Raw genomic sequence first — 57671 nt, 5'->3', positions numbered from 1 at the left:
ATTATTGTTTCCAATCATGGCGGCCGACAACTGGATACCGCCGAATCCCCGATAATCGCTTTGCCGGATATAGCAAGCACTGTGGCAGGTCGAGCTATGATTCTTATTGATGGTGCGATGGAACGCGGCACTGATCTTTTTAAAGCGCTGGCTCTTGGTGCAGATGCGGTACTGATTGGCAGACCGGTCCTTTGGGCATTGGCAGTTGGCGGTAAAAATGAGTTGGTGACGATGCTAAAGTTACTAGAGGATGAATTTGCACTGGCGATGAAATTGACTGGATGCAGAACAATTGAGGAAATCAAAAATTATACTTCATTTCTGGGTCGGCCCGGATGAAAAAGAATATCTCAAATGCCTATCAGGCGGGCCTTGATAAAAAAAATGAGGCCGTAATCAGCGCCCATTTTATGGATAAAATTAATCGTAATAATGAGTTAACATTATACAATTCAGAAATATTTTTTGAACGAGCCATTTATGTTTCGCCTGACTGGGTTTTTAAAGGTTTAATTCCCAATCTGCTAAAAGCGTCCCGACAGTTTGTTTTTGAAAGGGTTTCTGCTGCAAAAAAGAGAGCCATTCTCAACTTCAAAGAGTATAGTCTGAATGAAGCCAGTGATATTGGAACAGCAGAGTTCATAGCCGAAGTAATGTTCGATCGCCAATTCCTTAAAGGACGAAAAAGCAATTATTCGCGCCTTGCTTTAGTCAGTGACATTAAAGAGCTGATTAGAAAAAACCAGATTATACGCATGGTCATTCCCGCCCTTCCTTATAAGTCCACTTCACCGCTAAAAAGCCGAGGTATACTTCCTGATTTATCGGAGGTCAATTTTCTGCTTGGCTTAGCCGAAATAGCCCAAACCATTGCTCATATTTATGCTGAACATCCTTCAGCGCCCAAAATTCCAGCTAAATTTACAGTCATTTCAGACGGCAGCCGATTTAACCGCTTTCTAAATGAGCCGCTTGAGAATATTCATAACTATCAGCAGCAATTAAACTGGTGGATTAATCAATTAAAAATTGGAGAGTATGTTGAGATTGCTGACTATCAGCAAAGTATTGAAAACTCCTTGCCTAAAGCCCAGTATTTACAGAAAAATACTATCAGAAATCAGGTCGTTCAATTATACACTGGATTAATGCTCCCCATTCTGAACCCCTCTGCGATGACCCAGACGTTAAATGAAGCCATAGCCCGAGATCCTGATCCCGAAACGGATTACTCAGAAGGACGATTTGTACCTCTTTTCAAATCGCTGGTCTATACCATTTCTTATCAGTGCTTACAGCATCATGCGTTGATAAACGGTATGGAGTATGATTCGCTTTATGCAGAAATTATTCGCCGCATTTTTGAACCTTATTCTCCTCTGGAAGCAGCAGATTCCAGTCTGCACACCCTGGAATGTTTACGGCAGAAAATGCTGGAGGAAGCCTGGCTGGCAGCTATTTATTATATTGCTGAAATCAGAAGCGACAGGGATTTAGCTGCTGATCCCGTTCTGACCTGTTTTCCCAATACTATCCGCTGGACTATTCATGCCAAGCGGGGTCAGTTAGCCTTGTTAACCACCGCAGGACAGGGCGATCCGGTTCAGCCATGGCACGGCAGTGCTGTATGTCAACTGACCACCACCAATAAGATTAAATTCTATACCCATCCGGTTCTCTTACTGGAAGGCAAAGCAGCAACTCCCATTCTTGTCGATGATCCGCAAAACCTGTTTCGATTAAAAAACCAGCCTTTGTTTTATGTTGGATCAGATATTCATTTCAAGGACAGCGACGATCTTTTACGTCAGATTGAGAGTCTGTTAACGAGAAAACGAAAATTATGACACGCAGCATTGTGTGGTAACAAGGCTGGACTTTCGCATAATTATTTATCTATGCCCCTCGGCCGAGGCACGTAGGGAGTAAGGGTTAAGCCTGTAGGTTGGGCCCTTGGCCCAACATTGAGTTCTGGAGTGGTGAAACCCTTTGTTGGGCCAAGGGCCCAACCTACAATAACTCCTCAACTTATATTAAATTCATCCTCGATTTGGCAAAGAAATAAATCTCTCCTTACCTCAATTTTAAAAATCGGCGCAGTTTTCCTGAGGACAAATATTCAAATTCAGTAACTTCCGCAAAGGTAATTTCAGGGTTTTCCAGGCCAGCCTGTTTTAAAGAATTGCCTATAGATTGAGATATCTGCTGTTGATTAATCAGACCTGTTGTCATCACCCGGATATGGGCCCCCTTTTCAGTTTGCACCACCTGATATTCCTGTATATTTTTTTCAAGTAACAGCGGCGTCACAAAGGCTAAGTGATGTACAAACACATTTTCGGAGTAGGTAAAATCATATTCAGGACGACCCTCTGGCTCTGCAATCAACTGATGATTGACTCCGCAAACACAGGTTTTATCTAAAAATAGCAATTGATCAAAAAATTCATAGCGTATGAGCGGCAAGGTATAAAAATACAAATTAGTTAAATACATTTTCTGAGGAATTACCCCCAGGGGAACAGGCTTATCTTGTGCATCAACGGGTTCCAGAATACAACCGTCATCATTCAGATGCATTTCACGGCTATTAACTCCGCAGTTAATCCCTGCCAAACCTTCAGAGCAGCCGTAAGCATTATTAATTCTGGCATTAGGCCATGCTTTTTCAATTAACTGGCGTATGGGCATGAATAAAGGTTCACCAGAAAGCGAGACTAGCACGGGGTCAATCTTTAAGCGGCTCACATAAGGTTCATGGCATATTCTTGCAATAGTGGTAGGCGTTCCCAGCAAATAATCCGGTTGGATTTTGTTTAGTTCGCTAATGATTTGATCGGTTGGCTGGGTAATTGAAATGAGAAACTGTTCAATATGATCATGCTGAAAAGTCTTTATCAGAGAATACATGGCGTAGACGGTGTTTGGTATCAGGATCATTGCCACTTTTAATTTTGTAGCCCCTTGGTTGGCCCGATGCGGAATTGGCTGGCGCGGAGCATAACGCACGCTGTGCAAATAGTAGGTATTCCATTCGTTCCAGTTATAAACATAAATTGCTCTTTTACCACTGGAGCCGCTGGTAGCCAGAACATGATACTCATCCAGTAAATATAAGGTCTCGCCATCGTCTTTCATCTTATGAATATGCTCTTCAACCATCTCTAGTGACAATCGCGTATCAGTCACTATTTCATCCCAGTTTTCCATCAAGGTTTTTTTATCCATAACAGGAATTTCTGGGAGCTGCTCTTCAGTGAACAGCTCAAGATTAATAGAAGCTAATTGTTTTTGATACCAGGGCGAATGCGTTTTGGCATATTGCAGAAGTTTTCTTAGCTGATAATTGCGATACTCGCCTATTCTTTGTTTAGACCAGCTTAAGGCCTCATAAGAGCGCGCAAACTGGCCTAGCATGTCTTCTGTCTGTTTGACTCTTAATTCTTTTGTAGTAGGCATTTTATAAGCACTTAGGCATCATTTACGCGCAACAATGATCGAATAATACAGAACATCTGTTTTATTTGTTGTGGGCAAAACGACAGTAAATCCAATTTTCTCGAGCATCCGGTAATAGTCTGCAGCAGCTTTCATGACATGGGGGGAGAAATCATCATGGAACATGTAGCGATATTCTGCAGACAGGCAAAGATCATTATTATTTTCTTTAAATGTCTCACAAATTGCCACTAAACCACTTTTAGGCAATGCCTGGTAAGCCATTCGTAATAGTTTCCTGTTTACCCCTTCATCCCAGTCATATAAAACCCGGGAAAAAAGAAGCAGGTCAAAACCGGTTGGAAATGCATCGTCCGCAATAAAATCACCTTCCACTACGCTAATCTTCTGACTTAATCCCTGGGCCTCAATATTTTCTCGAGCCAGCACCGCTGACTTGGGTAAATTATATACTGTCATTTTTAAATGAGGGTGAGCATTCACCAGTTGACAGGCCAATGATCCATCGCCGCCGCCAATATCAAGCACGCTTTTCACTTTAGTAAAATCGATAGATTCCAGAAAACGTTCGGCTGGCCGGCGTATGGTATTTCTCATCCAGTCTTCCAGCCACTGAACTTCGCCATCGGTTTTTGGCGGCCAGGAGACACTGATTTTTACCTTGCCATAACGCAATACATCACTTAAATTTTCCTCAGCGGCGACCTGCCAGCTGTTAAAAAAGAACTTCATCCCCCACCATTTATCGCTATTGATTATTTGAATAAATTCTTCAGGCAGTCGGTAGGCCACCCGATAGTCTCTGGATTTCGCTTTTATTAAAAAATGCTCACTGCTTAAAAGATGCAGCCATTTTTTGGCACGAATCGGCATTAATCCCAGCTTTTCAATAATCTCAGTTTCTAAAACGTATTCCCTGCCTTCAAATAAATCAAAGAGATTCAGGTTGAACATTGCTTCAACCAGTTTGAGACGTGCGCCATCTGCGATGAGAGAAAAATAGTTTTTATAAAAATCAGCATTTGGCTGCGTTTTTTTGGGCCCATAGGATACCGGCTGCTCACTGAGAACCGAATCATCCGTCAGTTTTTTTAATTTGGTATTTAGCCAGGATTTTATCATTTTCATACACTAATTTTAGAACAGAGAACAAAGCAGGACTCTGATTTAATGGGATTCATTATTGTTTTTTTATTATGAAGACTTTGTTACGTCAGAGCAATGGAATTGAAGCATCTTATAAGAGTCTACGTTTGGAATTTTTTTGAAAAGGAAATAATTATTTTCCAAATTAGCTATTAATAATATTTAACCATTAAGTATATAATTTACACATCGAACTAGTAGCTCATAGGTGTGTAATGCAAAGTAAACATGAACTCAATCCCTACTTCCTGGCGTATTCCGTTAAGAAAAAGATAACAATTCTGGCCAATCATTATTTTGAAGATGAGCAAAGGCGCAATAAATGTATCGAGCGTTGGTGTGGGAAGCTTGAACTATTGAAAAAAGCAATTGAAAGAGAATCACTTCATACTGATTTAACAATCGAGGAGATTACTGAAGCCCAGACAGAAAAATTTATGCGGGAAGTCGAGGAAGGAATAAAAACCAATTTAAACAGAAACAAAACAGGCGGTCTAGATGTCCAGTCGCCAAGGCATACTGAGACTGACAAAAAAGCCCCGAATTTAAGTATCGGAAGATTAAGGAAATCCTCTAACACTCAAATTGGGTCTAAAAGAACCCTCGTTTCTTCCACTGAAGGGGTCTTGGGGAGCACAGAAAAACCCCTTAGCTCGAATGAATTGCCATTAGGCATGAGCAATCATCAGTTTGCCATACTTTGCAATTACCTGGTAACTAATTTTGATAAAGGTCATTTCGTAGATAAAGTAACGGACTATGAGCCGCCCGAGTATCTATGCTTCAAAGGAAGTAGTGTGACCGGTCTTTCCTATGCAAATGAAAAGGCAGCCAAAGCTTTTGGACCTCATAGCGATTATGATTGTATTCTGATTTGGAAACATGGCATTGACGCGATGATCAATTTGGATTTAACCACGAGCAACTTGCCAAAAAATTTAAAACTGGATGATGCTTCGGGTCTTCGTTTTCTTAACCTGCATAGCGATGATCGACTTACACATGAAAAATACAATGTCAGTAAAAGACGAATTTTTCCTAACGGCATACCGCATCTACTCTGTTGCGAGGATTTGCAGTCAAAAATGCACACCCCCCATCCTTTAAATTTCGTAGTTCTAAGGAGTCTTGAAGATATTGCATTATCGAATGATATCGTAGAAACAAACAGAGCTCTCGATAGCCAGGAAAAGAAGAAAATGTATGGGAAATTAAAACACTATGTGTTTGAAGAAAGAGAGGTATCGGAAGCGGTCAGGGAGCAATTATTCTTTCATAAGGCGAAAGCTGACAGCAACCCTGGGCAAGTATTAGTGTTTAGCTGGCGATTAATCAAACTCTATCATGCCTTATACCAGCGAGGGCAATTTGAAACTCATAAATATAATGCCGGCTTTTTTTCTGAGACAAAAAGGAATAGAAGAGAAGCACCGGAACCTATTAACATTCTTCAGGAAAGGGATAATCAGTTTCAGTGGATAGATGAAATAAACAATTCAAATACTGCAGGGCTTGAAGCTAAATAAACGGCCTAATAGACTTACTTAAGGCATTAACCCCTACTCCTAACGTCCCTCGGCTTGTCCAAGGGACTTAGGTAAATATCTTAAGTGCCATTAGTCCAAAAGCTAGTCATGTTTGATTATTTTTTGTAGAGCATTCCAGGTAGTGCATAATTTCGTCTGCCTTATTAACCAGATTGCTAGTGTTACGCTAATTAACAAAGAACTTATGGCTTTAGACAGAGAACAGATAACTCGTCACCTGTTGATGCATTCTTTACCCTGACTAATCGCCTCTTCTGCGCGGGTTTTTAATTCCATGACTGCTTGTTGTAACGCAGAAGGCTGGTTAAAAAAGCCGCGATTATAGGAAATTATGCTGGCATTAGTGGTTCCAAAGCGCGCAGGGCGTTGTTTAAGCCAGAAATTAATAAGGGAAGGTATTGCCTCAACCTTGTTAAAATACTCTAATAAAGTCAGCAATGAACCTAACACGCTTTTTTGTACTTCGGTTAAATTGCTATCAGTCCTGTAATGGCGAAAAGGAATTATCAACTGCTCAAGGCTTTCAGCATCCGCTTGCACCGTCTCATCATTTTCAAAACTTACTGACAGATGAGGATTCTCACTTCTCAAAAGTGTATCAATATGTGCAACAATATCCTCCTGTTGATATCCGGTTGCTATTTCACGCAGGCTTTTTCCTTTAATGCGGATAGCGGATAAATCATTTGTGAATGCCAACATTTTAAAAGCCTGTTCAGTTAATCCAGATTCTACAGCAATCTCATAAATACTTTTTTGAAAGTCAGGCAGGTATGCTCCTGGATTAAACTTTGCCCCTAGCTCAACAAGTTTGTTTTTAGCTTGTAAGGTAACCATGGGTTGAAAAAGCAGGTAGCCCAGGACTGTTTGATTATTTTCATCGGTAGCATTAAGGTCTAAACCAAAATTTATCAGCCGGGTAATCCAGTCCAGGCGCTCCTCAAGCACCACTTTGACCAATAAACTGTACCAGTACTTTGAACGTGCATTCGCTGTATCGAACTTCACCAAAAGCGCAAAAAGATCGATACTGTCTCTTTCGATAGCACGCTCAAAGCTCTGCTCATTAATCGTCGCCCCTTTTTTTAAACAAAGCTCCACCAGCTCGTCCCTGCCCTGCCCGAGTAATTTATTTAAAAGTGAATGTTCATTTTCATACTGGATGCTCAAGGAAGAAACAGAATTCAAAATTACTTGTAATGCCTCATATTCCCCGATTCTCGCCAGATAATGTAATGTGCCGTCGATCCGCGGGTTCAAAACATCAATACTGGCGCCCTGCTGCAGGAGCCATTCAAGTTGCTCTGTATTATCTATATAATTCCGAATCAGCGGCAGGGGGTTAAGATAAGAGTTGATGGGAAAGGCTGGATTGGCACCTTTTTCAATGAAAGCCTTTACTGTTTCAAAGCTCGATTTTTCGGCGCTGATTTCATTGGTGTTTAAATGTAAAATCCATTCTTTCGTTAATGCAATGTACTCTTCAAATGCACTCTCACTCATACCTGCCCTTTGCAAATAGGGATTGGCTAGCTTCAAATAATCCAACTGATTATTATAAATACACAAATCGACCCATAATCTAATTCCTTTGGCAGTGACAGGCTTATCATGTCCCAACGCGCGATCCAGTTTTGACTCTGGATGCCTGATAAAGTAAGCATCCATAAACAATGGAATGCAATCCTGATGCAGAACCAGTTTTTTATTTCTTGAATCACGATAACCTTCATGATCTAAAGGCAATACTAACTCAATTAATTGAAAAAGACCGAAATTATCGGGTGTATCTCCAATACCACAAACAATCTGTACTATGTGAGGATAAGCTATCAATTGATAAGCGAGATAGAAATGCAGATCAGAAATGACGGACTCTTTGAGCTGCTTGAAATTGATATGCGATTCAATGGAGTCAATCACCGCGGAATCTTTGGTTCCAAGCCATACCCAATTTTGTGCCATCAAGGTTGGTTTTCCCTGATTCGGGGAATCTGCGAAACTGGCATAAAAGCCCCCGTTAGGGCTTGTAATTCCATGCTCGGCACACATGCCGCCCGCATCGCCTACAGTTTGGCAACAACTCGATAATACTCCCAAATAAGCAGCCCTGGGATCGCTGGCGCTTACGGAATCCACATGATATTGAGTGTAATCGGCGGAAACATCTTTTCCCGAGATATGTATAGGGGGGATTTTTTGGGGGTCATCAATTGGATTTAACTCTAAATAACGGTTAAAAACTGACTCACTCAAGCCATTATCTTTAAATTCTTTTGCTGCTTCAGGCCGTTCGTGAACGCGTTGATAAGTTAAAAAGACGGTTAACTCAGCAAGCCGCTGGGGAGTCGTTTTACTGGATAAATACTCTTTAAAGCGTTGGACAGAAATCGTTTCAGTTTCTTTTCGCACTTTGGCTAGCTGTTCATCTATATATTGCGCAGAAGTTAAACGACTGGCTTTTTGCTGCTTTTGAAGTTCCTGCCTTAATTGGGCCTTGTGTTTTTCGGTTATTTCTTTTGTTAAATGGTTTTTTAAAGCCTTGTCCCTATCACTTGGGTTCTGCTTTCGTTCTTTTAATTTGTTTACCTCTGGCGGCGCTAATTTTTTTGAGGGCAATCCTAATTCTTGTCGTAAGGCCTTTTCATACTCAAACTCAACCTCACGAGCAATTGTCTTTTGTTTTCCCTTAAGCCCCTTATCTAGCCATAATTGCTCTTGCTCATTATTAATTTCTTTATAATTTTCGTAAGCTTTTTTAAATTTCTCTTTGTACTCGGCAATTACTTCCTGTTGAATTCGCTCTTTAATTTTCTGGGAATTATCATGAACATATTGAGTAATTTCAGAGGCTAAAGAAAGAGCGTTTAAAACGACACTCTTGGGGGATACTGGAGGAAAGTTCGTAATAATCCCTCGCCAGACCACAACATCCCAATGCCCTGCAGGCAGTACAAATAAACAAGCATCGTGTACCAGATGCTCATTACCCCACTCCCGACTTTTGCTTTTCAAAACTTTTCAAATATTGAATCGCTTTTTTTTCGGTTTCGAAAGCAATTGTCAATTTAATGGCATTTTCATAAGCTGATTCACTACGCTCCTCAGCGGTATAATAAGGAGTTTCCGTCAAGACTGCCTGATAAGTAATTGCCAATAAACTGGTGAAATTTTCATAATCAGCTTTCGTCAGCACTACCCCATGCTCTCTGAATTTTTTTTCAACCGTTTCATAAGGGAAGTGAATCGGGATTGATGCCTGTTTGGATGCAAGCAGTAGCTCGTCAATACTCATGTATGACTCCAAAAAGTCCATAATTTTTTATAGTTCACATACTGAGGCTTGTCCATTGCATAGTGCTGCGGATTGTCCGCAGTACTCATCAATGGATATACTAGAGCTCATTCCACATAAGTGTACAAAGTCTCCAGCATTCTTTCAGGATGGCTGAGGATGATTTTCTTTATGCCTAAGGAAGCTGCTTTTTCTGCGATCCGCTGACTTATCACCAGGCAAGGCTTTTGTTGTAGCCAGGGGTGTGCATCCATACCAAGCATTTTGAATAGATTATGCATGGACTGCTCGCTGGTCAGCAATATGATGTCAACTAAATCATCATGCCATAAAGCCTTCATAAATTGCTCATCTATTTGTGGCATCACTCGTCGATATACGGGCACACTGAATAAATTCGCCCCTTTTTGGACGAGGCTTTCTTCAATCAGAGTCCTGCCTTCCTCGCCCTTGAACAATAGTACGGTCTGATCTTTTAAGGCTTGTAATGACTTAATCGCCAGTAAATGCTCACTGTCCGGAACAGTTGGAACCGCGTTTACCAGTATATTGAATTCTTTTAAAGTTTTGGCTGTGCCATGGCCAACGGCTATTACATTAATATCAGATGGCCAGTGCAGTTGTTGTACCCTCAGGTGCTGCATACTGATATGGGCGGCATTTGGGCTGACAAAAATAGCATGCTGTACTTGCTCCAAATCAGGTAATGAGCTGAGCCAGCCCGTTTCACAAGCTTCAATTTCCAGGGTGGGACATTCAACAGCAATACCGCCTGCTGCTTCAATCTCTTTGCTTAGGGTTTGCGCCTGCTTTCGTGGTCGGGTATTTAAAATGCGTAAGCCCTGTAATGATTGTTTCATGAGATTGCCGTATCGAGTTGATGTTATTGCCTTGGGGGTAACCGGACAGGCATGGTTTTGAGTATAGTTTTTTATTTTAACGATATCCATAAGGCTGATAATTCCTCCTGGCAAAGAAACTTGAAATGATAACGATTATCATTAACATGATGAAAACAAAAATAAACAGACTGTCCTTTTTTTTGCCTAAGCAGGCAATCTCTTCTATATTTCACAAAAGGCGACTAATTTTAGATATGAAAGAATAGTTAAAGATAGATACTAAGCGGGATTCAAGCTAAGGACCAGTATGAAAGGTATTTATTGTTTGAGCATGTCACATCGATTTATGAATGTTGAAGTCAGAAGTCGATATGGTGTTGTATTTCAGGATTTGGAGTCACGTGTTAAAGAGTTAAAATGTGCTGAAATTGTGAAGGAAGGCTTGATTATTTCTACCTGTAATCGCCTTGAAATAATATTTTTAGGAAGCGATCTTGATGCAGTGATAGCGTGGATAGCTTTTAAATGCTGCACTAATCACGATGAGGTTAGGGCAAGTTTTAAAGTGATGCAAAGCATGGAAGCGTTAAAGCATATTTACAGGGTGATATCTGGTTTGGATTCTAAAATATTTGGTGAAACAAATATTGTCGGTCAAGTTAAGAAATCTCTGGAAATTGCCACCACCCACCAACTAGCGGGTAAAACGCTGAATTTTATCTACCAGAACGTGTATAAGGCCTCGAAGAAAATCCACAGCAGTTTGGCACTACCTGTTAATTCCCTGGCAAATTGCTTTGAAAAAGCGTTTGAAAAACATTTCCCGGATCCAAGACAAAAAGTCTTTGTCACCTTCGGTTCTGGCAAATTGAGTACAGAAATCGTGAAGAAAATTCTAAAGCACGAGCCCAAAAAACTCTATATTGTTTCCAGAAACCCCGGCAGGGTTTGCGGCTTTTTACGGGACACAGCCCATCATATTGGTATCATTGATGAAATTGTCGAAAATTTTCCCCATGTTGATGCCTGTTTTACAGCGACTAATGTGAGCGAGACAATTATTAATTCTTCCCATTTAGATATGTTTGACAAAGATAAAAATATTTTCATTTCTGACTCATCCTTGCCTCCCGCAGTGTGTTCAACGGTTAGAAAATATGAAAATATTACCTATTACGATATTGATGACCTGGCTGCCCTTTCAGAACAAAAATGTAACCTTTTGAGTAAAGCAATAGAAGTAGAGCTTGATCTGTTCATTGAAACATCGATCTTTCAACTCTGTAAAGAATTAGATACAAACTTCATGCAAAAAGTAATTCAAATGGAAAGAGCCCATTTAAAAGAATATATTGAACATGTTCAAACCTGTTTACCAAAAGACAGCGATGATAAAAAGTTATCAATAGTTATAAAAGATCTCTCTGGTGTATTACTCCACATGGGCACATTACTGTTAAAAGAGTCTTGCAAAAACCATGATTCGACTATGCTTCAGGAAGTGCATTCACTCATTGACAAGCACGACAGGATAATCAGGAACACGATACAGTAAGGGCAATAATCTTCCCTCAAATGAATCGGGATTGTTTTGCATATTCAGCATTTATATTTTCGCGTTCCGTTTTAAGAAGAGAATTCAGGCGAAGCCATAACAGCAGAGAGACATAAACCCGCAGACCAAAATCAGAACTTAGCCATTAAAAATAGTGTTTGCCATGAATTCAATAATCCAGGATTCTTTATTTTCCGGGGTGTGCTTACCTCTTTTTCCATGAGACCTGGTCAGAGCCGTTTTTTTGCGGCTCTTGTAATAGTCAGTATTATCCATTTTCTGGTTTTTCGAAAATCCGTTGCTCATAAATACCTCGTAGATAAAGATGGCATTATTTCATCCACTTGCTTTACTTAAGTATAGAATTGATTTTCTAGAACGGCCGGGTGACAACCAGAATAACGATCAAAATTAAAAATAGAGTCGGTATTTCATTAAAAATTCTGAAAAAACGGGTAGATTGTTTATTTTTATCGTCACGGAACCGTTTTAAATAAATTCCGCAATGAATATGATATCCCCATAGAAGGATAACCAAAAACAGTTTGAGCCACATCCATACGGCGCTCGAATAGTATTGCCAGTTCATTGAAATTAAACCAATGCCCAGAATAGTGGTCACAATTGCAGCGGGATAAGTGATTGCATAAAACAGCCGGTATTCCATCACCTTAAAGCGCTCGATACTCACTTTATCGCGGGCCTCATTGTGATAGATAAACAACCTGGGCAAGTAGAATAATCCAGCAAACCAGGCGACCATGGCAATGATATGAAAAGCTTTGAGCCACAAAAATAACATCTTTAATCCCTCTTCCTGATAAAATACCCATAATTCAAAATTTATAAAGTCTTAAACACTTCATCTGCCGCATTCAGGGTTTTGGCAATCTCTTCTTCCCCGTGACAACAGGATACAAATCCTGCTTCATACATAGAAGGTGCAAGATAAACGCCTGATTCCAACATACCATGATAAAATGTTTTAAATCGTGATTCATTGCTTTTCTGTACCTGCTTGAAATTACGGACTTCAGGTTCTTCGGTAAAGAAGAATCCAAACATTCCTCCCTCATAGTCAGCAATCAGAGGAATGTTTCTGGCTTGAGCCCGCTCAATCAAGCCATTTACCAGTGCCTTTGTGCGTTCAGCGAGTGACTGGTATACCTGCTCATCAAGCTGCATCAGGGTAGCCAATCCTGCCGCCATAGCGACCGGTGACCCCGATAGTGTTCCCGCCTGATAGACTGGACCGAGCGGAGCCAGATAATCCATAATCTCTTTCCTGCCGCCCAGGGCACCTACGGGCATTCCTCCACCAATCACTTTTCCGAGCGTCGTCAAATCTGGTTCAATAGCATAAAGCGACTGGGCACCTCCCCGAGCCACTCGAAAGCCGCTCATGACTTCATCAAAAATTAACAAGGCCTGATTTTTATTACAAAGCTCTCTTAATTGCAGCAGGAATTCTTTATCTGCCCGGACAAATCCCATATTTCCAGCGATGGGCTCGATGATGACTGCTGCAATATCATCTTTATACTGACCAAAGTAAACTTCAACCTCTTCTATGCTGTTATATTCAGCCACCAGGGTATGTTCTGTTACACTTTTGGGTATGCCTGGTGTAGATGGAATACCCAAGGTCAGCATCCCTGAGCCAGCCTTGGCTAATAGTCCATCACTATGACCATGGTAACAACCATTAAATTTAATAATTTTGTCTTTACTGGTATAGCCACGAGCGAGCCTGACAGCTGTCATGGCGGCTTCTGTGCCTGAGTTTAGCATGCGAATTTTTTCAATCGAAGGCATCATCTCAATTATCTGCTGTGCCAGTTCAGTCTCACTGATCGAAGGCGCTCCAAAACTGAAGGCTTTTTGGGCTGCCTGTATGACTGCATCAATAACTTGTTCGTTACCATGGCCCAGGATCATTGGTCCCCATGAGCCAATGTAATCGATGTAACGCTGATCATCCACATCGGTTAGATAAGCCCCTTTTGCGTCCTTAAAAAAAACAGGATGCCCGCCCACTCCTTTAAATGCCCTGACAGGGGAATTAACACCACCTGGAATCAGTGCAGAAGACTTTTGAAATTCTATCTCAGATTGTTTATGCATAAGGCCTACCAACGATTTTGTAAGTTAATGAGACGAGCCGTTATCGCCAGCTCGCTCCGATATCCATGCAGGCGCTTCATCAGCAACGAATGGACTTCATTTTTATATTCAGGATAAGGGAAAGAACGATCTATATGAAGGAATTTATCCATAAATCAGCTTGAGCCAATGCAAGCTTTGATTGTCTTGTAGCAATTCTTATTGTTTTTTTCATAGTAACTCCCTCAATTTCATAACAAAAGGCTAATTTCCAAAATTTGAATACGTAACTCCCAGGTACGTCATCCTGAACGCAGTGAAGGATCTCCTGAATTTGGCTCAGTTCTAAGCAGTTTGAGATCCTTCGCTACGCTCAGGATGACGTACCTGGGGAGTTACGGATATCTTTTTTACCTATTAATAATAAAGAGGTTTTTGTTTAAGAAGAGAATGGGGCCTGGGAATTTATATAGCTCCAAACAAAATGCGAATGCCAGGAGTATCATTCAGGCTTTTCAAAAATTAGGAACGTACTCTCCTGCCTGACTATTTCACTCATCAATGATGTCTTTTGGCTTCCATTTCCTCGAATAAATCAATGTGCATTTGAAAAAAATCATCGCTAATTTGCAATAGCTTTTGCTCTTCTTCTTTAGATAGACTGAGGTTATTCACTTCTTCCCCCAGATTTCTAGCCTGTCTTGATGCGCTTTTATAAAACCTGGCGCTAAGAGGATACTCCTCGCCAAATGCTTTCTGGTTTAAACGGCCCAGTGCCTGCCCACCATAACAATCGGCTAAACTTCTAACTGCCAGATAAGTGAGTAAATGCATTGGGTCGGCCTGCTCTACAGCGCTAGCCATAGCCTTGGTTGCTGGAAATGTGTAATCTACAGGCAATAAATTGTGCTGCTCTTCATCAGAAACATAGTTAATCATTTCGGAAATGTCTTGCTCAACCAAACAGGATCGATTAAGCCAGGGCTCCTTACAAAAAATATCCAGATAATTGACTGTGCCCTGTTTGGTCAGCTCTTCCAATCGGGTTTCCATCGCTTTATAAAGTGGAATGTACTGAATAAACAAATTAACTATATCGGTTTTTTCTGGTAAATCATCTTCTTTTTTAAACAACATCCTGAGCATAAACGGCGTATTCGATGCTAACTCATGCTTTGGATTAATGTGTAAGCGATTTACGAGACTATCAGCTGCCATCATAATGTATCTCCTTATTCCCCTATTGTTCCTTAACAGCTCTTTCTGAATTGGAATTAATCTTTATGTTAATACTAGACCATAAACGACTTTTTGAGAGCGCTATGGTTGACTTTGTTGTTTTACATAAAATATTCTCAGCTAGTATTTAAAATCAATTGCTTAAGTTTAATTAATTCTACGTAACACCAAGGTACGTCATCCTGAGGGTAGCGAAGGATCTCAAACTGCTTGGAACTGAGCCAGATTCAGGAGATACTTCACTGCGTTCAGGATGACGTTGAGACGATTTGAATTGAATTAAAATCGAACTTATCCAAAACCTGGGGAGTTATAATTCTACAATCTCTCATTTGATTCGCATTCATCTGGATTTTTAACCAAATTTCCGTACATAATTTAGTTTTTTATTTTCAACAAGCTAAGATAGGATGGCCCATGAAGAAAGGGGTATTACTGACAAATTTAGGCACTCCCGCATCCGATAGCATCTCCGATGTCAGGCGGTATTTGCGAGAATTCCTTCACGATAAACGCGTTATTGACCTGCCTGCCGTTTTAAGAACCATTTTAGTGGAGTGCTTCATCCTCCCTTTTCGGCCCAAAAAATCAGCGCACGCCTATCAATCCATATGGGGAGAGGATGGATCTCCCTTGTTGCGCATTAGTGAGAGGATTGCCCAGAAATTACAGCAAAAACTGGGCGAAGACTATGTTGTTTCCTTAGGTATGCGTTATGGGAACCCTAGTCTTAAAACAGCATTAGAGCCTTTAAAAGACTTGCGGGAAATAACAATTATCCCATTGTTTCCTGAATACTCTTCTGCGGCAACAGGCAGTGCGATTGAAGCAGCCCTCAATCACATCATGTCCTGGCAGATTATACCGGAGCTGACCGTTATCAGGGATTTTTATCAGTACAATGAATTTATTGAAGCCTATGCGGATCAAATCCGGCAAACCCCGGCAAGCTATTATCTATTTAGCTATCATGGTCTGCCTGAGCGCCAGCTGATTAAGGGCGGTTGCACGGAAATCTGTAACCCCGTTTGCAAGCCTGTTAATAAAGAAAATCATTTCTGTTATCGCGCTCAATGCTATGAAACAACCCGATCGATTACAGAAAAACTGGGGCTTAATGAATCCCAGTACACGCAAAGCTTTCAATCCCGTCTTGGTAAAACGCCCTGGATTAGACCTTACACCGATGAAATGCTAACCAGGCTTGCCAGTGATGGCATTACTGATCTAGCTATTGTTTGTCCTTCGTTTGTTGCAGATTGTCTGGAAACCCTGGAGGAAATCGGAATACAAGCGCAAAGGCAATGGCATCAACTAACTGGGCAGCAGTTGAAAGTAATCCCCTGTATTAACGATCATGACCAATTCATCGATTTACTGGTGAATCTTTCCAGATAATATTGGGCATGTTAAATTAAAGAGAAACCACCTTGAAAACCAGAGTTTTCCTGGCGGTTTCGGCAAAGGAAAAATATCATCACATTTTCGGACAGGATGCATTTTGCAGGCTACCAGTCCTCTCCACTGCCTGGTGGAAGAATGAATATCGATCAGGCTTAATTATTTTAGTGGATTGACTGTACGAGGGTAGTAGTCTTTCCAGAATTGCTGGTGCATAGGGTCCCAAGACATCTCTTGCCATTTTTTTGGGACAACCCAGCATATTTTTTGCAATGCTTTGATTAAGCAATCGTTCTCTTAAATTATCAATTAAACAGGCACCAGTAATTGTGCCTAATTGTTTAGGCAGCATTACTACATAATCAAGGCAGGGTTTATCCTCGCCTTTTTCTTTATATAGCGCATCAAAATACTGCCCTTCTATCAGATCTTCTTTAGGCCCCTCAGCGACTGCAATAAGTACCTGTGTTTTATTAAAAGCCAAATTCCAGCGAGAAATAATCTGATGCATTCCAGTCAATTGAAGTTCCGCTGCCTGCTTTAGATACCCTTCATTTACAGAACTGATTTCCCTTGCATATCGGGTCTGTAAGCAACTTATCTCACTCATGCAAGCAGACAAGCGAGCCTTATCGGCAACGAGTATTAATTGCTCAATTGCTGCCTGATGAGGTTTAATGTAGTAGGGATCCCCGGAGTTGAGCTCAGTCAGTAATTCAACTAAATTCAATAAGTCAAGCTCATCTTGACCTGTCCTGATATGATGAGTACATATCGATCGAAGAATACAGTCTAATATCACTGAATTATGGGACAGTGATTTCAAGATATTATAAGTTGGTTTTAGTGCTTCAGTCTCAGCAGAGTCCTGAATATGCAGACTATGATCATTTCGTTTACCCCATAATTCCAAAATGCCATTGTGATAAGTGATAACGTGATCAATATTTGTCAAGGGTTGAGAAAGTGATGTACGTCTGTGGTAATCCAGGAAGTTTTTTCCCATTTTACGAGTGGTGGATAAGATGGATTCGTCAGTTGCTTTAGAATGGATGGAGAGATTTAAATTTTTGGGTTTAGCGCTTAAAAAGATACCCCCGACATTGAGTAGACAAACTAAGGTTTAAGTGAATGAGCTTATTTATTTCAGAGAGTGAACGCATGGTAATCTCCTGTGGATTGAATTGACATCAATTGCCACACTACCATAAAAAAATACCTTATGCAAAAATATAAAACACATTAAATATATCTTAGTCATATCCGCAGATGAGTCCCTCGGCTTACCCATCATTATTTCCGATGATGTTGTACACTGTCTCGAAGATTAATTGATCACTGCATTTTTTTAAAAGAGGTGGAACTCACAAAGACAATAACTATGAACATGGATTCTATCAGTGCTCTCAATTTTACGATGCATGCCGCCGGCGCATAGTTTTTGGATTGAAAGGAGCTTTAATAGATCCAGAATTTTTAAGCCTCTCAATCCTTCAAATTAATCGCTTCAAAAATTGAAGCCGGGTAAAGAGTATCAAATATCAAAATACCGTAATCCAATAGCACTCCGAACCTCTTCAAGCGTATCTTCTGCAACTTTTTTAGCTGCGGCAGTCCCAGAAATTATAATATCCATTACTTCACCACGCTTAAAACTATTTCTCTTTTCCCTTATTGGTTCAAGCATTGCCTGTAAACTAGTGTTTAACAGGTTTTTGATTGTAGAGTCTCCCAGCCCACCTTTCCTATATTGTGCCTTTAGTTCATTGACTTCTTCTGGATCCGGATGAAACGCATTAAGATATTCAAATACAACATTTCCTTCAACTTTCCCGGGGTCACTTATTTTTAAATGAGCTGGGTCAGTAAACATTAAAAAAACCTTGCGCTTTATTTCTTCAGGAGTGTCAGAAAGAAAAATTGCATTTCCTAAAGATTTACTTGCCTTGGATTGACCATCTATCCCAACCAGGCGCGAGGTTTTACTTAGAATGGGTTTTGCTTCTTTTAGGCAATCGGTATTATAAATTCTATTAAACCGTCTGACTATTTCATTCGTTTGCTCGATCATAGGAACCTGATCTTCTCCTACAGGAACTGCCTCTGCCTTAAATGCGGTAATATCTGCTGCCTGACTGACTGGATAGCAAAGAAAGCCTGCGGGTATGGAGGAATCGTATCCTTTCTGCTGAATTTCAGTTTTAACAGTAGGATTTCTTTCGAGACGCCCTAAAGTGACAAGATTCAGATAATAGACAGTAAGTTCTGCAAGCTCAGGAATATGAGATTGTATAAATATTGTGCTTTTTTCGGGTTCAATGCCAATTGATAAGTAATCTAAAGCTACCTCATAAAGATTATCTACTATCTTAGCTGGGTTCTCAAAATTATCAGTTAACGCCTGTATATCAGCTATCATTACATACTGCTCATATTCATCTTGCAGCTTAATTCGATTGGCTAAAGAACCAACATAATGACCAAGATGTAATTTTCCTGTGGGGCGATCGCCTGTTAATATAATTTTTTTCATTGCAGACTTTATTGTGAAAATTCTTATGGGGAACTATAACAGAAAATTAGCCTTCACCAATTATAATTTCTTAGTGGTTTAGTAGTTAAATGCATCACTGAGAGCGTCTTCCTCAATCAATGAGTTGAATCTTCTTCTTGCTGGATATCTCAAAAAACGAACAAAAGATACGCGCCCATACCAATCCGGGTTTGCCGGTTTGTTTCAGAAAAGTGTATTCCAAAAAGAAAAGCGGTCCATGCAATGAAACTGGCACTTGCCGATCCTGAGGAGCCAAGAACATTTGAGCGTTACGCGCCAGGGCGAACCAGGGAAGGGTATCCGTGATTTCGCATAAGAAATCTCCTGATAAATTGATCAGTTTGACCAATTGTTGAGCAATACTGTATAATACATTCTTCCGTTACGACCGCCGAACGTAAACGGATTGTCTGTCTAAGAAACTTTGCTGTGGCATCCACAGAGCAATTTGGGGGTGCAAACAAGTTTACAGAGAGCTTCTTTGTCAATTTTCTCGTAGGGAGGGATTAAATGTTTGAAATACAATTCACTGATAATTACGAAAAAGAAATTCACATAAAAGGAGATACAGATCTTGTAAGGCAGTTATACAATATTCTTGATAAAGAGACACAGATATTTGGCTATACTGAAAGTTGTCGTTCAAACCCACCCAATATCAGGGAACACGCCGAATTTGATATTGGTTTATGGAACTTAAAGGGGCCCGTTGGCCGCTCTTCCGTAGCCCAATTATTTTTGAATTTCATTGAAACTAACAAAATTAAAATAGATGAACGCACCAGCTATATACTTCATTTCTGGATCTTTGAATTAGAAATGATAAACCAGGGGAAAAGCTACCGTTCAAAATATCCCATAACAAGTCGCGAGCTAATCTCTCCAAAGCAACTTAATTTGGTCCTGGATAAATGCAAAGAAAATGATAATCAGCCTTTATTCCAGGATTTATTTAATTTGTTCGAAAATTCCAAACGTATGGAACAGGTTGGAAAAACAGGCCAGCCCCTTTCCCCTTATGAATGGGAAACCGACTCCTTTGCAGCCTCTAAAGAAGCTCGGGCAAAATATAATAGAACATCATATGCGCAAGAACAGGGAGGCAATTTGTTTTTTAAACGACCTGTTGCTGGCAATCCTTCTTTACCTAAAGCAATATTTCCGATGGATTCTGAAACGCTAAATGATTTTAATTAGCAGTAAGTACCTCATACCAAAGCCTGTTTATTAGCATAATTCAGGCTTTGAACGCGATTCAGGTAGTGACACCAAGGCAGCCTTATTAAGAGAAATGCATCAATGCGTTTATTTAAAACTCAGCTTTTCTCCGCACAGATTAGATGAATTGTTTTAGAGAGAAGAAGACTTCGCCCTTAGAAGCAGCTAAATTCTATATAGATTGAGCGAATGAAAAGTATTATCCAAATACCCTGCCACAACTTGATGCTATCATTTCTGAATAAATGTATTAGTGCTAACTGCTTCACTATCATTTTCGAGGCTGTTTTTTATCAACTGCTCATCTTTTAGACTAACATCATGTTTAATATCATATTTTTCTGCTTTTCCTCCAATTTCTCTTTTGTATTTTTCCCATTCGTCAGGTTTGAACATTGTATTTCCTGAATTAAAGAGAGAGTGTTTTTTTTTCATAATAACCTCATTCATTACCTAATGACGACTTACATTGACATTGATGAAGCTGGGCGAATTATCTCTTCTACCTTCAGCTGCATTTCCGGATCTTCAAACTCCACTGTTATACCCAAGGACTCTAGTTCAGAGAGATACGAATAATCCAGTTCTTGAACCCCTGGAGGATATAAATGATCACTATCCAGCGCTTTAGGATCGATGTTCTTTTTTCCATAAATTTCAGCCATAGCATCAGCATCGTAAATTATAGCCTTTTTAGTACTTAAATTAAGTTGCATTGCTTGAATTGGCTGCTCTCCCCGAGGCACATTGGTGTTAAAAACAGACAATTCGGCATTAGTATCTTTACATGTTGTCACAATATTTTTCAATAAGTCTTTAGAAACGGCCTTATGAGCACTAATTAAATATTCTGAGCCAACAAATCGCCCTATTTCTTGTCCACGTTTAAATGCTCTTCCAACAGAAACATCTACGGGTACAGAAACACATGCAATATGTAATGAGCCCCCATTCTGAGTACCCATTCTCAATCTATTTGCTGATGGATATACACCATCGATTACTAAATGATGCCCTTGATTTCTGTTTAACTGTTCCTGAACTCTCTTATTCGCCAGGTCAGAAATAAAACTCGCTTCAAAGGTATTCAAGTCTGAGTGAACTGTTATATCATCACCCAATCCTGGAGCAGTAGAGACAATTTCTCTATAATTGTCTGTATTAATTTTAACAGTATCATCCCAATCTAACTCAAATTGCTCTCTTGCTTGTATTTCCATTGCTGCAACAATTGTGCCTTTACCACATGCTGGTGCGCCTGTCAGCATAAAGGTACGACGCTCCTCGCCTGTATGAATACTTAATCTCCTGAGTGGTTCATTACTGTCAGGATATTTAACCAAGCCTTGATCTATAACACTTTTCAATTTATCATCAACATATTTCTTTGCAGCATCTCGTGCGATTTGCATGTAGAATTTGTCATTGACAATTTTTTCTGTCAGAGCGAGAGCTATATCATCCACATTAGCTGCAGTGACCGCTGTATAGGGATCGTAAATTTTTTTACCGGCTAAATCGTATATCGTTTCATCCGGTTTATATACACCTGAAATAAGTCTGTTTTTTATTATCTCGAAGGTATTGAGAGCGTCAGCCTCTGCCCCACCTTTGGATATTATTTCTTTTTTTCGGCTTACATCTTTCGTAGCTCCATCTATTTCACCTATAATTTTTAATGATTTCCATTTTGCTTCTTTTAGAATCAAATCTTCCATTTGTTTTATAATAGGCTTTTTAGGCGTCATGTGATGGCGATACAGGTCTTGAACAAGCGAACTAAGATCATCTTCCTTCATTTGAACTTCTGTCGCCAAAGCAGCTACTGTTTCGAATAAAATCAAACGCTCCAAAGGAAATGCAATAAGCTTCCCTACGGCCCATTCGTCTGCTCCAATAGCCGCTACAAGTTCAGCTATCTCTGTCTCACCTCTTTTTGCATTTCGGAGCATAGTAAACGTAGTAGTGGCCTCCAGACTATCTTCATCATAGGTTCCAAGACGTATATTTTCCAAGAACTTGATGATATCCGGTGGCCGAATATCCCATCCCGTTTTTTCTGGCACAATAGCCTCCCCCGGGTTAGCTTAGCGCATATTAATTATTAGTATAATTTTAGACCAATAATTTAATCTTTGTTTTAAATGAATGAAATTCTAAATGACAGTGATTCGCAAGCGCCGAACTGTTCACTAAAAATCAGGTTAATTTATGAAAAATGGTCTAGGCAGTATAAGAATGACTGTCGCACTGGGGACTAAAATGTATCTTATTACAGCGTAATACGGTCACAGTTGAGACACGTTTTGGTCACAGAAAAAAAAATTAATCAGTTTGTCTTAAATTAAATATAAGGTGTTATTCTTTATTAGTGTAAAAGGATTTTCTTAATACCCACTTGAACAACACAAATTTCCGATTTCCAAATTGGAAATTATAGTATAACACCCGTTTCTATGAACAAGACTTGATAAACTTTTTGGAAGGCCTGTGGTCAACTAATACGTTTAATAACTATTAGAGTAGATCAAAATTGACAAAAATCCTCTTGAGTAGTTTAATATTATTAATATAGTTAAACTATAAGTGTATTTATGTCATCAAAAATAAACTGGCTTCTGAATAATATTGCCTCAGGTGAAATCTTGCTCCAATCTTGGTTATCAAGCCATGGAATTACCCCACAATTAGCGAGAAAATACTGTCAAAGCCAATGGTTGGTGAAATTGGGGGTAGGTGTTTATTATCGTGCAGGGCGTAAACCTGAATGGCAAAATGCAGTTTATTGTCTTCAGAATCAGAGTCGGTACATGATCCATCTTGCAGGTTTAACAAGTTTGGCGCAGCAGGGCAAATCGCATTACCTACAGTTTGCAGCAAATTCCATTTGGATAAACGTTCAAGCAAAAACGATTTTGCCAAAGTGGTTTAAGAATTTTCCAGAATTAGTTGTTTCGGATAAACTAATACCAAATTGGGAAATCATTAAAACATCCAAGTTAAATACTCAAGATGATAATGACTTAACTACTGTAGAAGTAGACGGAATTAAGTTAAAAGCAAGCAATCAAGAGTTAGCTGCATTTGAGGTCCTGGAGGCTGTACCTTCAACTTTGTCATTTGAGCATGCAGCAGAACTTTTTCAAGGATTAGTAAACTTAAGTCCGAGAAAAGTAGAACATATTTTAAAAAGAAGTGGATCTATTCAAACGAACCGACTTTTTTTATTTTTTGGTCATTTCTATAAGCATCCATGGGCCGGACGGGTAAATGAGTCTTTAATTAATCTTGGTGCAGGTAAGCGTCAAATAGTCTCTGATGGAAAATTAGAAAAACAATATCAAATCACCGTTCCAGAACAATTTATAAGTAGAGATTAAAATATGAATAAACAGTCACCATATTATAAGCAGGTTTTGCTGCTCATTCGTTTAATTCCTCTCGTCGACAAGGAAACGTGTTTTGCTTTAAAGGGAGGTACTGCTATTAATCTATTTGTGCGAGATTTCCCGAGGTTATCTGTGGATATAGATCTAGCGTATTTACCTCTAGAGCCACGTGAGATTGCTTTAGCCAATGTGCGTAAAGCATTAGCCTCGTAGCCTGGTTGACGCCTTGCGGCAACCGGGTTTTCTTTGAAAGCTATATTTTTCTAAATTATATGACGAACTACGCACTCCGCTGAATAAAGGAGTACAAGTGGCACAACATTGGCGTGATTTTTCTCCGGAGCAATGTGTTTTTCCTTCTTACTTTCGAAAGGAGATCTTCTATGGATATTAGGGATTAGGCAACCCGGTTGTCGCAAGGCGCCAACCAGGCTACATGGGATCTGAATTAATAGTTAGATAGCCATAGTATATTTAATAATCCACGCAGTGCGTTCTTTGCCGCTATCCAGCAAGGCCGGGTAATAGGAGACAATTATCTGGGCAGATGTTGCCGCAGGAAGAGAGTTGGGAAAGGTAAAAGTCAGAAATGATTTAAATGGCGCGCTCGGAGGGACTCGAACCCCTGACACCTTGGTTCGAAGCCTTATGCTTGTCTCGTAAAGTATTTAAAAATCAATATCTTGCGAAGCATCGAAAGCAAGAAAAACAGCTTAAAACAGTCTAATACTGCCAATTACTGTCACAGCTATGCCACAATTTATGACACAAACCATATATTTCTTTTATTTCGTTTATTTTGAATATTTCGATTACATGCTATACTTTTATTAAATTTTAGAAGGTATCACTTATGTCTAATCTAAGTATGGAAATCAAGATCCCAAACACACACGATCGCGGAATTGCTAGACAATCATTTCAGCGCGTCAAAACTATTGGAAAACGACCATCCAAATCATTTCTTGATTTGGATGGAGTTAAAGTAGAGTTACCTAGAGCAGCCGTTGAGCTGGTTATTGCAATCTTAGGTGAGTTAGCCGAAGGCCACTCTTTAACTTTAACTCCTGGCCATGCCCATCTAACTACACAGGAGGCAGCCGACTTACTAAATGTTTCTCGTCCTTATTTTGTCAAACTTCTGGAGGAAGGAAAAATACCTTTTAGTAGAGTAGGAAACAGACGAAGAGTTCTAGCCAGTGATGTCATGATATTTAAAAATAAAACCGTGGTTGAAAGAGAACAGGCATTGCAAGAATTGACAAATCAAGCTCAAGATTTGGAGATGGGATACTGATAAATGTCAAATTTTACTGTCTTATATGATGCTTGCGTCTTCTACCCTGCCCCTCTTCGCGATTTACTTATGCAATTAGCCGTAAGTGAGTTGTATCGTGCAAAATGGACAAATCGAATTCATGAGGAATGGATACGAAATGTTTTAAGAAACCGACCAGATCTCTCACGAGATGTATTGGAAAAAACAAAAAATATAATGAATATGTCAGTATTAGATTGTTTAGTTGAGAATTATGAAGACATTGAAGCTGCACTCAAACTCCCTGACCCAAATGACAATCACGTTCTTGCTGCTGCAATTGTTTCTGGATGCAATGTAATTGTAACCTTCAACACCAAAGATTTTCCAAAGCAAGAGCTAGACAAATATTCAATAGAAGCCCAACACCCTGATGATTTCTTAATGCATCTAACCGATTTACATTTTGAAAAGCTTTGTTTGGCAACTAAAACAGTACGAAGTCGTTTAAAAAATCCACCAAAAAACATTGAAGAATATTTATTAATTTTATCTAAACAAGGCTTAGAAAAGACAGTTTCTTTTCTTAGAAAATATAATCTTTATCTTTAATGTATAAAGTTATTTAATTAATCGTAATCTCATCCTCTTTGAAAATATCCAATAATAAATTAAATTGTTCTTGTAAGTCCGTTTTTAATAATTCATCAAGTACTAAGCAAAACTCATCTGAAAGCTCGTCTTTATAGTTTCTAATTTTATTAATATATAAGGTCTCTACCCAAAAATAAGCTAATGGAGTAGAATGTGATAGATTTATTGCTTTTGAATTTTGAAGATTCCATTCCAGAATTTTGTTTTCTTTTTTCCTATTTAATTTATTTTTCCTAAATATATATCTAAATCTTTTAGGAGCCACACCTCTAAATGAGATGAATTTAACGATATTCTTATCACTATCTTCCGCCTTATCTTTCATTAAACCCTCAAATAACTTGAGTTATTGTCAAATGTGGTGTACAGCATTAGGCGGCCTTCCTGCTTGATTTTTTACTAACCTGTATTCCATCCTCAGTTCTGTGAAGTCATATTTACATGCTTAGCCGTGCAAACCGTCCCCCAGAGTCATTACATAAAAGTTCAACTCAATAAGTTTCTGACTTTAGGTTAATTGGATGCGTTTTCAATACACTGGCGACCTTATTTCGAAAGGCTCAGGTCTCCACAAATGCATGGACTTAAAAAACGACCGTTTAATGGAGGCATGAGCAATCAGGGGTCTTAATTTTTTAACAACATAATCCAAGGCGGCTTCAGACTCTAAATTTGCTTTAATCGCCTTATAATCGGCATAACTGGTAGCCAACCGTTAAATCAACCGTGCTTACCAAGATATCTTGCTGTTCAGGCAAGCAGCATTTAAACATATAGGCCAAAACTCGAGTAGTCCGAATAAACCCGGTAAGCGCAGGATCTTTACTTTTAAAATAATCAAAGATAACGAATTAAGAAACCCTTAAGCTGCTTTTGTTAAAATCAATCCTTTTGAACGTTCATAGATGCTGGATTTTAGAAATGATTGTACTGTATGTTCCCTTTACACGCGAAAAGGCAGGTGATCTTGTCGCAGGTACAGATGAATGGTTAAGGAATCATCTACCCATTAGTGCAGAATCAATCGGAGTTCTTTTCTATAAAGAGCCGCTTAAACTGGCGTTTCTTTCTGAACCACTTCAGGTGTATATCTGCGCTCATGGCTATGCTAATTCCAGTCTGGAGCTGGGAAACCATAAAAATTATAATCAGGCTTTGCGCATTAGTGCGGAAGAAGTTGCCCAGCGTTTTAATTACGATTTTTTACTGATTCATCATCGAATTTGTTCAATTCATGTCTATTGCTGTGGAGAAAGCAGTAAAAATTCGGTTATCGCCTCTGAGTTGAATGAGAATCTTCAATTATTTGAATGCCCTATCGTTTCATATGGCGGCATACTGACTGTTCCAGATACAAATGGAAGGCAATGGAGCCTGAATGGGAGTGCCAGAGTGCCTGTTGCTTTAACCGCTCGGGAAATGAAATCAAAATCTCTGGCAGCAACAATGAACCTGGATCGACACTTGATAACCCAAAGTTCCTCTCTTTGGTGGAGAGATTCTCAGGAATCTCGGCAAATGTCTTTTTTTACGCGCCAGAAAGCAGATCGAAAACGAAAATTTGAGGATTTATATCATTCAGAGTCTCAGCTTGCGAAGCCTCGCGTTGATTGATTATCGGATCAACCCATTCTGATGAAGGAGGGATTATCCCTGCCTAGCGAAGAAACTGCTCGCGGCTGAACTTCACTCGCTCTTCCACTGGCTCTTTACAGGCCGCAGCTCTGGCCTCAATGGCCCGATAGCGTTGTAATCCGCCCTCGCGATTGGCGATTTGAATATTTAAACCGGGCCTGGCGTTCAGCTCGAGCATTAACGGACCGTGATCCTTGTCGAGGACAATATCAACTCCCAGGTAACCCAAACCGGTAAGTTCATAGCAACTGGCCGCGATCTCCAGAATTTTTTGCCAGTAAGGCACTTCAATACCTACAATCGGCATCATGGTATCAGGGTGAAAATCGATAGCATCATTATGAAAAACTCCTCCCAGAGTTTTTCCAGTACCGAGATTGATCCCAGCACCTATTGCCCCTTGATGCAGATTGGCCTTCCCTCCCGATTGACGCGTTGGCAATCGTACCATAGCCATTGCAGGATATCCCAATAGCGTGATAATCCGAATATCGGGGATCCCTTCATAACTAACTTCTTTAAAGATGGGATCAACCACAACGCGATGCTCGACAATGGCATAATCAGCGTGCCCTCCCAGGCTATAAGCTCCGGAAAGCAGGCAGGACAAATGGTAATCCATTTCCTGATTAGTCAATAACTTGCCATTAATCTGACGATAGCGTCCAAAAACGCGATCAGTAATCACAAGAATGCCATCGCCGCCGGCGCCATGAGCCGGTTTAATTACAAAGTCTTTATAGGGTTCGAGAATGGAATCCAGCTGCCTTATCTGATGTTCTGTTTCTATAATTTCATAAAGCTGCGGCACCGCAATTCCTGCAGCTACCGCGAGACGCTTGGTTTTTAGTTTGTCATCAACCAGAGGATAGCGCTTTCTTTCATTGTATTTGAGAACAAAATCGCTGTTTCGTTGATTAATACTTAAAACATGTCCCTGTTTGAGCCGCCGGTAAATACCAAACATCAATGTTCCCCAGCCAAAGCCTTGAAGCGAAACAACTCAAAAAGCCGGTAACCACGATATTGACCAAAAAGTAAAATCAGAGCCAGCAGCACCAGCAATAATTCTGGAAAAGCAAATACAAGATACTGGAGTGGAGGATAATTCATAGCGCCGAAAGCAATTACTGCCGCCACAAGACTGCCAACGCCGGCTCTTATTGCTTCGGAGGCGCCGCGCTCATCCCAGGTGATACACATCCGCTCAATAGTCATTGTGAGAATAACCATTGGGAATAAGGCAACCGACAAGCCCGACTCCAGACCAAGATTCTGGCTCATGACGCTGACAAAGATCATCAGGAGAATGACAACCGTTAGAATCGCCGCGAGACGCGGCACCAATAACAGTTTGAGTTGATCGAGATAAAAGCGAGCCAGTAATCCAAAGGAGACGATGAATACAAAGAGTACAATCCCCCATATGACATGAGTTTCACGAAATGCCAGAGCAATCAGGACAGGCATGAAAGTACCGAAAGTTTTCAACCCGATAAAATTGCGCAGAAGTAAAATAATAAAAGCACCAATTGGTACAGTGAGTAAAATCTTATAAGTCTCCTGTACATTAACCGGAAGCTGCAGCAGGGAAAAGCGCAGCAATTGCGAGTCGGTTTGTAAACCGCGGGTTTTAGCAATCGATAAGGCATTGATAGGCGTCGGCGACACGGTCAGATTAAAACTGGCTTTTTTGCCGCCGTTGACTTCAAACAGAGGTTCTGAACCATACTGCCAGACCAGAAAAGTCTTCGGCAAACCTGTACCGCCAGTGCGGGGGTTAATGTAAAACCATTCCTTGTCGTTGTATACGGCCATGAACAATTTAAACTCGGCATGGCTTTGCTGATTGAGGTAAATCCCTTTAACCGGCATTGCATATATCTTTGCCTGATTGAGGATTAAAATAGCCGCTTTGATCACATTCTCTTCGTTAAACTCAGGACCCACCAATAATTTTGCATTTCCATCTTTTTTATTCAGTTCTTTTATTGTTTCCTGAGCAAAGGTCTGGATATCAGCAGATGTTGGGCGAACAATATTCGAAATTGTATCAACAGCAGATTTTTGATTTTCATCCAGCACCTGCGCTTTGACCATTGGCGGCTTGGGCAAAACAGATTCATTGTTATCCGTCTCACGAAAAATCGCACGATAATATAAGGATTGCGCACCATGCCCGCGGCGAAGCGACCAGACGGTCTGACGGTTATAGCCCTTCAGATTGGTCGTTACCCCATAGTTATGAGAAACGAAGTACTCATCCAGAATGGCATAATAAGGCGGCAGATAGGGAATTATGAAGCTGGCTTTTACTGGTGCATTTTTGTCGGCGGTGAAACGTAAATTGGACTCGACCATCCAGCTATTGACCGTTTCGGTGTCCGTCAGCGGAACATCCAGAATAAAATGCCGGTACAGAAAAAGACCCGTACCCAATAAAAACAAACAGAGAATTAAACCATAAACATGACGTTGATTAGACTTCATTCTTGTCCTACTTACCCATTTTTATTCTAAATGCGGAGGAAGGGTCTACCAGACCTGAAAACGCATTGATGGCATCTCTACCTAGCAGAAGCGGATAAATAAACCGTTTGCGATTAGTCAGATTGACCGGGATCTGCTGCTCAACATTTCCCATCCGAATTCGCATTAAGACCACCGGCCTCCTGATGGGCTCGAGTTTGCCTGCAAGATGCTCTCCGGCTCTGACCTTGATTCTAACTTTACCCAGATATTCAGCGATAAAATCAACATTGCCTTGCTTGCTGGGTACAGTGAATTGCAGATATTGCTTACCATCCTTGACGATCGGCTGAATATTAATGGCGCTTAGAGAGGCTGATTTTGCTCCCGTATCCAGCTTGGCGGAAACCGTCAGATTTTTATCAACCAGCAGCGCTTTTTCAACATAGCCATACACGATTTTTTTTTCAGCTGCCATGAGGGAACCCGACATTAAGGTAAACATCAAAACACTCAAAAACCACGATCTCATTAATTTCCTTGCTGTGAATAAGGGGCCTGCCATTGATGAGGAACAAGCCATTAAAGCCTGCTTAAATAGTAGCATCTTTGACTCGGCTCGCCCAGCCTTTAATAAAAAAACCGGGCCGCTCGCTCTTGGAAAAGAATTAGCCAATATTAACCAGGTGAAAGGATACCAGTCCGCCAACCAGCGCGGTAATCAGATAGAATACCAGCGTTTTCAGACGCTGACGGCCGCGAAGTAAAATGCATAAGGCAGTAAGCACAATCACTGCCGGATAAGTTAACTGAAGAATCGGGGAAAGAAAAGCGGCAATCCCCTTAAAATCCAGTAGTGAAATGGCAAATGCCGTTAAGCTGGTCAAACATAGAAAAAACGGAAATTTATCCTCTTGCTTAAACAGTGAGCAAAGGTAGCGCGCAAACAAATTGTTCAGAGCCACTGCAGTAGTCAGGCATGAAAAAAACATGGTGATTGCCATAAATAAAGTGGCTTTATCACCCATTGCATAGGACGCTATTGCCGGCAGCATCAACTCCGGGGAAACATCGCCAATCAGACTGGAGTAATGAGCACCCAAATAGACCAACCCTAAGTAAATGATTGCCAGAAGACCGGCCCCAATGATACTGGGTTTAATGGCGAAACCGATGATTTCTCTGGATGAGGCATTAGGAAATTGCTGTTGAATCTGCTGAAAAATTAAAGCAGAAAAGAAGAAAGAAGCGAACAAATCCATCGTCTGGTAGCCGGTTACAAAACCGTTATTAAAAGCAGCAAGCGCAGCCGTATTACCTCCCGCCTGAGGAGATTTCCACATTGCCACACCAATCAGAACCACAAGCGTCAATAATAAAAGCGGACTCATCCATTTGCCAAGCAGTTTGACCATAATGCGATCATTTAAACAGAAAAAGAAAGTTATCAGGCAAAAGACCAGACTAAAGGGCATCAGAGAGATTTTGGGGAACAGGTAATTAACACTGCCATAAGCCACTGTAATGCAGCGTGGAACTACACCAAAAGATCCTAATAAAGCCAGCATAATTAAAGGAAGCAATATGCCTGCTGTCTTCCCAGCCTCAGAGAAAAACCGCTGATAGCTGCCCTGGTAAAGCTTAATCACAAACAAGCCCATCAGCGGCAAAAAAATGCCGGTCAGCAAAAGCCCGGCAAATCCCATTAACCAGTTACTTTCGCCCGCATATCCGATTTGCAAGGGGAAAACCAGATTTCCTGAGCCAAAAAACATTACAAAGATGGCAAATCCGTAGATAAAAATTGATTTGTAATTCTGCATTGAGTTCTCCTTCATGCGGGTTTGAGCGAGATAAGTTCAGCTGTGGTTATCCGTTAACAGGCCACAGAGACCACATGGAGGACTCGAAAGTCGAATTGTGAAAACAGAACATCAGAACTTGTCATCAGGAAAGAAAACTTCTTGTCAAAATACCGTTTTATCATACAAAAGCCAGAAAAAATGTTTAATAATGTTACAGACTTTCTCCTTTATACACAGTTTTGCAAGTTTTGGCAAGCATTATCCACTTGCGGCGGTCTATGGAGGCTGATTTCCTGGCTAGGAAATATATCCGCAAGAATTTAGGGAGCTTAGTGAATATGCGCAGGCTACACCCGACTTTGTCATTTCCGCGAAGGCGGAAACCCATTTCAAACATGACACTGTGCCAAACCATCTATAGATTTCCGCCTTCGCGGAAATGACAATATGGCTATAGTCCAGAAAAAACTTAGGCAAACAGCCCTAAGAGCTGTCGGATCACCTGATTAAGAAAGAGAATATAGGCGGCAAATCCCAGATAGGCGAGCAGGATAAGCAATCCGTCTTTTTCTATCAGACCCAGGCCAAAACAAATGATCAGGGCCGCGAAAACAAAATTGCTAAGAGGAATCGGCAGCAGTAATAATAAACTTAGAAGAAGAAGGCAAAGTCCGTGGATGTGCTCTGCAATGCCTGAGAAGCAAAATAACAACCGCGGTTTTAGCAGCCGTTCGATATATAATAAATAAGGCCTTGTCCTGCTAAGCACCTTTTCCAGAGTATCAATATCAACAGTCTGGCGAGCCAGGCGCGCAGGCAACCATAGGCTTTTTCTGCCAATAATTAAATGCAGAGCGATAAAGACAATTGGCAAACCAAACACAAAAGAAAAGCCTGGAATAATTGAGATTGGCAGGCCACTGGGCAAAGCAAACAGAATAGTGATTAAGCCAAATGCGCGTTCTCCCATTGACTGAATCAATTCCCCATAACTAATCGATTTCTCTTTTTTATGAGCTGAAACAATTTTTCTCAATAATTGAGAAACCGATTCTTTTTTTCTGGCTTTTTTAATTGCCGGTTTTTTCTGACCCTTTACCAAACCTGACTCCATTAAGCGCGCTGTGCTTGTAACTGTAACTAAAATAGATCACCAGTCCAATAGCCATCCAGATTACAAAACGTAGTAATGACAGAGTGGGAAGATTAATTATTAAATATAAACAGGATATCACCCCTAAAATTGGAACGACTGGCATAAAGGGCGTTCTGAATGGTCTTGGCAAATCCGGATGAGTATAGCGCATCACAATGACCCCGATACAAACAGTAATGAATGCAAATAAGGTTCCAATATTCACCAGCTCCGCCAGTTCATTAATTGGCAGAAGAGCCGCAATGAGCGACATTAAAACACCACAGATAATAATGATTCGAACCGGGGCCTTTGTTTTTGGCGAAGTCCTGGCAAAAAATCGCGGTAATAAACCGTCTCTGGACATCGCCAGAATAATTCTTGTTAAACCATAGAATAGAACCAGCATTACAGTGGTTAGCCCGGCAACCGCACCTATACCGATAAACCCGGCAGCAGCTCGATAGCCAAGCAGCAGCATTGCATGCGTTACGGGTGAAGAAACATTCAGGTCTGGATAGGGAACAATACCCGTCAGCAGTCCTGAAACAATAATGTAAAATAAGGTACAAAGAATTAATGAGCCCAGAATACCAACCGGCAGATCGCGTTGAGGATTGATTGCTTCCTCAGCCGCGGTAGAAACCGCGTCAAACCCAATGTAGGCGAAAAATATCAGCGCGCCGCCCTGAACCACTCCTTCCCAGCCGAAAGGTAGAAAAGGAGTCCAGTTGGCAGGATTGACATTGGAACTGGCGATAATGATAAAGAGACAAAGAACGATCAATTTCACAAAAACCATTAAATTATTGACCCGGGTGCTGGATTTGATTCCTATACTCAGCAGCAACATTAGAAATAAAATAATCGACATTGACAGAACGTTAAATACTCCGCCGCTCTGCGGAGCATGCAGCAGATCCGCAGGAACTATAATGTGCATCGCTTTCAGCAAATCGTTAAAATACCCGCTCCAGCCGACGGAAACAGCAGGAACAGAAATCGCATACTCCAGAATGAGATCCCAGCCGACAATCCATGCCATTAATTCACCAAAACCGGTATAGGCATAACCATAAGCACTGCCGCAGCCGCCGACTGCCGCTGCCAGCTCTGCATAGGAATACGCTGAAAAAGCACAGGCCAAGCCAGCAAGAATATAGGAGAAAACAATACCGGGTCCGGCGTGCGTTGCGGCAACAATACCAGTTAGAACAAAAATCCCGGCGCCGATAATCGCGCCCACACCGAGAAATACTAAATCCAGTGCTGACAGGCATCTGGCCAGACGTGAGGATTCATCTTCCAATTCGGAATTAACCGCTTTTTTACGAAACAAGTCCATGTTAGTATGCTCTTAATAAATAACAATTTTACTAATGGTGATTAAGCTACGCACCCGAATTCAATTCACTGTAGCATTAAACAAGTGCTGGCTGAACCCCTTCATTTCAATATCAAATGAATCGTTTACTATTTTTACTAATTTCAGGCCTATCCACGGCAGCTCTTGCCGGCGAAACGTCTTCATCCTGTGAAGGTCTTCCTTATTTGATACATAAAACATGCCAGCGTTTGCATCAGATATGGACTGAAGGCAGCAATGAGCTATATGGAACAGGCTATGCCTGGCATAACCGCTACACTTACGACAAGGAGCGCCTGAAAACTTATAATGAACAAGCCTGGGGCGGTGGTCTGGGGAAAGGGTTCTATGATGAAGACAATGATTGGCATGGTCTGTACGCGATAGCATTTCTTGATTCGCATAAAAACATTGAACCCGCGCTGGGCTATGCATTTTTAAAAGTGGCGCATTTGAGCGAAAACCTGCGGCTTGGCGGGGGTTACAGCGTACTGGTCACTGCCCGGCCTGATATTTTCAAGGGCATCCCATTTCCGGGAGTCCTCCCCTGGCTATCCATCAATTATCGCCATGCCAGCATTGGAGCTACTTACATCCCTGGCGCGCAGGGCGCCGGCAATGTTTTGTTTATATTTGGGAAATGGACCTTTGAAAAACTCTGAGCGAATTCGCTGCACCTGGTGTCAGAAAGATGAGCTATACCAACGCTACCATGATGAAGAATGGGGTGTTCCTCTCAGAAATCGTGACAAGCTTTTTGAAATGATTGTCCTGGAAAGTATGCAGGCAGGTTTGAGTTGGCATATTATTCTGAAAAGACGCGAAGTGATGCGTAAGGCGTTTTATAATTTTTCTCCCGAACGCCTGGCGGCTTTAAGGGATGATGAGCTCATTACATTTCTGAGTAATGAGGAATTAATTCGTAATCGGCTCAAAATTTTTTCGATCAGGAAAAATGCACAGGCATTTCTGCGTATCGAAGAAACACAATCTATTGCTGATTACCTCTGGCAATTTACCAACGGACAGGTTATTGTCAATAAAAGGCATGATTTATCTGAGATTCCCACTGAATCCAGCGAGTCTCGTGCTATGGCCAGACAAATGCGTAAAGATGGGTTTGCCTTTCTAGGTCCTACCAGCTGCTATGCGTTTATGCAGTCCGTTGGCATGGTTAATGACCATATATGCTCTTGTTATCGTTATAATGAACTTATTGAACAAGCTGATACTTGATTTGTCAGATTAGATTCGCTAAGATAAATGCCTTGCCTAAAAATAGTACAAACTGCCCGTATGATTTTCTGAAGGAATAGAATGCGTTAAAGTCAGGAAATGAGCTGAATCATGCTAATTTATCACTCAACGAGGATATGTTATGTCTGTAGAAGGAATAGTTGGATCCTTAGCCTCACAAAAAAGCCATGTTTCTGAATGGAATAAGCAAGATACCATATGGGTGTTGGGTCTTTATGGCACCGCCATTGGGGCAGGAACCTTATTTCTTCCTATTAACGCCGGTTTACATGGCATCTGGCCGCTGATTATCATGGCGTTGCTGGCTTTCCCGATGACTTATTTTTCCCATCAGGCACTCTGCCGTTTTGTTTTGTCAGGCTCGGGCAAAAGCAGTGATATTACCGAAGTGGTCGATGAGCATTTTGGCTCACGGGCAGGGCGCATTCTGACACTGCTGTATTTTTTTACTATCTACCCTATCCTGCTGATGTATAGTGTGGCCATTACCAATACAACGCAAAGCTTTTTATTGAACCAGATGGGAGTTACTCCACCGCCACGCTCACTAATAGCGCTGGTGCTCGTCCTGGCGTTGATGGCCATCGTTCGCTTTGGTCAGCAAATGATCGTACGCTCGATGAGTTTATTGGTTTATCCTTTCGTCACCGTTCTCATTCTTTTGTCTCTTTATCTTATTCCGCACTGGAATAGTGCTATTTTTGCAGAGAGCAGCAGCTTAAGTGAGGTTGCCGCCAGCAGCAGCTTCTGGAAAACACTGTGGCTGGTGATTCCTGTGATGGTATTTTCTTTTAATCACACGCCGATTATCTCTTCATTCGCGGTTGCTCAGAAACAGCGCTATTCTACTGGAGCTGACCAAAAAAGCTCGAGCATTTTAAAATATAGCCATCTAATGATGGTGGCGACCGTCATGTTTTTTGTATTCAGCTGTGTGCTTAGCCTTTCACCCCAGGACCTGATTCTCGCCAAACAACAGAATATTTCCATTCTGTCCTATTTAGCCAATCATTTTAAAACCCCGGTGATAGCCTACATCGCTCCTTTTATTGCCTTTATTGCGATTTCAAAATCCTTTCTCGGGCATTACCTGGGCGCCAGCGAAGGCTTGCAGGGATTGATTGTCAAGGGATTACAAAAACGAAACAGGGATATAGCCCATAACAAAATACAACTGGCCATCGAAGTGTTTATGATTATCACTTGCTGGCTGGTGGCGACCGTCAATCCCAGTATTCTGGGCATGATAGAAACTTTAGGCGGCCCAGTCATTGCAATCATATTATTCTTAATGCCCATGTATGCTATTGCCAAAATTCCTGTCTTACAAAAATATAAGCAACCTTTTACTAATACCTTTGTGATAGCGATGGGGCTAATCGCTATTTCAGCCATTCTTTATAGTCTGATTTAAATAACTCCGCCTGATGTGCCTTGCTTCAGGCGTCTTTTTTTAACCCTTGAGCGAAACACCCATGCTTAGTTTTGATTTAAGTACACTCGAAATTGCTATTCTGAAGACAAAAAATCCCGGAGAATATCCGAATGCCATACCCCTGGATACATTATTATCCAATAGCGACTATCAATCAAATCTGCCAGAAGGTCAGCATTATGCGCTTCGCCTGGCCATTCGTGAGCAGGCCTATGACGCAGTTTATGGTCTGCTTAGTCTTCCTAACATGAGCCAAAGCATTGCTCCTTCCTTCAATCTGATCATTAGGGAAGCACTTGACTCAACTGACGACATGGTCTATTTAATTGCCCGGCACCCAGCCATTCAGGCCAATATAAATAGGTCAAAAGATCAGTGGAAAGGCCTTATTGAAAAGAAAGATATTACCGAAATACGCAGTCTCTTTAATCAAGTGCTATCCCCTGCGGCTAATGACAGCCTCATCAACCATACTGGCAAGCACAGGTTTTTCCCGCAGGCTTCAAGCAAACCACAGACCCTGGCGGAGACGGTATACGAAATGTTCACTTCCTGTATGCCTTCACTCAATGGTTTTAATAGTTTCAATGACTAGCTGAAAAACCTTATGATATAATTGCCACAAGAAGCTATTTGTTTTCCATAGGGACTCATTGATGTCTATCATTCAAATACAATTATATCAACGACTGAAGCGAGCCGCTTTTTTAAATTTTTAGATGAGCCTGAGGCTAAATTAATGGGTCAGAAAGTTAGTATTTTTTTCCAGATAAAATTTTAATAACTCAGATGTTAGCTTAGGAAATTCAATCCCCACACGGTTTATTATCGGCTCTAAAGTCCGGTTTGAAAATTGTCTATTGAATTTTAACCGAGGCAAGTCATCCAGTTTTTCAGGGAATAAGGGTAAGAATCGAGTCAAAGCGTTATCTTTACCATCTAAAACCGCCTGAGTTAATTGTGCTTTCCATACTTCATAGGTAACAAGTTTTAAACTGAATCCAATTTGAGCAAACAAAACTTTAAGGTCCGAAAAAGAAATCTGATTTGGATTAATAATATGATAGGTCTGGTTACCATGAGTATTCATAGAACAAGAACCAATCATTAACCTGGCGCCTGTATCCACTGGAATCATTTCAATTTTGGTTGATAAATTTGGGGCAATTCCTAATTGGACCATTGAAATCAAATAGGCCATGACAAAGTCATGAACTGGCCAATTCCCTGTAACTGTATCGCCGCTGATTCGACCAAAGCGGTAGATGCTTACAGGTACTCCTAAAGTTCTTGCTTTTTGCATTAAAGACTCAGCGACCCATTTTGTTTGCGAATAACCACCAATTAAAGGGAATCCATCTTCAAAATATATATCCGTATCTTCTTCTATTTTTTTATGTTCCCATTCTTTACGCCCGGGGAAAATTCCGGCAGTAGATACATAATGAACAGGAATTTTTCTGCTGGCGGCTAGTTCGATAATTGTTTTTGTTCCGTTAACATTGGAGGGGAACAGTGTATGAAAATCACTAATAAAATTGACATAAGCACCACAATGTACAATTAAATCAATATCATTTTGTAAAGATTTAAATTCGTCTGATTGCAAAGAAAATCGTTCCTTATCCAAATCTCCGACAATTGATTTTAGTCTGTGCTCGTAGAGCGATACATCCATAGGAAGTAAGAGTAATTGCTCTTTGAGCCGTGCTAATGCATGCTCATTATCTTTACCTCGTACTAAACAATAAACAGTGGCCTCTGGAAATTGTGCTAATAACTCTACCAATAAATACTTACCTAAAAATCCGGATGCACCTGTTAAAAATATTTTTCTAATCGCTGGTTTGGCTGCTGGCTTTTGTTTTACTGAAGTTATTAGTTTAAGAAATGCACCATCATGCTTGAGTTTGGGCAGCTCTGCATACTGACGTAAATAATTGGCTGTTAAACCAGTGAGCGGTGAATACTTTATTTCTTCATTTTGATTTTTATCTAAAAATCGGGATAGTTTTTGAATGGTATTGTGTTTGAAAATATCTTGCAGACTGATGGGTTGTTCAAAATCATGTTGCAATTTCATTAAAAACTGGACTATCTGCAGCGAAGTGATCCCTAATTGATCAAACATTTTATCACATGAAATTTCCTGATTTTGGGTAATACCTGATAAAATAGACTGTATTTTTAGTTCTGTACTGTTCTTTGCCTCAATTAACTTTTGAGAAGCTGCTTGGTTTAATCGGTTCAACTCTTCAATTTTTAAGCTGGACAATTTAATTTTATTAAATTTATGGCTGGATAATCGCGGTAATTTGTCCATCACATTATAAACATGTGGAGCAGGACCTGAGCCACCATTCTTCTTTAATTGATTGTTTATGATGAGTTCGGTTAGTTCAAGTTGATTGTCTTGAGCAATCACAACATGCGCCACCAGGAACTGAGTGTCTTGAGACTGGTTGGTGTTAATCGTGACACAACATTCCTTAATATAAGAAAGCTCCATGAGTTGCTGTTGTATTTTACTTAAATCAACTCTTATGCCATTGATTTTAGAAACGGAATCAGTCCGTCCAAGAATATAAATCTCACCGTTAGGTTTAATTAAACCAAGATCACCGGTGCGATATAGTCTATCGTCGGGCTGATCAGACTCTGCATTTAGCAATAAGCGATCGTCCTCTGGTGCTAAATTGGTCATATAAGGTGTTCGTATAACAATTTCACCAGACTCACAAATACCGCAAATCTTTTTATTATTCATAATAAATACCTGGCATCCAGGTATTGGTTTTCCAATAGGCATGATTTGATGCTGAGGATGTTCAGGAACCATATAACAAACTTTGGCAAGCGTTGTCTCAGAAGGTCCATATAAATTGATCAGTACACCATAATTATAAAAATTTCGTTGGAGCGTTCTTATTAGATTAAGTGTTAAAGCCTCACCTGCAAAGAAGATATACCGCAAGGAACGCAAATTGTGTGCTCCAAAATGAGTACTGTTTAGCATAATCATGTGAAACAGGCTTGGCACCACATGGAAAAAGGTTATGTCTTCCTTATCAATCCAGTCAAAAAATATAAGTGCGTTTTCAGCTAATGAATTGTCAGGAACTACTAATTTTGCACCGCTTACCAAAGGAGAAAAAATTTCCCTTAAACATACGTCGAAATGGACATTGGTAATTTGTCCACAAATGTCAGTATTGTTTAAATGAAATTCATTTACTTGCCAATTAATAAACTGTGAAAGCCCAAGATGGTTTCCATAAATAACTTTAGGTTTATTTGTAGAGCCGGAGGTGAACATAATATATGAAAGATCATGGGGCCTGATTTTTGAAGAGTAATTTCTTAATTCATGAATTGTTGCCGGAACTTTTTCAATACTAATTTTATCCAAATCAATTAATGTCAAATTATTGTCATTTATAATGTTGCGAGTTCGTTCATGTAAAGGAGAACTTTTCAAAACAAGGGCATTATTTAAATGTGGGAGTCTGTCATTTAAAACCTGTTCCTCAGCAGACTCATCTATCAAACAAAACGGAACATTCAAAAATAAAGCACTCACTAAGGCAGCATGCCACAGCAAATTTCGCTTGCCTGTTATGATATATGCTGGAGGCTTAGGCATATCTCTAAGGGCAGAAAACACTAAAAGTACTGTATTAAATAGATCCTGATAAGTATATTGCTGATTAAAACAGGAAATTGCAGTGTGATTGTTATTTTTTTCAAATGATTTCAGGAGAAGAGCAGTAATTAACGGTATTTGCTCCTGGATTAAATTTTGCTTAACATTTGGTAATGTTATGTCCCTATAGTAAGTCAACAGCTGATATTGATTAATTGCCATATCTGGATTTTCAGCAATTTTTTCTATTAAATCCTGATATTGCTCTAGAAAAAAACGCGCTGTGAGGTTATCTATACATTCGGTTTGAAACGTGAGTTGACCGCTTAGAAGAGACTGTCCATTTACAAACTCACCAATAATATAGAAATTCATTAAATTTGAAATAGTGGTTGAAATAAATGCTTCTTTTATAAATTCAGCATTTTTTAAATTAAAATGTTTACGCCACTCAGCCGAAATATAGTTAAATACAACTGCATTTTGAAAAAAATTCAAATTCATTTGATGCTCGTATTGCAATTTTTCAAGAATATAATCAAAAGGAATATCATCGTGACTCATGATTTCATTCATCACATTTTTCAATTGGGTGATGACATCAAAAAAGGATAAGTTATCATTCATATCCAGAATCAATGGAAGGCCATCCAGCATTGGCCCCATGATGGATTGTTGTTTGGGATGAAATCTGGCAAATCTTGGTATAATAACAGTTATTGTTTCTTGTCTGGAATAGCGATATAAAAGGGTGATAAACACTCCTAAAAGTATGGTGTTATTAGACACACCCATTTTCTTTTTTAAATCTTTGATTGCTTTGAAAGCATTTTTAGAAATCATTATATTCGTGTTATCGGCTTTTTGGGTCGGAGCAGTGTCCATATTTAAAAAAGGAAGTGCTAATGGAGTAGCTCTTTGCAAATATTTTTTCCAGAAGCTGAGTCTAGACTTTTCAAACCAGGAATTCGTCATATTTTCGATAAAGATGTAATCACCAAACTGAATATTTTTGTCGCATGCTGCCAAGGGTTTTTTATCGATTAATGAAGCATATGTTTTTGCGATTTGCGTTTGCAAATGATATAAGGTCCATCCATCCGCTATCATATGATGAAAACAGGCTACTATCTTGAAATAGTGATTAGGTAATAAAATTATTGATATCTTAAATAATGGCAGCTGTTCAGGATTAAATGGCTCCAAAGCCAATTGATTGCAGAGTTTTTCTATATTTTGAGAATTATGGGAACTGGATAAATCATATTGCTCAACCGCAAAAAACTGTTTGTCATGCACTGTAAAATAGAGCTGACTATTCTTCATGAAAAAAGTTGTTCGAAAGATATCGTGTTGATTACAGACATGATTAACTGCTTCCTCAAAAAGCCTGGAATCAATCTCGCCTTGAAATAAATTGTAGGTTGTAATTCGAGAGGATGCGGAAAAACCATCCACCAAACTGTGTTTATAAAATTTCTTTTGGCTGATAGTAGCCCGTTCATCAACTTTTTCCATGTACGGTTTTTTAAGAGAATAGATAAACCAGAATACAGACTGAGTAACAATTTTTTTAAAATTCTTTTTTATAAATTTTACATGCGAGGTGTTCATCAAATGACTCCATACAAGTTTATTTATTCGTTAGCACTATCTTTAAGTACCGATGAATAGTGAGTTTTAATCAATTGTTGACGGCAAATTTTTCCCAGCTTGTTTCTAGGTAACTCATTTACAAATAGACATTGATCGAGTCGGTACTTTGCCTCAGACACCTTACTGGCTCTAAAGATTCTATCTATTAATTCCTGTTGCTGTGTGGGATTAGTATTCGCTACAAAAAGTACTACTTTATCGCCTGAGTGCTCAGGAATGGGTACGCCACATATGGCAAAATCATTCATACCTACGACATTCATATAATGATTTTCCAATAAGGATGGTAACTGTTTGGTTTCATCTGCTCTTACAATGACATCTTTTAATCGTCCGGTGATATGCAAACATCCAGACCTATCAAAATAACCCACATCACCGCTATGAAACCACCCATCATTAATCGCAGATTTTGTTGCTGAATCATCTTTGTAATATCCTTTAAAAAGACGTTTACTTTTAATCAAAATCTCGTTATTCGCCTCAGATATTTTAATCTCAACATCATTCATTCTTAGACCAACGGAACCAAACTGAGCAGGTTTCTCTTTGCGAACAGTAGCGATACCGCCTATTTCGGTAAGTCCATATCCTTCTAATATGTTAAATCCAATTGCATTTAAAAATATTAATTTGTTTATATCTAATGCAGCACCTCCTGAAAGTATGATTTTTAAATCAGGATTCACCTTCTGATGAATTGCGTTAAACAGCTTGCGGCCATGGTTTTTATTGAACCAACGAACAGATAATTGATTGATTGAATAAGCCCCTTTGAAAACCAGACGTTTAATGGCATTTTGTTTTTTTATAGAAGTAAATATTGATTCATATAATTTTTCTAACAACATGGGTACGGCAGGTAAGCATTCAATTTTGTTTTTATTCATCAATGCAGCAAAATTAGCTTGAGGATTTGATAACACAATATGTCCACCAGTCATAATGGTTGCCAGAACAATAGACAATGGATATATGGCGGTTAATGGAAGAATATTAAGAACATTTTTGCATTGATACTGTTTGATTTCATCCATGTAGATTTGCACCACAGCAGCAACAGTGTACTCTGATAACATAATCAGTTTTTCTTTACCTCCAGTTCCGGATGAAAATATCATTGTCATCACATTTTCCGGACTCGATTCTAAATCATTTTTTGCTTGATATCTGTAGCCATTAATACCGTTTATATCCAATTCAGAATAGGCTTCTGGTATAGTACTTAGCCTTTTTGACGAACTGAGAATAATATGGGGGCAAATAAAGGATATTTTTTGATTAAAATCTATCGAGCTGATATTTTCATCAATTGGAATTATTATCGCGCCCGTATTGATTAAAGAAAAGTAAATAGCAATCCATTCGATTGAATAATCCCCTATCAGGACAACTCTTGGCTTGTATACTGATGAGATATTTTGAACAAAGAGGGAAGTGTATTCTTCAATTAGCTTTAAAAAATGCTCTCCCCCAACAGTATTGTTGTTGTACGTTATAATTGCCTTTTTTATACTTTCCTTCGAATCCCTCAATAGTTTTTGTATATTTTCTTGCATCGAATCTCAAACTTACGTGAAAACAGATTGCTGTATCATTATACTGATAGTACACATTTTAACCACAATCAAGGAGCGACTAGAAATTTTTAAATGACAAATGCTCATCGGTATCCTTTAACAATAAAGGCCCTGAAACCTGCCCAGGAAGCCTGCCTGATTGGTGATTTTGTTCAAATTATGCTAAGTTTAGGAGAAAACACTAAGGACTTCAGGATGAAAACGTTTCTCGAGCAAGCCTATTTATACCGTCAATACCATCAGGAAAAAACCACGCTTTACACGCATCTGGCGGGGGTTCCGCTGATTATATTCAGCCTGATGATCTTTTTTGGCTACTTTCACGTGATTGTTCCTGGGATATTTGATATCACGCTGGCAGAAATTCTAACGGTTGCCTTATTAATTTATTATTTCAGATTAAACTGGCGACTGACCCTGCTTTTATTACCTGTGCTGGCGATTTTATTGTGGATCAGCGCGGTTTTAAGTGCTCCCGGGCCCAATGGACTTAATTTATGGATTTTCATACTCTGCTTTGTTATCGGCTGGATCCTGCAATTGGCAGGCCATTTTATGGAAGGAAGCAAACCTGCTTTCATGACCAGTGTACAGCAGGCTCTGGTGGCCCCTCTGTTCCTGGTAGCAGAGCTTTGTTTTATGGCAGGTTATCTGCCTAAATTGCGCGATGAACTGCATGGTCCCGAACCTGTAGTAGTCGCAGAGCCGGCATCAGTCGTACCCCCAACCTCTGTTCATACTCAGGAAGAAGAGGTCATTGTAAAGGATATAAAAAACCCGCCGGAGATTTAAACATCCGGCCTCTGTGTCCTCCGCTTCATGCGGGGGATTCAGAAATCCCATTCCTCATAAGCAAAAAACTGCCTGTCTATAACTTTTAAAACACGCCCTAGTATTTATAACCATAATCCTGCTCAGGTTCAGGTTCCGGATCGTCTTTCATCTCCGATAATCTTAGCTTGTAATGACCAGAACTATAGCCAGTTTCGGCAACATTCTCCTGAACTATTAATTCTTTATTCTGCAAGACCTGCGCTTCTTCACTCAAATTACTGAGCTGCTCCCATAATCCATTCAGTGACTCGGATATCTCCTGGCTGCTAATAGAACCCTCTTGTAATGCAAGCCCGTTCTCATTAATGTAATTTTGCAGTTCAGCAAGCCTGGGGGCAAAAGCTTCCTGCACATCAGCATCAAAGGTTTCAAATTGCTTTTGCATCATTTGCACATGGTTATTCAGGAACATCAGTTGATATGTGGCTTGCATCTCAGGTGAAGTCATTTCCAAAGCTTCTTCATGGACTTTCTGCAAATCAACAACAGGGCTGGCATGGAAATAATGCGTATCCCCTTCTTGTGTATAACCTTTCCATTGCATTTGGGTTGGAGGAATCAGAAATTCACGCTCATTGGGATACGCAGATAAAGGAGCTATGCATTTTCCCTTGACGTCAGTATAGGTAATTGCAATCTTATCGACGAATCGTTCTGCAGGCACTTCAGCCGAACTGATAAAATTTCGCTCAACACTAACTCCACCAGTCTCGGCTAGTTCAATACGCTGCTTCAGGGCATCCTCGCTATACACACTTTCATAACGGAAGGTTCCGGGAATAGTCACTTCCTGCGCTTTGGAGAGGCCGCTGGCGCTCATCACCGAATGCAGGATGACATCTCGTATCCATTCGGGCCTGTCTTCAAACTCATAGGTACCGCGAGTCAGCGCATTGATATTTTTATAGTAATCCGGAGAGGTGTACAGATTAATAGCCATCATTTCGGCATAATTCAGTTCGCGAACCGCGCCGGTTTTATCATTGTCTCGAAACAGTTCTTCACTTGGAAAAACACCCTCGATATCCGGTTTATATTGCGAATGATTATAAATATATTCTTCATATTGTTTATAATCAGGCGGCTTGAATTCCAAATGTTCAAAATTGGCATGCGTCAGGATTTTAGTCAGCTCAAGCTGCGTTCCATCATCAAAAATGATCTGAAACTCTCCATCGCTGTTTTTTATATAAAAGCCTTCCAATGCCAGCAATTTCTGAGTAATTAACTCCAGTTGATAGGTATAAGTATTTTTTGGCAGAGGTCCCGCAACAGGTAAATAGTCTTCGGTCTGGTTACAAAGACTCTTGAGCGCATCAACAACATCAGTCACTTTCGCTGCTTCAAAAGCAGCTTTAACGGCAGAGGGCGGGCTGTCCTTCGGATTTGCAGCCATTATCATTACTCAAACAGCTTGGTAATAACTATAGTGTAGTCAAAATCTACAAATTATGCCTATTTTTTGCCCGCCCCTGAGCGTTTTGATTTACTCACTACGATGACTAATCATAAAGCACTGATGAATCCGCTTGTTACGCTTGAAATCCAGATCAATGGTTTCCGCACTGATATCTTTCACCAGATAGCGCTCGCTAATCTCTGGAGCCAGTTTAAACTGGCGCAGATTAGTTGAGAAGTAAAGCACGCCTTGCCTATTTAAAAGACGCATGGCTTCTTCCACTAAAACGCTCTGATCTCTTTGTATATCCAGGGTTGTTTTCATCCGCTTGGAATTGGAAAAACTGGGGGGATCGAGAAAAATCACATCATATTTATCTTTGGCAATTTTCAACCATTCCAGGCAATCAAAATGAACAAACTGATGCCGGGATAAGTCAATGTGATTTAAGCGAAAGTTTTCTTCAGCCCAATTAAGGTAGGTGTTCGACAAATCGACATTGGTAGTGAAGGCTCCTGCCAAAGCGGCATGAACGCTGGCACTGGCGGTATAACAGAAACAATTTAAAAAACGGGTTCCTGAAGGCAGTGCGGCAAAACGCAGACGCAGGGGACGATGATCAAGAAATAAACCGGTATCCAGATAATCATATAAATTTACTTTAAGTTTAGCCCGACCTTCTTCGACGATCATCGTATGCTGTGTTTGCTTCACCTTCTGGTACTGATCGCTTCCTTTTTGCGGCTTTCTCGTTTTAACAACGAGCTTATCCGGATCAATATTCAAAGCTATGGGAACAACCTGCATAACCTCCAGGCTTCGCTTTTCTGCTTTATGAGCAGCGATTGAAGCGGGAGCGGCATATTCCTGGAGTACTGCGTAATCTTTATATACATCAATTGCATAGGCATATTCTGGTAAATCGGCATCATAAACCCGATAGCAGCTGATATTGTTTTTCTTCGCCCATTTCTGTAAATGCTGCGCATTCTTTTGCAGGCGGTTTGCCAGCATTTGTGCCCCGGAAGACAGCGACTCTTTATCATTATTCTTCAACTGATTGCAAGCGCTTATAGTCAGGCAGTAGAGTTTGCATTCCAGCGGGCCATTGAACAGGGTATATTGCTTACTGGAGCGAAGGCCTACCGCCTTGGCCAGCAAGGGATTGGTAGTTAGAAAAGCGGCCTCCCAGCCTTGAAAGTATTTATGACAGGTCGCTCCCAGCTGCTGATACAGGGGAATCAGCTGGGTAGTCTCTCCCATCCTCTCACCATAGGGCGGATTACACAGCAGCAAACCTTTTGGCGCCACCGGACGTGTATCTTGCAGGGCTTGCTGCTCAAACTCCACCAGGCGAGCCACACCGGCCTTTTCTGCATTGGCTTGTGCCATTCGAATCAGTTTGCCATTACTATCACTGCCTTTAATCCGGCAATGCGAGGGTCTGACCTGTTGCAGTGCCAGGGTTCGCAATTTCTCCCAGAGCGACTCATGGTGCTGAACCCAATGAATGACTGATTGATCATTTCGCAATAACCCCGGGGCAATATTGGCAGCCATCATCGCCGCCTCAATTACCAGCGTGCCCGAACCACAGAAAGGATCCTGAAAGCTATATCCCTTTTCCGCCAGTTCCGGCCATTTGGCTCGAAGGAGCATGGCTGCGGCCAGGGTTTCTTTCAGGGGCGCATCACCTGCCTGCTGGCGATAGCCTCGCTGATGCAGGCTATAACCGGTCAAATCCAGACTTACGGTCACCGTATCCAGTTTTAAGTGCGCGTGCAATCTTATCTGCGGTTTTTCGCGATCAATCGATGGCCTCTGCCCATGCAGTTTCCTGAAATGATCGACGATGCCATCCTTAACTACCTGGGCGCCATACATAGAGTTACGAATATGACTTGAAGAGCCATGAAATTCAATCGCCAGTGTCTTATCGGCCTTGAATACCGTTTGCCAGGGGAACTGATTACAAAGCTGATACAGACTTTGCTCATTATGAGCCTGGCCGCTGAACAATATCAATTGGACCCGGTTGGCCAGACGCGACCAGATGCAAATCTGGTAAATAACCTGTAGTCCAGCCTCGCCATAAACGCCTTGCGGGCTTACGCGTGTTATATGCAATCCCAAAACTTTTAGCTCAGCCTCGAGCAAATACTCCAATCCCTTGGCACAACTGACAAACAGGGAATAATTCATGCCTTCTCTTCAATATAAATAGTTAGCCCGTATTCTAGGCGAGCAAATATTGTTTGTCCAAAATTACTGTACTTCAACCGCGTCGCGGATCATGCGGAAAAGCGCTTTGTAAGCACCTAAGGATCGATTGGCCTTACGCTCATCAATTGCTTTTTTGATTAATTGCCGTAATTGCTGTACATCCTGAGGCTGATAATCATTGATAAATTCAGTAAGCGCCTCATTTCCTTCACTCATCAAGCGCTCGCGCCAGTCTTCCACCTCATGGAAACTGGCTGTCTGCGCGCTTTTTTCAGCCTGCAATAATTCATAGGCCTCCAGAATGGCCTCATGATCAGCGCCTCGCATTAATTTTCCAATCAATTGCGCCTGACGCCGGGTTGCACCATGGCTTTTAATCGTTTTTGCGGCATCAATCGCCTGCCGCAAAACTTCAGTTAAGGGCAGCTGATCCAGAGTACCAGCGGGCAGCTCAACCAATTTAACCCCTAATTTCTTTAAAGCGTCTGCATCACGCTTTTTTTGTGATTTGCTTATCTCTTCCATTACTAACCTTTTTAGAGATTGATTCTGGCCAGCCTGGCTTAAGACCGGCTTCCTCAATCAGTTTACTAACTTGCTCCGCAATCAGGCGGTGCACAACAGTGGTGGGATGCACGTGATCCCAGAATAAATAACTATCGCAGGAAAGCGGCTCTTCTTTGGCGGCCTCTGGCAATCGCGAATACACATAGGCTGTTTCGGCAGCCTCATGCAGTACCGGGTTGGATTCAATAATTGACCATTGCGTATCATTCATTGAGGGATTCTGCTGTTTTAAAAAATCATGCAAGGCAGCCCGTGAAGGGAGAAGTGCTGTAAGCCAGCCACTGTAACTGCCCATATAGCAGGGATCTTCAATGTTCGTTATATTATAATCCGCGGGGTGAGCGCTTGATTCATTAAAAAAAGTATAGGCATCAAAATACAAAAACAGGACATCGGGATACTGATTGCGCAATGCTTCAACCCGCTGCTGTAACTTTTGATTATGCGCGAGGGTCAGGCGTGTCAATAGAGAAGGATCACTCATCTTTTTTGATTGCGGCAGTTTTGCTAAATCCGGTAAATTAATAATCAGAAATTTATTCCCGCCCCTGCCAATCAAACGCTCTGTCACATTTCCTATCGCATCGACAACCCCGTCAGTAAGCGGCTCTACATTGGTAGGACCATTTATATAATTATTTGCACCAATCCATATGGAATACAGGCTGGTTTCTTTGTGCCCGTAAGTATTCCAGTAAAAATAATCATCCAGCTCTACCGTTAGTGTGAAGGGCAGGTTTTCTTTATAGGATAATACCGCCCCTGCTCCCCCAACCGCGTAATTCTGAAAACCGATGGTATAATCAGAAGGGAAATAATTCTGGTAAACATATTCAGCCCATAAAGGCCCGTTGGAAAAATGCCCTTCGTGATAGGGAGGTGAAACCGGTAGAAAATGGAGAAAATAACGATATAAATTACCATTGTCTGATAAACTGTCGCCAAAAATCACCATCGTGTCAAACTCAGGATTAAATCCATACGAGGCCGCCGAGATCAGCAGCCCGCAAAATACTATTTGCAACTTCTTGATTAAATTCATAAAGCCATCCTTGTGAAAATCAGAGATCCAAGAGTATAAAAAACTTAATCACTAACAGCCAGCCCGGAAAATCCACTGGTCAGACGGGGTGAACGGCGGACTTTAAGATAGGTTCTGCTTATTGCGTACAAATTGTAAATAATTATTAACAGCAGCAGTGTATGCAGCCAGGTTACGGTCAGATGCGCAAATAAGGGCAGAGTGATTAAAACACCCAGGCAACCGGAAAGGCTTAAGATCATCGTTTTCTTTAAGGGTATTTTATCCTGTTGTAAAAAGACCAGGGTGGTGAGCGGCTGTTGCATGGCTCCAGCGGTGGTCATGATTGGGAAAGCGACAATCGGTGAAACATTCATCAGAAACAGAACACCCTGTATCATTACAAACAGCCCAATCCCTGCTGAGGTCAGAGCACCGCAGATGACCATGGCCAGAAAACCAATCACCAGTTTGGCTCCCTGCAGTTCAACCACATCACCGCCCACCGGCATTAATCGGAATTGATGAGCCAGCAACAGAAGAATAATTCCTGCAAAACAACAGATCATCGTTAAACGGATTGCCTGCTTGCTCAGCCTGCTCACTATAGCCCCGCCAATCAAACCACCGACACAGGTTCCAATTACCAGGGTCAGCATGGTGGTTAAATCAACATCAACCAGTTGCATGAAAAAAAGCGACTCGATAGTTCCCGGAATCACCTGGGCGCCGTTATTCACCGCCGGCAATTCATCATCTGGAAAAGTGCCCAGAAGCTTGGCCAGCGCGACGTTAACGGCAAAACTCCCAACCCCCAGGGTGTCAGCAATAAAGGCAATAATTCCGCTGATGCCCAATTTTAGATAATCCCCAATCGCCAGGCGGTTTTTTTGCTGATGGTTCATTTGATAGAACATTGCGATCACACAGACCGTACTCAACATCAGGATGACATATATAATCAGGGTAATCGCCATAACACTCACCGAAAAGAATCTGCACACGCAACAAGCAAAAAGGAAATTATACAGCAATTAACCTGCACAGCAAATAACAATTGGGGCAATCAGGAATCTTTATGACTTATTTTTGGACATGCTGCTATAATAACGGTACAGAAAATAAAAAAGACACAAGGATGTTCGATGACCATTACCATCAAAACCCCCTCTTCACCCACCGAAGAAGAACGAAAGATCCTGGCTGCACTTTTCGCACAAACCAGTAATGCCGAAGGATGGATGCCGCGCTATGGATGGCGGGCCGCAAAATCCTATGATGTCAGGCTTCGCAATCTCTATTACGACAATGTCTATTATAAAGACCAGATTGAAACAGTTGTACTGGGGGAGAAAATTATACGTTTTAAAAGTAAAAAGACACCGGCTAACATCAAACAGGACCGGCTTGAGGATAATCGTTATGGGGTATTAGCCGAAAAACCTCTGGGTAAAGGGGCCTTTGGTCTGGCAATTCCTGTAAAAGTCACTTATCGGCTCACCGATGGCAATACGGATTTAAGCTTCAAGGAAAAAAAGCAGGGGGAAAAACGCCTTGCCAAGCAAGTTGAACACGACCCCTATACACCGAGATCAAATTACGAGGGATATACCGGTTTAAAACGAGAATATGATATTGCAAGTAAAACACCCCATACCCATCCTAAACAGCCAGTAATGTATGACGGAAAGGCCTATATGGTTGAGCGTCTGATGGAGGGGCGCTGTCTGGGCGATATTATTGATGATGATCGTGCCATTGACTGGAGTAAAGCGGTTAAACCACTGACCATGCATGAACGCTTTACTATCAGTATCAACCTTCTTGAAGCCTGGAAAGAGCAGGTATTTAATCCTCAGATTATCCACCGTGATTTGAAGCCTGAAAATGTGATTATCGACGACGAACTCAACGTTAAAACCATCGATTTCGGTTTAGCGAGATTATTTACGGAAAAAATGCGTGACGACGTGGGCTCGCCAATGTATGTCAGTCCCGAAGCCGCGCAAAATAAAACGATCGATTATCGCGCCGATCTTTACTCTCTTGGCCGCCTGGTCGCCCTGGTGTGGAGGAACTCTGCTTTTTTATATAATGAAGCAGCAGCGGGTAAAGTGTTGGCCGTGGCAAGAGCCAATGATTATAGCCATATGTTTTATGCGCTTGATGTGAAGCCTGAGGTAAAAGAGCTTATTGTTGATACCCTGAAAGCGCTCACCATTATTGAGCCCAAAAGCAGAATCTCTGTTGATGAAGCCATTAATAATTTTAAAAAGGCAAGGGATCTGCAGCTTCCTCCCAATTTGGTCCCCCAAAAACAAGAGTCGCTGACATCAGCGGAGAATGATCTGGCGGCGCCAAACTCGCCCCCCCACGAGAAGAAAGGCATTCTACGCAAAGCAGCTATGTTTTTTGGTATAAAGAGAGAAAAGAGCAAAAGAAGTAGTGTCAATAAGGGAAAAACAGAGGAAGGGGTTAGAGAAAAGAGAGACAGCCATGATTCTTCTATTCACAATTGATTCTGCGATCAGGACCCGTCAGACAGCGGGTCCTCTATCTTTACTCCAGTTAACCGAACAAACGCTTGGCAATTGATGCGACATGCTTACCCTGAAAACGGGCAATCTGCCGCTCAATTTCTGAAGGCGTTCGCTTTCCGTCAGAACCAGCAATAGTTCCTGCGCCGTAAGGGGAGCTGCCGCGCATTTCGCTAAGATCGGTTAGACCTTTTTCCGAATAAGGCACTCCGACGATAATCATTCCGTGATGAATAAGGGTATTCCAGAATGAAATGATGGTGGACTCATTACCGCCTCCAGTTCCAGTTGATACAAACACGGAAGCGATTTTACCGACGAGACCACCGTTTACCCATGTGCCGCCTGTCTGATCAAGAAAATTACGCATTTGGGCCGCCATATTGCCGAAACGCGTTGGCGTACCAAAGATAATGGCGTCATAATTGGCAAGTTCCTGCGGACTGGCAACCGGCGCCTCCTGATTTAGTTTGACGCCTGCTTTTTTGGCAATGTCTTCCGGCATGGTTTCGGGAACCCGTTTGAGGGTAACTTCAACGCCGTCTACTTCCTTTGCTCCCTTACTAACCTCCTCGGCCATCGTTTCCACATGCCCATAGCTTGAATAATACAACACTAAAACCTTCGCCATTTCCTTCTCCTTTAATTTATGGCCCCACAGTACTGATTAAAACTGGTTATTTCTGAAATCTTCAACTGCCTGAAATATTTCCTCTTGTGTATTCATGACAAAAGGCCCGAGACGAGCGATGGGTTCATTGAGTTTGCGCGCTGCAATCAAAATGCAATGACAGGCCTCTGTGCTCGTTTCCAAGTGTACTTCATCCCCGGAAGAAAGGATTGCCATTTCCTTACTGGCTATTCGCTGCGAATCAATACGTAACTCTCCTTTCAAAACAAATACTAAACATTGATGGCTTTCCGCTACCTTCTGCAGAAACTCGCTTTCCGGGGGTAATTTTATATCAAAAAACAAGGGATCAGTCGCGATACCCTTCACTGGAGATGAGGCAGCTTCTCGTTCACCGGCAATTAGTTTAAGCTCCCCCCCATTTGGCAACGCTTCATAAGCTAATTGCTCTGCAGTAAACTCCTGATAAGCCGGCGGAATCATTTTTTTATCCGCAGGTAAATTTAGCCATAGTTGTAGACCTGTCAGTCGTGAAGACTCTTTAGGCATTTCTGAGTGAATAATCCCTCGGCCTGCGGTCATCCATTGCACATCACCAGGACCAATCACGCCTTTGTGACCATGGTTGTCCTGATGTTCTATCTGTCCCTCCAGCAGGTAAGTGATGGTTTCAAAACCGCGATGCGGATGGGAGGGAAATCCGGCGATGTAATCCAGCGGATTGCCGCTATCAAAAAAATCGAACAAGAGCATTGGCTCATAGGGATTATCGCGTTCCATCCCAATATAACGCTGAAGCTTGACGCCGCCCCCTTCGCGAACTAAATGACCGGTCAATAACTTTGCCACTTTACGTTGACTCATAAGAAGCTCCTGCTGCGTGACTGCCCCGTTGGTTAATTATACCTGAACATTGTTCTGTTTTTGTCAGCCTATGATAAACTAGCGGCTGTTTCAACCTCGAGGAGGACATTGTGACTGTTGCAAAATTGATTATAGCATTGCTATTCACTTCTGTTTTTTCCCTGGCTCAGGCGACTGTTCTCACTGATACGGAAGGCAAACAAATTGATCTGAGCAGCCTGAGAGGCAAATGGGTGTTAATTAATTACTGGGCAAGCTGGTGCCAGCCCTGTCTGAATGAGATCCATGAACTCAACAGTTTTTATAAGAATAATAAAGAGAAAATAGCTCTTTTTGCCGTCAATTATGATGAGCTGCCATTGCGCGAGCAACGGAGACTGATTAAACAACACGGAATCACTTACCCCTGCCTGGCAGTTGATCCGGGTCATTCATTGAATTTTGAGCAGCCTCGCGCGGTGCCTGCCACCTTTGTTCTGAATCCTCAGGGTAAACTGGTTAAGATACTTTACGGTGAGCAAACACGGGATTCTTTGAACGAGGCAATTGGTTAAGCCTGCCAAGTCTGAAAGACAGCTTCGACCCTCTGTCATTTCCGCGCAGGCGGAAAACCATCGATGATTTGGCACAGTGCCTATGATGAAATAGATTCCCGCCTGCGCGGGAATGGCACGACTTGCGCATAATTTGAATGAAAAGTTTATGGGAATACCTCATTACCCTCACTTGACAGCTTCTCACAGATCCCTAAAAATGGCATATTAATCAATATTAAAGCCGATCTTCATTGGTTTTCAGGTTGAGATATGACCTCCAGCACTGACAAACCGCAGCATCCCTTACCAGAACATCATTATCTGTTTGCCCATCTCCTCAGAGGATTGGCCTCTGCCATCGTTTTTTTAGGAGCGCATCTGCTGGGTCATTTCTGGTTAAATCACCTGGCAGTCTGCCAGTTATTGGGTCTTCGAGTCTGTGAAGCGGCACCCTACCCGCCAGAACTGGTGTCTATTATCAATGATACGGGCTGGTTCAGGTACAGCCATTTTGGCGTCTCTTTGTTTTTTCTAATCAGCGGTTTTGTCATACCCTTTTCACTGGCCAAATATTCAAAGACCCAGTTTTTGATAACGCGTTTCTTTAGAATTTATCCCACTTATTGGGCCGCTTTCTTTTTCGCATTAGTAGCCCTTCTATTATTTCACCGTGGAAAACTATGGATAGGAACATTTGATATTCTGGCCCAGCTCAGCCTTACCCGGGATTTGTTTTGGGTTCCAAGTCTCGATGCAATCAGCTGGACATTACAAATTGAAATTAAATTCTATCTTCTTTGCGCGCTTTTCTCCGGGTTGCTGACCTCGGGAAAAAAAATGGACCTTATCGCTCTGGTAGTCTGCACAGGCCTTATCGGCTTAATTCTTTCTGAAACGCAGTTAGGCATGGATAATCGGGTTAATCAGTGGACGCTTAGCATTTCCTGGTATGGATTAGCTCATGCCTGCGGAAACTCGGCGGTCTACATTGTGTATATGCTAATAGGCACCTGTTTTAACTGGCATTGCCGCAATTTCCTGTCGACCCGGCAAATGACGACACTAGTCATTGCCTTTTTCCTGCTGTTCATGTTGCTTTGGTCGCGAAGCGATTATCAGTCACAATGGTATCCTGGAACTTTTAATTATGGCCTGGCATTGATTATTTTCGCAGTCGCGTATCGCTTCAGACAACAGATTTCAGCCCCACCCCTGTTTATCTGGCTTGGCAACATAAGCTATCCTCTTTACGTGGTTCATTTATTGCCTAGTTATGTGTTGATTTACTGGCTGACTTATGTAAAAAAATTTCCGGCCATACTCGCCATTCTGCTCGCTGGAATTATCGCTATTTCACTGGCGTTGCTCCTGCATCGCTGGGTTGAATTGCCAACTAACGGCTTTGGCAAACGACTGGCAAAGCGAATGGAGCGCTAGCTGCCGATAAATCCCCATTTTCTGACGCATTATGGTAGACTTGATAATCATTTTAAATATTAACCTTCCCTGCGTCATTGCAAATTCAGAGTGAATAATGATTAAACGGTGGCTGCTTTTCGGGCTGGGCGGCGGGCTTACAACCAGCTTTACTTATCTCATATATCTTAGCCTGAATCATCTTATCGACTATCAGTGGGCTTATTTCATCGGCTATTTTTTAGGCGTATTGCTGGCCTACTGGTTTAATACGGTAATTGTTTTTAAAGCGGAGTTGCACTGGAAAGGTTTATTTACCTATCCTTTGATTTACGTTCTGCAATATCTGATCTCGGCGGCCCTGCTAGGGACTTTAGTCGAGCAGTTTAACATTTCTCAGCAGCTTGCCCCCTTGCTGGTGATCGCAGCGATGGTTCCACTTACCTATTTCTTAAACAAACTGGTAATTGGATTGCCAAACAAACGAAAATCGACTCATTTGAAAGAAAAAAAATAAGTTGTTCCTTTCTTCTTCAAGCTTCACTAATATCAGGCAAATTATTGTCTAAGAGTTGTATTCTCCTTGAGAAGAAGGGAAAATACCCCGGTTGGGTTAATCCCCGAATTTTTGGATTTAACAGGATTAAGTATGAAAATTCTCGTAACTGGAGGTGCAGGATTTATTGGCTCAGCACTGGTTCGTCATTTGATAACCCATACCGATCACCAAGTGATTAATGTCGACTGCCTCACTTATGCAGGGAATCTCGAATCTCTCAATACCATCAGCGAAAGCCCCAATTATCTCTTTGAGCAAGTCGATATTTGTTCCGCGCAAAAAATCAGAGAACTTTTTAAAACCCATCGTCCGGACGCCGTTATGCACCTGGCCGCTGAGACGCATGTCGATCGCTCAATTGAAGGTCCAGGCAGCTTTATTTATACCAATATTGTCGGTACTTTTAATTTACTTCAGGCAGCGCTTGAGTATTGGCAGCAATTACCCGTATCCCGGCAAAAAAGCTTTCGTTTTCATCATGTTTCAACAGACGAAGTATATGGGGAGCTTGAGCATAATGACGAGCTTTTCACAGAAACCACCAGTTATGCGCCCAATTCACCTTATTCTGCCAGTAAAGCAAGCTCCGATCATCTGGTTCGTGCCTGGCATCGTACCTATGGTTTGCCCGTACTAATCAGTAATTGCTCTAATAATTACGGACCCTTTCAATTTCCTGAAAAACTGATTCCCTTGATGATTTCAAACGCCCTGGCTGGCAAGCCTTTACCAATTTATGGAGATGGCAAGCAGGTCCGCGACTGGCTTTATGTTGACGATCATGTGCGCGCACTTTATCGCGTACTGACGGCCGGTATTGCCGGAGAAACCTATAACATAGGCGGGCATAATGAAAAAAGAAATCTTGAGGTGGTGTTAACTCTCTGCTCACTACTTGAAGAAATTGCGCCAGTTAAGCCCAAAGGAATCAATAATTATTCCGATCTCATTACCTATGTGACAGATAGACCGGGACATGATCAACGTTATGCTATTGATGCGGGCAAGATGCAAAAGGAACTTGGCTGGACTCCGCAAGAAAACTTTGAAACAGGACTGCGCAAAACCATTCAATGGTATGTTGAAAACCGCTCCTGGAGTGAGCAGCTTTTATCAAAACAACTGGTATTAAATCATCGTGAACATGGGAATGCATTAGTATGAGCCGTCAAGTTAACCCGTTTATCTTCAAACCCCAGCCCACCAATACAAAAGGCATCATTCTTTCAGGCGGGGCTGGTACCAGACTTCATCCCATTACCAAAGGCGTTTCAAAGCAATTACTCCCCATTTACGATAAGCCGATGATTTACTATCCCTTATCGGTTCTCATGCTGGCAGGTATTCGCGACATTCTCATCATCACCACCCCCGAGGAACAGGCTTCTTTTAAATATTTGCTGGGTAATGGCGAGCAGTTTGGCATCAAACTAAGCTATGAGG

50 protein-coding genes and 1 pseudogene (2 of these 51 running past the window's edge) are annotated in these 57671 nt (G+C 41.2%); 22 read left to right on the top strand and 29 right to left on the bottom strand.

Going from position 1 to position 57671, the window contains the following annotated elements; translation table 11 throughout:
- Together LXA66_RS15475 and LXA66_RS15470 are read left to right on the top strand one after the other, a co-directional pair.
- Positions 1-339, top strand: the 3' portion of a protein-coding gene (locus LXA66_RS15475; RefSeq protein ID WP_233013866.1) for an alpha-hydroxy acid oxidase. 726 nt of this gene lie to the left of the window's left edge; the window shows 339 of its 1065 coding nt (coding positions 727-1065); its start codon lies off the left edge, out of view; its stop codon occupies positions 337-339.
- Entirely contained in the window at positions 336-1847 is a 1512-nt protein-coding gene (locus LXA66_RS15470; protein ID WP_233013864.1) for an L-tyrosine/L-tryptophan isonitrile synthase family protein, read from the top strand. Before LXA66_RS15475 ends, LXA66_RS15470 begins: the two co-directional genes overlap by 4 nt.
- 226 nt (positions 1848-2073) lie before the next feature.
- Here LXA66_RS15470 and LXA66_RS15465 read toward each other — a convergent pair whose 3' ends face one another.
- Together LXA66_RS15465 and LXA66_RS15460 are read right to left on the bottom strand one after the other, a co-directional pair.
- Positions 2074-3459 (bottom strand): phenylacetate--CoA ligase family protein, encoded by a 1386-nt coding sequence (locus LXA66_RS15465; RefSeq protein WP_233013863.1) that lies wholly within the window; start codon positions 3457-3459, stop codon positions 2074-2076.
- A gap of 18 nt (positions 3460-3477) precedes the next feature.
- Positions 3478-4587 (bottom strand): methyltransferase, encoded by a 1110-nt coding sequence (locus LXA66_RS15460; RefSeq protein ID WP_370637289.1) that lies wholly within the window; start codon positions 4585-4587, stop codon positions 3478-3480.
- A 233-nt stretch (positions 4588-4820) separates the two neighbouring features.
- Between LXA66_RS15460 and LXA66_RS15455 the strand changes: the two genes are divergently transcribed.
- Positions 4821-6131 carry a hypothetical protein gene (locus tag LXA66_RS15455; RefSeq protein ID WP_233013860.1) on the top strand — a complete coding sequence of 437 codons (1311 nt, stop codon included), beginning with the start codon at positions 4821-4823 and terminating at the stop codon, positions 6129-6131.
- Positions 6132-6365: 234 nt separating this feature from the next.
- Here the strand turns inward: LXA66_RS15455 and LXA66_RS15450 are convergent, their stop codons facing one another.
- The 3 genes from LXA66_RS15450 to LXA66_RS15440 all read right to left on the bottom strand — a co-directional run bounded on the left by LXA66_RS15450 (position 6366) and on the right by LXA66_RS15440 (position 10307).
- Positions 6366-9167, bottom strand: a complete 2802-nt coding sequence (locus tag LXA66_RS15450; protein WP_233013859.1) for a hypothetical protein — start codon at positions 9165-9167, stop codon at positions 6366-6368.
- Positions 9139-9447, bottom strand: coding sequence for a hypothetical protein (locus LXA66_RS15445; protein ID WP_233013858.1), 309 nt, complete (start codon positions 9445-9447; stop codon positions 9139-9141). Before LXA66_RS15445 ends, LXA66_RS15450 begins: the two co-directional genes overlap by 29 nt.
- A gap of 107 nt (positions 9448-9554) precedes the next feature.
- On the bottom strand, positions 9555-10307 hold the full coding sequence (locus LXA66_RS15440) for a uroporphyrinogen-III synthase (protein WP_233013964.1): 753 nt from the start codon (positions 10305-10307) through the stop codon (positions 9555-9557).
- 289 nt (positions 10308-10596) lie between these two features.
- Here LXA66_RS15440 and LXA66_RS15435 point away from each other — a divergent pair, with 289 nt between their 5' ends.
- Positions 10597-11844, top strand: a complete 1248-nt coding sequence (locus tag LXA66_RS15435; RefSeq protein WP_233013857.1) for a hypothetical protein — start codon at positions 10597-10599, stop codon at positions 11842-11844.
- Positions 11845-11982: 138 nt separating this feature from the next.
- Here LXA66_RS15435 and LXA66_RS15430 read toward each other — a convergent pair whose 3' ends face one another.
- The 4 genes from LXA66_RS15430 to LXA66_RS15415 form a co-directional block, all read right to left on the bottom strand.
- A complete protein-coding gene (locus LXA66_RS15430; protein WP_233013856.1) occupies positions 11983-12150 on the bottom strand; it encodes a hypothetical protein in 168 nt (55 codons plus the stop codon).
- A gap of 67 nt (positions 12151-12217) precedes the next feature.
- Positions 12218-12646, bottom strand: coding sequence for a protoporphyrinogen oxidase HemJ (hemJ, locus tag LXA66_RS15425; RefSeq protein WP_112219253.1), 429 nt, complete (start codon positions 12644-12646; stop codon positions 12218-12220).
- A gap of 41 nt (positions 12647-12687) precedes the next feature.
- The gene (gene hemL, locus LXA66_RS15420; RefSeq protein WP_233013855.1) at positions 12688-13968 is read right to left on the bottom strand and encodes a glutamate-1-semialdehyde 2,1-aminomutase; all 1281 of its coding nucleotides are present in this window, start codon (positions 13966-13968) and stop codon (positions 12688-12690) included.
- 537 nt (positions 13969-14505) lie between these two features.
- Positions 14506-15168 carry a biliverdin-producing heme oxygenase gene (locus tag LXA66_RS15415; RefSeq protein ID WP_233013853.1) on the bottom strand — a complete coding sequence of 221 codons (663 nt, stop codon included), beginning with the start codon at positions 15166-15168 and terminating at the stop codon, positions 14506-14508.
- Between the two features lie 435 nt (positions 15169-15603).
- Here LXA66_RS15415 and hemH point away from each other — a divergent pair, with 435 nt between their 5' ends.
- Positions 15604-16584, top strand: a complete 981-nt coding sequence (hemH, locus tag LXA66_RS15410) for a ferrochelatase (protein ID WP_233013852.1) — start codon at positions 15604-15606, stop codon at positions 16582-16584.
- Positions 16585-16663: 79 nt separating this feature from the next.
- Here hemH and LXA66_RS15405 read toward each other — a convergent pair whose 3' ends face one another.
- Positions 16664-17593 carry a hypothetical protein gene (locus LXA66_RS15405; protein WP_233013851.1) on the bottom strand — a complete coding sequence of 310 codons (930 nt, stop codon included), beginning with the start codon at positions 17591-17593 and terminating at the stop codon, positions 16664-16666.
- A gap of 528 nt (positions 17594-18121) precedes the next feature.
- On the bottom strand, positions 18122-19120 hold the full coding sequence (trpS, locus tag LXA66_RS15400; protein ID WP_233013850.1) for a tryptophan--tRNA ligase: 999 nt from the start codon (positions 19118-19120) through the stop codon (positions 18122-18124).
- Between the two features lie 531 nt (positions 19121-19651).
- On the opposite strand from trpS, the gene LXA66_RS15395 reads away from it, so the two are divergent.
- Positions 19652-20338: a hypothetical protein gene (locus LXA66_RS15395; RefSeq protein WP_233013849.1), complete on the top strand. Its 687-nt coding sequence runs from the start codon at positions 19652-19654 to the stop codon at positions 20336-20338.
- 252 nt (positions 20339-20590) lie between these two features.
- Here the strand turns inward: LXA66_RS15395 and LXA66_RS15390 are convergent, their stop codons facing one another.
- Positions 20591-20794: a hypothetical protein gene (locus LXA66_RS15390; RefSeq protein ID WP_233013848.1), complete on the bottom strand. Its 204-nt coding sequence runs from the start codon at positions 20792-20794 to the stop codon at positions 20591-20593.
- Between the two features lie 29 nt (positions 20795-20823).
- Positions 20824-22425, bottom strand: a complete 1602-nt coding sequence (locus tag LXA66_RS15940) for a zeta toxin family protein (RefSeq protein ID WP_233013847.1) — start codon at positions 22423-22425, stop codon at positions 20824-20826.
- 528 nt (positions 22426-22953) lie between these two features.
- Here LXA66_RS15940 and LXA66_RS15380 point away from each other — a divergent pair.
- From LXA66_RS15380 to LXA66_RS15365, 4 genes and pseudogenes are all read left to right on the top strand, one after another.
- A complete protein-coding gene (locus LXA66_RS15380; protein ID WP_233013846.1) occupies positions 22954-23739 on the top strand; it encodes a type IV toxin-antitoxin system AbiEi family antitoxin in 786 nt (261 codons plus the stop codon).
- A gap of 3 nt (positions 23740-23742) precedes the next feature.
- Positions 23743-23952 (top strand): annotated as a pseudogene (locus tag LXA66_RS15375) (nucleotidyl transferase AbiEii/AbiGii toxin family protein); the annotation flags it as partial.
- Positions 23953-24601: 649 nt separating this feature from the next.
- A complete protein-coding gene (locus tag LXA66_RS15370; RefSeq protein ID WP_233013845.1) occupies positions 24602-25045 on the top strand; it encodes a helix-turn-helix domain-containing protein in 444 nt (147 codons plus the stop codon).
- 3 nt (positions 25046-25048) lie between these two features.
- Positions 25049-25618 (top strand): PIN domain-containing protein, encoded by a 570-nt coding sequence (locus LXA66_RS15365; RefSeq protein WP_233013844.1) that lies wholly within the window; start codon positions 25049-25051, stop codon positions 25616-25618.
- 13 nt (positions 25619-25631) lie between these two features.
- On the opposite strand, the gene LXA66_RS15360 is transcribed toward LXA66_RS15365, so the two are convergent.
- The gene (locus LXA66_RS15360; RefSeq protein ID WP_233013843.1) at positions 25632-25985 is read right to left on the bottom strand and encodes a hypothetical protein; all 354 of its coding nucleotides are present in this window, start codon (positions 25983-25985) and stop codon (positions 25632-25634) included.
- A 596-nt stretch (positions 25986-26581) separates the two neighbouring features.
- On the opposite strand from LXA66_RS15360, the gene LXA66_RS15355 reads away from it, so the two are divergent.
- A complete protein-coding gene (locus LXA66_RS15355; RefSeq protein ID WP_233013842.1) occupies positions 26582-27274 on the top strand; it encodes a hypothetical protein in 693 nt (230 codons plus the stop codon).
- A gap of 43 nt (positions 27275-27317) precedes the next feature.
- Here the strand turns inward: LXA66_RS15355 and LXA66_RS15350 are convergent, their stop codons facing one another.
- From LXA66_RS15350 to LXA66_RS15325, 6 genes are all read right to left on the bottom strand, one after another.
- A complete protein-coding gene (locus LXA66_RS15350) occupies positions 27318-28262 on the bottom strand; it encodes an alpha-L-glutamate ligase-like protein (RefSeq protein WP_112218853.1) in 945 nt (314 codons plus the stop codon).
- Positions 28262-29785 carry an inactive transglutaminase family protein gene (locus LXA66_RS15345; RefSeq protein WP_058506869.1) on the bottom strand — a complete coding sequence of 508 codons (1524 nt, stop codon included), beginning with the start codon at positions 29783-29785 and terminating at the stop codon, positions 28262-28264. The genes LXA66_RS15350 and LXA66_RS15345 overlap by 1 nt, the downstream gene beginning before the upstream one ends.
- Before the next feature lie 7 nt (positions 29786-29792).
- The gene (locus LXA66_RS15340) at positions 29793-30296 is read right to left on the bottom strand and encodes a RimK/LysX family protein (protein ID WP_133139504.1); all 504 of its coding nucleotides are present in this window, start codon (positions 30294-30296) and stop codon (positions 29793-29795) included.
- A gap of 136 nt (positions 30297-30432) precedes the next feature.
- Positions 30433-31587, bottom strand: a complete 1155-nt coding sequence (locus tag LXA66_RS15335; RefSeq protein ID WP_165483090.1) for a branched-chain amino acid transport system II carrier protein — start codon at positions 31585-31587, stop codon at positions 30433-30435.
- A 451-nt stretch (positions 31588-32038) separates the two neighbouring features.
- Positions 32039-32671 (bottom strand): exopolysaccharide biosynthesis protein, encoded by a 633-nt coding sequence (locus LXA66_RS15330; RefSeq protein ID WP_233013841.1) that lies wholly within the window; start codon positions 32669-32671, stop codon positions 32039-32041.
- Positions 32640-34049 carry an amino acid permease gene (locus LXA66_RS15325; protein ID WP_233013840.1) on the bottom strand — a complete coding sequence of 470 codons (1410 nt, stop codon included), beginning with the start codon at positions 34047-34049 and terminating at the stop codon, positions 32640-32642. Before LXA66_RS15325 ends, LXA66_RS15330 begins: the two co-directional genes overlap by 32 nt.
- A 116-nt stretch (positions 34050-34165) precedes the next feature.
- On the opposite strand from LXA66_RS15325, the gene pagP reads away from it, so the two are divergent.
- From pagP to LXA66_RS15305, 4 genes are all read left to right on the top strand, one after another.
- Entirely contained in the window at positions 34166-34732 is a 567-nt protein-coding gene (gene pagP / locus LXA66_RS15320) for a lipid IV(A) palmitoyltransferase PagP (protein WP_233013839.1), read from the top strand.
- On the top strand, positions 34719-35306 hold the full coding sequence (locus LXA66_RS15315; RefSeq protein ID WP_233013838.1) for a DNA-3-methyladenine glycosylase I: 588 nt from the start codon (positions 34719-34721) through the stop codon (positions 35304-35306). Before pagP ends, LXA66_RS15315 begins: the two co-directional genes overlap by 14 nt.
- A 142-nt stretch (positions 35307-35448) precedes the next feature.
- Positions 35449-36741, top strand: a complete 1293-nt coding sequence (locus tag LXA66_RS15310; RefSeq protein ID WP_233013837.1) for a serine/threonine transporter — start codon at positions 35449-35451, stop codon at positions 36739-36741.
- 61 nt (positions 36742-36802) lie between these two features.
- Positions 36803-37357, top strand: a complete 555-nt coding sequence (locus tag LXA66_RS15305) for a hypothetical protein (protein WP_233013836.1) — start codon at positions 36803-36805, stop codon at positions 37355-37357.
- 141 nt (positions 37358-37498) lie between these two features.
- Here the strand turns inward: LXA66_RS15305 and LXA66_RS15300 are convergent, their stop codons facing one another.
- Both LXA66_RS15300 and LXA66_RS15295 read right to left on the bottom strand, forming a co-directional pair.
- Positions 37499-42019: a thioester reductase domain-containing protein gene (locus tag LXA66_RS15300; protein WP_233013835.1), complete on the bottom strand. Its 4521-nt coding sequence runs from the start codon at positions 42017-42019 to the stop codon at positions 37499-37501.
- 23 nt (positions 42020-42042) lie between these two features.
- On the bottom strand, positions 42043-43620 hold the full coding sequence (locus LXA66_RS15295; RefSeq protein ID WP_233013834.1) for an AMP-binding protein: 1578 nt from the start codon (positions 43618-43620) through the stop codon (positions 42043-42045).
- A 93-nt stretch (positions 43621-43713) separates the two neighbouring features.
- Here LXA66_RS15295 and LXA66_RS15290 point away from each other — a divergent pair, with 93 nt between their 5' ends.
- Positions 43714-44433, top strand: coding sequence for a DUF962 domain-containing protein (locus tag LXA66_RS15290; RefSeq protein ID WP_370637286.1), 720 nt, complete (start codon positions 43714-43716; stop codon positions 44431-44433).
- A 97-nt stretch (positions 44434-44530) separates the two neighbouring features.
- On the opposite strand, the gene LXA66_RS15285 is transcribed toward LXA66_RS15290, so the two are convergent.
- From LXA66_RS15285 to LXA66_RS15265, 5 genes are all read right to left on the bottom strand, one after another.
- Positions 44531-45871, bottom strand: coding sequence for a hypothetical protein (locus tag LXA66_RS15285; RefSeq protein ID WP_233013833.1), 1341 nt, complete (start codon positions 45869-45871; stop codon positions 44531-44533).
- 90 nt (positions 45872-45961) lie between these two features.
- Complete coding sequence (gene rlmKL / locus LXA66_RS15280; protein WP_233013832.1) at positions 45962-48076, bottom strand: bifunctional 23S rRNA (guanine(2069)-N(7))-methyltransferase RlmK/23S rRNA (guanine(2445)-N(2))-methyltransferase RlmL; 2115 nt, start codon at positions 48074-48076, stop codon at positions 45962-45964.
- Between the two features lie 63 nt (positions 48077-48139).
- On the bottom strand, positions 48140-48622 hold the full coding sequence (gene yjgA, locus LXA66_RS15275; protein ID WP_233013831.1) for a ribosome biogenesis factor YjgA: 483 nt from the start codon (positions 48620-48622) through the stop codon (positions 48140-48142).
- Entirely contained in the window at positions 48588-49706 is a 1119-nt protein-coding gene (locus LXA66_RS15270; protein ID WP_233013830.1) for an SGNH/GDSL hydrolase family protein, read from the bottom strand. Before LXA66_RS15270 ends, yjgA begins: the two co-directional genes overlap by 35 nt.
- A gap of 44 nt (positions 49707-49750) precedes the next feature.
- Entirely contained in the window at positions 49751-50662 is a 912-nt protein-coding gene (locus LXA66_RS15265; protein ID WP_233013829.1) for a TSUP family transporter, read from the bottom strand.
- 168 nt (positions 50663-50830) lie between these two features.
- On the opposite strand from LXA66_RS15265, the gene LXA66_RS15260 reads away from it, so the two are divergent.
- Positions 50831-52204 (top strand): protein kinase, encoded by a 1374-nt coding sequence (locus LXA66_RS15260; RefSeq protein ID WP_233013828.1) that lies wholly within the window; start codon positions 50831-50833, stop codon positions 52202-52204.
- 49 nt (positions 52205-52253) lie between these two features.
- On the opposite strand, the gene wrbA is transcribed toward LXA66_RS15260, so the two are convergent.
- Positions 52254-52853, bottom strand: a complete 600-nt coding sequence (gene wrbA, locus LXA66_RS15255; protein WP_233013827.1) for an NAD(P)H:quinone oxidoreductase — start codon at positions 52851-52853, stop codon at positions 52254-52256.
- A gap of 36 nt (positions 52854-52889) precedes the next feature.
- Entirely contained in the window at positions 52890-53717 is an 828-nt protein-coding gene (locus LXA66_RS15250) for a pirin family protein (RefSeq protein WP_233013826.1), read from the bottom strand.
- 110 nt (positions 53718-53827) lie between these two features.
- Here LXA66_RS15250 and LXA66_RS15245 point away from each other — a divergent pair, with 110 nt between their 5' ends.
- The 5 genes from LXA66_RS15245 to rfbA all read left to right on the top strand — a co-directional run.
- A complete protein-coding gene (locus tag LXA66_RS15245; RefSeq protein ID WP_233013825.1) occupies positions 53828-54271 on the top strand; it encodes a TlpA disulfide reductase family protein in 444 nt (147 codons plus the stop codon).
- A gap of 252 nt (positions 54272-54523) precedes the next feature.
- The gene (locus LXA66_RS15240) at positions 54524-55690 is read left to right on the top strand and encodes an acyltransferase (RefSeq protein ID WP_233013824.1); all 1167 of its coding nucleotides are present in this window, start codon (positions 54524-54526) and stop codon (positions 55688-55690) included.
- Between the two features lie 97 nt (positions 55691-55787).
- Positions 55788-56186, top strand: coding sequence for a GtrA family protein (locus LXA66_RS15235; protein WP_233013823.1), 399 nt, complete (start codon positions 55788-55790; stop codon positions 56184-56186).
- 132 nt (positions 56187-56318) lie between these two features.
- Positions 56319-57392 carry a dTDP-glucose 4,6-dehydratase gene (gene rfbB, locus LXA66_RS15230; protein WP_233013822.1) on the top strand — a complete coding sequence of 358 codons (1074 nt, stop codon included), beginning with the start codon at positions 56319-56321 and terminating at the stop codon, positions 57390-57392.
- A protein-coding gene (rfbA, locus tag LXA66_RS15225) for a glucose-1-phosphate thymidylyltransferase RfbA (RefSeq protein ID WP_233013821.1) crosses the window boundary here: on the top strand, positions 57389-57671 show its beginning. Its footprint extends 671 nt past the window's final position; 283 of the gene's 954 nt are visible here — the first part of the coding sequence; its start codon is at positions 57389-57391; its stop codon lies off the right edge, out of view. The genes rfbB and rfbA overlap by 4 nt, the downstream gene beginning before the upstream one ends.

Source organism: Legionella sp. 16cNR16C (genome assembly GCF_021297775.1).
Taxonomy (GTDB): Bacteria; Pseudomonadota; Gammaproteobacteria; order Legionellales; family Legionellaceae; genus Legionella_C; species Legionella_C quinlivanii_A.
The sequence above is the reverse complement of the archived record's forward strand: the minus strand, read 5'-3'. Positions and strand labels throughout refer to the sequence as shown.

Excerpts from the sequence above, each read along its gene's own strand:
- LXA66_RS15470 (WP_233013864.1), top strand. The coding sequence starts at position 336 with ATGAAAAAGAATATCTCAAATGCCTATCAGGCGGGCCTTGATAAAAAA.
- LXA66_RS15465 (WP_233013863.1), bottom strand. The coding sequence starts at position 3,459 with ATGCCTACTACAAAAGAATTAAGAGTCAAACAGACAGAAGACATGCTA.
- LXA66_RS15460 (WP_370637289.1), bottom strand. The coding sequence starts at position 4,587 with ATGAAAATGATAAAATCCTGGCTAAATACCAAATTAAAAAAACTGACG.
- LXA66_RS15455 (WP_233013860.1), top strand. The coding sequence starts at position 4,821 with ATGCAAAGTAAACATGAACTCAATCCCTACTTCCTGGCGTATTCCGTT.
- LXA66_RS15445 (WP_233013858.1), bottom strand. The coding sequence starts at position 9,447 with ATGAGTATTGACGAGCTACTGCTTGCATCCAAACAGGCATCAATCCCG.
- LXA66_RS15440 (WP_233013964.1), bottom strand. The coding sequence starts at position 10,307 with ATGAAACAATCATTACAGGGCTTACGCATTTTAAATACCCGACCACGA.
- LXA66_RS15435 (WP_233013857.1), top strand. The coding sequence starts at position 10,597 with ATGAAAGGTATTTATTGTTTGAGCATGTCACATCGATTTATGAATGTT.
- LXA66_RS15430 (WP_233013856.1), bottom strand. The coding sequence starts at position 12,150 with ATGAGCAACGGATTTTCGAAAAACCAGAAAATGGATAATACTGACTAT.
- hemJ (WP_112219253.1), bottom strand. The coding sequence starts at position 12,646 with ATGTTATTTTTGTGGCTCAAAGCTTTTCATATCATTGCCATGGTCGCC.
- hemL (WP_233013855.1), bottom strand. The coding sequence starts at position 13,968 with ATGCATAAACAATCTGAGATAGAATTTCAAAAGTCTTCTGCACTGATT.
- LXA66_RS15415 (WP_233013853.1), bottom strand. The coding sequence starts at position 15,168 with ATGATGGCAGCTGATAGTCTCGTAAATCGCTTACACATTAATCCAAAG.
- hemH (WP_233013852.1), top strand. The coding sequence starts at position 15,604 with ATGAAGAAAGGGGTATTACTGACAAATTTAGGCACTCCCGCATCCGAT.
- LXA66_RS15405 (WP_233013851.1), bottom strand. The coding sequence starts at position 17,593 with ATGGGAAAAAACTTCCTGGATTACCACAGACGTACATCACTTTCTCAA.
- trpS (WP_233013850.1), bottom strand. The coding sequence starts at position 19,120 with ATGAAAAAAATTATATTAACAGGCGATCGCCCCACAGGAAAATTACAT.
- LXA66_RS15395 (WP_233013849.1), top strand. The coding sequence starts at position 19,652 with ATGTTTGAAATACAATTCACTGATAATTACGAAAAAGAAATTCACATA.
- LXA66_RS15390 (WP_233013848.1), bottom strand. The coding sequence starts at position 20,794 with ATGAAAAAAAAACACTCTCTCTTTAATTCAGGAAATACAATGTTCAAA.
- LXA66_RS15380 (WP_233013846.1), top strand. The coding sequence starts at position 22,954 with ATGTCATCAAAAATAAACTGGCTTCTGAATAATATTGCCTCAGGTGAA.
- LXA66_RS15370 (WP_233013845.1), top strand. The coding sequence starts at position 24,602 with ATGTCTAATCTAAGTATGGAAATCAAGATCCCAAACACACACGATCGC.
- LXA66_RS15365 (WP_233013844.1), top strand. The coding sequence starts at position 25,049 with ATGTCAAATTTTACTGTCTTATATGATGCTTGCGTCTTCTACCCTGCC.
- LXA66_RS15360 (WP_233013843.1), bottom strand. The coding sequence starts at position 25,985 with ATGAAAGATAAGGCGGAAGATAGTGATAAGAATATCGTTAAATTCATC.
- LXA66_RS15355 (WP_233013842.1), top strand. The coding sequence starts at position 26,582 with ATGATTGTACTGTATGTTCCCTTTACACGCGAAAAGGCAGGTGATCTT.
- LXA66_RS15350 (WP_112218853.1), bottom strand. The coding sequence starts at position 28,262 with ATGTTTGGTATTTACCGGCGGCTCAAACAGGGACATGTTTTAAGTATT.
- LXA66_RS15345 (WP_058506869.1), bottom strand. The coding sequence starts at position 29,785 with ATGAAGTCTAATCAACGTCATGTTTATGGTTTAATTCTCTGTTTGTTT.
- LXA66_RS15340 (WP_133139504.1), bottom strand. The coding sequence starts at position 30,296 with ATGAGATCGTGGTTTTTGAGTGTTTTGATGTTTACCTTAATGTCGGGT.
- LXA66_RS15335 (WP_165483090.1), bottom strand. The coding sequence starts at position 31,587 with ATGCAGAATTACAAATCAATTTTTATCTACGGATTTGCCATCTTTGTA.
- LXA66_RS15325 (WP_233013840.1), bottom strand. The coding sequence starts at position 34,049 with ATGGACTTGTTTCGTAAAAAAGCGGTTAATTCCGAATTGGAAGATGAA.
- pagP (WP_233013839.1), top strand. The coding sequence starts at position 34,166 with ATGAATCGTTTACTATTTTTACTAATTTCAGGCCTATCCACGGCAGCT.
- LXA66_RS15310 (WP_233013837.1), top strand. The coding sequence starts at position 35,449 with ATGTCTGTAGAAGGAATAGTTGGATCCTTAGCCTCACAAAAAAGCCAT.
- LXA66_RS15305 (WP_233013836.1), top strand. The coding sequence starts at position 36,803 with ATGCTTAGTTTTGATTTAAGTACACTCGAAATTGCTATTCTGAAGACA.
- LXA66_RS15300 (WP_233013835.1), bottom strand. The coding sequence starts at position 42,019 with ATGAACACCTCGCATGTAAAATTTATAAAAAAGAATTTTAAAAAAATT.
- LXA66_RS15295 (WP_233013834.1), bottom strand. The coding sequence starts at position 43,620 with ATGCAAGAAAATATACAAAAACTATTGAGGGATTCGAAGGAAAGTATA.
- LXA66_RS15290 (WP_370637286.1), top strand. The coding sequence starts at position 43,714 with ATGACAAATGCTCATCGGTATCCTTTAACAATAAAGGCCCTGAAACCT.
- LXA66_RS15285 (WP_233013833.1), bottom strand. The coding sequence starts at position 45,871 with ATGGCTGCAAATCCGAAGGACAGCCCGCCCTCTGCCGTTAAAGCTGCT.
- rlmKL (WP_233013832.1), bottom strand. The coding sequence starts at position 48,076 with ATGAATTATTCCCTGTTTGTCAGTTGTGCCAAGGGATTGGAGTATTTG.
- yjgA (WP_233013831.1), bottom strand. The coding sequence starts at position 48,622 with ATGGAAGAGATAAGCAAATCACAAAAAAAGCGTGATGCAGACGCTTTA.
- LXA66_RS15270 (WP_233013830.1), bottom strand. The coding sequence starts at position 49,706 with ATGAATTTAATCAAGAAGTTGCAAATAGTATTTTGCGGGCTGCTGATC.
- LXA66_RS15265 (WP_233013829.1), bottom strand. The coding sequence starts at position 50,662 with ATGGCGATTACCCTGATTATATATGTCATCCTGATGTTGAGTACGGTC.
- LXA66_RS15260 (WP_233013828.1), top strand. The coding sequence starts at position 50,831 with ATGACCATTACCATCAAAACCCCCTCTTCACCCACCGAAGAAGAACGA.
- wrbA (WP_233013827.1), bottom strand. The coding sequence starts at position 52,853 with ATGGCGAAGGTTTTAGTGTTGTATTATTCAAGCTATGGGCATGTGGAA.
- LXA66_RS15250 (WP_233013826.1), bottom strand. The coding sequence starts at position 53,717 with ATGAGTCAACGTAAAGTGGCAAAGTTATTGACCGGTCATTTAGTTCGC.
- LXA66_RS15240 (WP_233013824.1), top strand. The coding sequence starts at position 54,524 with ATGACCTCCAGCACTGACAAACCGCAGCATCCCTTACCAGAACATCAT.
- LXA66_RS15235 (WP_233013823.1), top strand. The coding sequence starts at position 55,788 with ATGATTAAACGGTGGCTGCTTTTCGGGCTGGGCGGCGGGCTTACAACC.
- rfbB (WP_233013822.1), top strand. The coding sequence starts at position 56,319 with ATGAAAATTCTCGTAACTGGAGGTGCAGGATTTATTGGCTCAGCACTG.